This window comes from Sphingomonas sp. BL-S-05 (assembly GCF_055521695.1).
This window is the reverse complement of sequence record NZ_CM145499.1, coordinates 2,098,452-2,152,732: the sequence shown is the minus strand read 5'-3', so window position 1 is coordinate 2,152,732 and position 54,281 is coordinate 2,098,452. Positions and strand designations below refer to the sequence as shown.

Sequence of the window (54,281 nt, the reverse complement as noted above, 5' to 3'; positions counted from 1 at the left end):
GTCAGCCTCTGAGTAGCCATTGAGCTTGTCGAAATGGCGTATCGAAGGACCGTCTCAGGCAGGTGCTTCGATACCGGTCTTCGACTTCGGTGCGCATCACCGAAGCCTGTCCTGAGCGCCTGCCGCAGGCAGGCAGTCGAAGGGCTCAGCCCCTACTCGGCACGAACGGTCCTGTCCTAGCGATAGATACTAAGCCACCAGCGTCCGCCGCACCGTCTCGTAACAATCGTCGATATGCGAATTGCCGACCAGCTTCATCGCGCCGAAGCTGATGCCTGCCGCCGCGACCTGTCCGGCGAAGGGCACGAACCGCAACAGCGACTTGCTGGCATAACGTGCGCCGACCCGCCGGATCAGCATTGTCACCACGCGCCGAGTGATCGACCGGCCGATGACGCCGTTGCCCAGATTGGCGGCGATCAGCAGCACCTGCTTCGCACGATCCGGTTCGAGCGCCTGCACCTGCTTTTCGCTCAGGCCGAAACGGCTGCTGATATCGGGCAGCAATTTGGTCAGGATATTGGCATCGACGATCAGGTCGGCGCCCGGCACCGGCACCGCCGATGCGCCCGCCGATACCAAAGCGCGCTTGGTCACCAGCTTGCGCGCTTCGTCGCGGACGCGGTCGAGTTCGGCGATGGACGTGATGTGCATGATGGCCCCGTATCGTTTCGTTGCCGCATCAACGCCGTTCTTGCCAAGCGGCTCCCGATCTTTCAGTTTGCTGATATTCGATATTGAGGACGGACCTGTTGATGATCGTACGTCTCGGCGCGTTGCTTGCCACGACTGCTCTTGCCCTTCCGGCCCATGGTGCCGCAATGCCACAAACCGCCAATACCAGCGCTGCCGCGATCGACGCCACGCCGCTGACCGCGAAATGGGGCGGCCCGTATCAGGGGGTGCCGCCATGGGACAAGGTGACCCCGGCGATGTTCCCCGTCGCCTTCCCGGTGGCGATGGCGGAGATGCGCCGCGAAATCCATGCGATCCGCGACGACAAGCGGCCGGCGACGTTCAAGACGGTCATCGAACCGCTGCAACTCGCCGGGGACATGATGGACCGGGTCGGGTCGATGTGGGGTGTCTATACCAGCAACCTCGCGACAAAGGAGGTGCAGGCGATCGACCGCGAATGGTCGCCGAAGCTGTCGGCGTTCAACGACGAACTATTCCTTGATCCGAAGCTCTTCGCCCGGATCAAGACCGCGTACGACACCCGCGCCCGGCAGAATCTGAACCCGCAGCAATTGCGGTTGCTGGAGCGCACCTACCGCAGCTTCGTGCGGCGCGGCAGCCTGCTGACCGATGCACAGCGTCAGCAGGTCAGCGGCCTCAACCAGCAATTGTCGGTCGCCTATAACGACTTCAGCCAGAAGGTGCTGGCCGATGAGGAGACGTGGATCGTCGTCGACGATGCAAAGCAACTCGCCGGTCTGCCCGACAGCTTCGTCGCATCGCTGAAGGCCGCCGCCGACGAACGCGGTCTCGCTGGCAAATGGGCGATCGTGAACACCCGCTCGTCGGTCGCGCCGGTGCTGACCTATGCCACCGACCGGGCATTGCGGGAAAAGGTCTGGCGAGCCTTCACCATGCGCGGCGACAACGCCAACGCCAACGACACCAAGGCGACGATCGCCACCATCCTGAAATTGCGGCAGGAGCGGGCGAAGCTGCTCGGCTTCCGCAACCATGCCTATCTCCGCATGGATGACACCATGGCGGGTACGCCCGCCAATGCGAAGGCGCTGATGATGCGCGTCTGGCCCGCCGCCGTCGCGCGCGTCCGCGAGGAAGTGACCGACATGCAGGCGCTGGCGGCAAAGGACGGCGCGAACATCACCATCGAGCCATGGGACTATCGCTTCTACGCCGAAAAGGTTCGCAAGGCGAAATACGACCTCGATGAAAGCGAGGTGAAGCCGTATCTGCAACTCGACAATATCCTTGCCGGTGCCTTCTACGCAGCGGGCAGGTTGTACGATTTGAAGTTCGCTGAAAATACCGGTCAGATTCCGGTGTTCGAAAAGAATGTCCGTACCTTCGTCGTAACCGACGCGCGGACGGGTAAGAATGTCGGCATCTTCTATTTCGATGCCTTTGCCCGCAGCGGCAAGCGGTCGGGGGCATGGGCTACGCGCTATCGCGGTCAGCAGAAGCTGGGCGGCGAGCGCAACGTGCTGGCGTCGAACAACAACAACTTCGTGAAGGGCGCGGCCGGACAGCCGACGCTGATCAGCCTCGACGACGCGTCGACGCTGTTCCACGAATTCGGCCATGCCATCCATTCGCTGTTGCAGGACGTGACCTATCCGGGCCTTGCCGGCACGCCGCGCGACTTCGTCGAATATCCCAGCCAGGTGAACGAGAACTGGCTGCTCACGCGCGACGTGCTCGACCGCTATGCCAAGCATTACCAGACCGGCCAGCCCATGCCGCAGGCGTTGGTCGACAAGATCGAGAAGTCGTCGACCTTCAACCAGGGCTTCGACACCGTCGAATATCTGTCCTCGGCCATTGTCGACATGGAGTTGCATGATCGCGAGACGCCGGTCACCGATGTCGCGGCGTTCGAACGCGATACGCTGGCCAAGCTCGGCATGCCGAAGGAGATCGTGATGCGGCACCGCCTGCCGCAGTTCAATCACCTGTTCGCTTCCGACGCCTATTCGGCGGGCTATTATTCCTATCTCTGGTCGGAAACGATGGACGCCGACACGTGGGCAGCGTTCGAGGCGACCGGCAATGTGTGGGACAAGGCGACGGCGGACCGGTTCCGCAAGACGCTGCTGTCGACCGGCAATGAAACCGATCGGAAAGATGCCTATCGCGCCTTCCGCGGCCGCGACCCGGATGTGACCGCGCTGTTCAAGCGCCGCGGCTTCCCAACCAACTAAATCCTCCCCGCTCCGCGGGAAGGGGAACCATGCGCAGCATGGTGGAGGGAACTGTCCACATACGGAACCACTGCGTTGCGCGGTACCGCCCTCCACCGATCTTCGGACGATCCCCCACCCGGTAGTGGGGCGTAGCTTACAACGCCTCGGGCCAATGGTTCGCCTGCACCACCGGCTTCCGTCGGATGGCATCGACGCCAAGCTCCGTCCGCACCCCATCCTTGCCGAATACCAACTCAGCGGGCGCGAGCGCATGCAACGTCTCGCCCACGCCGCCGACGCCGCCGGTACTGACCACGACATAGGCGATGGCATTGTCGCCACAGCCCAGCATCGCATCCACGACGGTACCGACCGCCTCGCCGCCCGGCCCGGTCAGCTTGGCGCCTATGACCCCGCCGGCCGGATATAGGGACGGTACCGGATGCCGCGCGCTTGCGTCCGCCGCTGCGCTGCTGCCCTTGTCATAGCTTGCTTGCCGCCCGAGCCAGCGCCAGATGCCGACGAGATTGACGACCGTCAAAAATGCGTTCGACAGCACGAGGTTCGTCTGCCCGCTGGTTAGTCCGACCGTCGTCCACGCGACCGACCCGACCGAAAAGACGACGAATCCCCAGCCTGTTACCCGTGCGCCGAGATTCGCGGCGGTCATCATCGCGGCAATCATCGTCGCCGCCGGGGCGATCCATCCCGCCATTTCCTCCACGAAATTCTCCCAGCTTTGTCAGCGTGATACGGGCGAGGCGGGCCGCGGTTCCGACGAAAGCGGGCCACGGGGCCATCGCCCCTCTCGCCAAGCGCGTTGAAATTATATAACAAGGCGTTGAAACGAGTCTGCGCGACCGAAACCGGCGACGCGGAAGCGACATGGAGAGTGCATGACCGGCGACAGCCGCACCAATTTGCCGCGCCTAGCGCTGCATGTGCCCGAACCCAAATTCCGTCCCGGCGATGCGGTGGACTTCGCCGACGTCGCCGTGCCCGCTGCCGGGGCGCAGGTGCGCCCCGACACCACCGCCGCGCCTGACAGCTTCCACGACCTCGCCTATACGCTGGTCCGAGTGCTCGATGATCAGGGGCAGGCGGTCGGCCCGTGGAACCCGCGCCTCGATCCGGAAGTGCTGCGGCGGATGTTGCGCCATATGGCAACGGTGCGTGCGTTCGACGAACGCATGTTCCGCGCGCAACGGCAGGGCAAGACCAGCTTCTATATGAAATGTACCGGGGAAGAGGCGATCGCGGTTGCCGGAACCATGGCACTCGACCGCGACGACATGACCTTCCCCAGCTATCGCCAGCAGGGCATCCTGATCGCGCGCGATTACCCGATCGTCGAGATGATGAACCAGATCTACTCGAACCGGGGCGACAAGCTGCAGGGCAAGCAGTTGCCGATCATGTATTCGTCGAAGGATTTCGGGTTCTTCTCGATCTCCGGCAACCTGACGACGCAATATCCGCAGGCAGTCGGCTGGGCGATGGCGTCGGCGTCGAAGGGCGATACCCGGATCGCGGCGACATGGTGCGGGGAGGGGAGCACCGCCGAAGGTGACTTCCACTCGGCGCTCACCTTCGCCACCGTCTACCGCGCACCGGTCATCTTCAACGTCGTCAACAATCAATGGGCGATCAGCAGCTTTTCCGGGTTCGCGGGGGCAGAAGCAACGACCTTTGCCGCGCGGGCGATCGGCTACGGCATCGCCGGGTTGCGCGTCGACGGCAACGATGCGCTGGCGGTTTATGCCGCGACGGCATGGGCGGCGGAGCGGGCACGGACCAATGCCGGCCCGACGCTGATCGAGCATTTCACCTATCGTGCCGAGGGGCACTCCACCTCCGACGATCCGTCGCAATATCGTTCGGCTGGCGAGCCGACGGCATGGTCGCTAGGTGACCCGGTCGCGCGCTTGAAGGCCCATCTGATCACGATCGGCGAGTGGGACGAAGACGCCCATGCCGCGATGGACCGCGAGGTCGCCGAGCGCGTCCGCGCCGCGCAGAAGGAAGCGGAAGGCAACGGCATTCTCGGCCACGGCCTGCACCAGCCGCTCGACACGCTGTTCGACGGCGTGTTCGAGGACATGCCGTGGCATTTGCGCGAACAGCAGGCGCAGATGATGGCCGAAGAGGAAGCCTCCGGCCGGCCCTGGGCGCGTAAGGAGGGCCACTGACATGGCGCGGATGAACATGATCCAGGCGATCAATTCCGCCATGGATGTCATGATGGACCGCGATCCGAACGTGATCGTGATGGGCGAGGATGTCGGCTATTTCGGTGGTGTGTTCCGCGCGACCGCCGGGCTGCAGACCAAATACGGCAAGACCCGCGTGTTCGACACGCCGATCACGGAATGCGGCATCATCGGCGTAGCGGTCGGCATGGGCGCCTATGGCCTGCGGCCGGTGCCCGAAATCCAGTTCGCCGATTACATTTACCCCGCGCTCGACCAGTTGGTCAGTGAGGCGGCACGGCTGCGCTATCGCTCGGCGGGTGACTTCACCGCGCCGATCACGGTGCGTTCGCCGTTCGGCGGCGGCATTTTCGGCGGCCAGACGCACAGCCAGTCGCCCGAAGGCATTTTCACCCATGTCAGTGGCATCAAGACGGTGATCCCCTCGACGCCCTATGATGCCAAGGGGCTGCTGATCGCCGCGATCGAGGACAATGACCCGGTCCTCTTCTTCGAACCCAAGCGCATCTATAACGGCCCGTTCGATGGCCATTGGGACAAGCCCGCGCAGAACTGGTCGAAACACGCTGGCGGCGAGGTGCCGGAGGAATATTACCGCATCGAGCTTGGCAAGGCGAAGGTGGTGCGCGAAGGCGGCGACCTGACGATCCTCGCTTATGGCACGATGGTCCATGTCGCGCAGGCGACCGTCGAAGCGGCAGGGGTCGATGCCGAGATCCTCGACCTGCGCACCTTGGTCCCGCTCGATATCGAGGCGATCGAAGCATCGGTGAAGAAGACCGGGCGCTGCATGATCGTCCACGAAGCGACGCGCACCGGCGGCTTTGGCGCCGAGCTGTCGGCGTTGGTGCAGGAACGGTGCTTCCATCATCTCGAAGCGCCGATCGAGCGCGTGACCGGCTTCGACACGCCGTATCCGCACAGCCTCGAATGGGCGTATTTCCCGGGGCCGGTCCGCATCGGACAGGCGCTCAAGAAAATCATGCAGGACTGACCGCCATGGCACGTTTCTCTTTCCGCCTGCCCGATATCGGCGAAGGCATTTCCGAGGCCGAGATCGTCGCGTGGCACGTGGCGGTCGGCGACCGCGTCGAGGAAGACGGCCGGCTGGCCGATATGATGACCGACAAGGCGACGGTCGAAATGGAAAGCCCGGTGGCGGGCACGGTCGTCGAACTGGCGGGCGAGCCGGGCGATCAGGTCGCGATCGGTGCGACGCTGGTGGTGATCGAGACCGAAGGCGAGGTAGTGCAACCGGCCGAACCCGAGCGGGTCGAGGCGGAAAATCCCGGAGTGGAGGAGGTCGCTTCCTCACCGCAAACGGAACGGCAAGATCCTCCCCGGGACGGGGAGGGGGACCATGCGCAGCATGGTGGAGGGGGAGCGCCGCTGGACGCTACGCAATCCGATGTTCCGCAGGAGGCCGCCCCCCTCCACCATCCGGCTGCGCCGGACGGTCCCCCTCCCCGTGAACGGGGAGGAGTATTGGCGTCCCCAGCCGTCCGTGCTCGCGCCGCCGACCTTGGCATCGATCTGTCCGCCGTCCACCATGACGGCCCGCACATTCGCCACGCGGACCTCGACGCGTACCTCCGCTACGGCAGCGCGCAGGGCTATCGCGCGCCCAACACCAGCCGCGCCCGTCCGGACGAAACCGTCAAGGTCATCGGCATGCGCCGCCGCATTGCCGAGAATATGGCCGCCGCCAAGCGCCACATCCCCCACTTCACCTATGTCGAGGAAATCGACGTCACTGCGCTGGAGGCGATGCGGGCCGACCTGAACGCGGCCCGCGGCCAGCGGCCGAAGTTGACGATGTTGCCGCTGTTGATCGTCGCGATCTGCCGGACGCTACCCGACTTCCCGATGCTCAACGCGCGTTACGACGACGAAGCCGGTGTGGTCACGCGGTTCGGGCGGGTGCATCTGGGCATGGCGGCGCAGACCGATGCCGGGCTGATGGTGCCGGTGATCCGCGATGCGCAGGACATGAACCCATGGCAGCTTGCGACCGAAATCGTGCGGCTGGCCGATGCGGCGCGGACCGGGAAGGCGAAGTCGGAGGAATTGTCGGGCGGCACGATCACGGTCACTTCGCTGGGGCCGCTTGGCGGGATCGCGACCACGCCGGTCATCAACCGGCCCGAAGTTGCCATTATCGGCCCGAACCGCATCGTCGAGCGCCCGGTATTCCGTGCGCGCCCGGGCGGCGGCGAGGAGATCGTGAAGGCCAAGCTGATGAACCTGTCGATCAGCTGCGATCACCGGGTCGTCGATGGCCATGACGCCGCCAGCTATGTCCAGGCGTTGAAGCGGCTGATCGAAACGCCGGTGCTGCTGTTCGCGGACTGATCGGTCAGCCTGTGGTCATCTCTGCTGCGGCATGATCGTCGGTTCGAAGGGAGCAGGGTATGCGGGCAGGGTGGCTGATCGGGGCGGCGGTGCTGGCGGTGGGGCCGACGGCATCGGGGCAATCGGCGGATTACGACTTCGCCTATCGCTATCCGCCGCAAGCCGCACGGATCGCGCCGCTGAAGGCCTGGCTGGAAGCGGACAAGGCGAAGCAGCGCGCGGCGATCGCGCGCGATGCCGCGACCTTCCGTCGCGAGGCGAAACGCGACGGTTTCCCGTTCCGCAAATATGAGGCGCAGAAGGAATGGAAGGTCGTGGCGGATACGCCACGCTTCCTCAGCCTGTCGGTCAGCGACTATAGCTATAGCGGCGGCGCGCATGGCGGGACCTCGTCGGGCGGTCTGCTATGGGACAAGCGTGCCGGGCGGCGTGTCGACTCGAAGGCGGTGTTCGTGTCACCTGCAGCATTGGAGGCGGCGGTGATGCCCGGCTGGTGCCGCTGGATGACGGCCGAGCGAACGCGGCGGGTCGGGGCAGTCGCGGGGAATGACGCCACCTTCGGCAAATGTCCGCCGATCAAGGACGTGACGATATTGCTCGGCTCGTCGAACGGCCGGGCCTTCGACCGGATCGGGGCGATAGCCGACCAATATGTCGTCGGATCCTATGCCGAGGGGCAGTATGAACATACGCTGCCGGTGACGGCGGCGGTGCTGCGGACGGTGAAGCCGGAATATCGCGGGGCGTTTGTGGTCCGATAAGATCCTCCCCGGCACGGGTAGGGGGACCGCCGCGACGCGGTGGCGGGGGTTCGCCACGCAGCGCGACGCTTCCGTATGCGGCGCACCCCCTCCACCAGCTTCGCTGGTCCTCCTCCCCGCGGAGCGCGGCGGATTTAAGCGATCGGTTCGTCGAACATGAGCGCACGGACGAACCGGACCGGCGGCGATCCGTGCGAGATCGCGGCGTTGTTGTAGCGCATCAGGTCGAACTTGCTCCCTGCGCGCCGCTCGGCTTCGCGGCGCATGTCCATATGCTCGCTATAACCGACGAAGTAGCTGAGCAACTGGGTCGACCCCAGCCTGGCGCGGGTCCATTTGCCGGCGGCTTCGCGTTCCTGCTGGAAGGCACCTTCCATCATCAGCTTCATCGCCTGTGCCTCGGTCAGCCCCTCCGTATGGATGCCGATGTCGAGCAGGGTGTTGGTGATCGAGCGCATCCGCATCTTCAGCACGGTCAGCTTGAACAGCGGATCACCGTCGAGATAGTCGGCATCGGCCATCACCCGCTCAGCATAGACCGCCCAACCCTCGACGAACGGCCCCGACGACAGCACCGCGCGCAACACCGACTTGTTCTCGTTGCTGTGCGCGATCTGCAGATAATGGCCCGGCATCGCCTCATGGATCGACAGGTCGTGCAGCATATAGTCGTTATATTCGCGCAGGAACGAGGTCGTCTGCGCCTCGGTCCAGTCGGCCGGGATCGGCGACACCGCGTAGAAGGTACCCAGATTTTTCTCGAGCGGGCCGGGGCTGTCGCAATAGGCGACGGCGACACCCTGCTGGAACTTCGGCATCTCGATGATCTGGACCGGGGTGGTCGGCACCCGCACCAGCTTCTTCTCGCGGACGAAGGCGGTCGCCTGTTCCAGTGTCGCGCGCGCCTTTGCCATCACGCCCGAACGGTTCGGCCGGCGGGCATAGCTCATCTCCAGCGCGGCCTCGATCGCCTTTTGCTGCTGCGCGGCTGTGGGCTTGGCCGGCGTGGGCGGGGCCTTGGGCCGGCCGCGCAGGACGATACGCGCCTGTTCGTACATTTCGGCACGGGTATCGGCGGCGGCGCGGACGGCGCGCGCCTTGATCTCGGTCCGCGACAGCGGCGAGAGGAGCGCGAATTTCACCTTCTGATCGTACAGTTCGGGCGACAGACGGAAATCGCCCTTGGCAGCGGGCACCAGCACCGTGTCGAGCCAGCGCTGCTGTTGGGCAGTCGCGGTCTTCAGCGTCGCGACGGCACGGTCGAACTTCGCCCGGTCGCTGCGGTTCAACGTCGCACGATGCGGGGCCAGCATCGTCTCGACGATCTGGAGGATGCCGTCATTCTGCTTGGCGACGGTGGTGGCATAGATGGCGGGCACGCGTTCGGGGACGATGCTCTCGCGCATTTGCGCATACATCGTCGGCACCTGTTCCATCCACCGCGTCGCCGCGCGCAGCCGCTGCGGCCATGGCGCGAAGTCGCGGGCCGCGAGCGCATACAGGCCGCCGGAGATCGTGCCGGCCGCGCCCTGCGGGTCCCACGCAAAGGGTTGCAGCACCTCCAGCGTCCACAATTGATAGCGAAGCTCGTTGTCGAGCAGCGCGGCATCGACCTGATCGTCGCGCGACAGCGTGTCGCGGGGAATCGCGTTCAGTTCGAGCAGCGTCGAGCGGAGGAACTCCGCATCGCGGGCGCGGCCGGCGGCGGACAGGTCTTCGACCTCGCTGTCATGCGCATGGTTGCCGAGCGCGGTGGCATAGCCCGGATGAAGCTTTGCCATGCCATCCAGATAGCGTTTCGACAACCGCGCGAAATCGCCCGCCGCGCCGCTTTGCGCCAGCGCCGGAAAGCGGCCGGCCAACGGCGCGAGCGCCATCAGCGCAACGAAATGGCGGCGATACATGCGGCAATCCCCCTCAAATCCTGATCCGCCACGCTACCGGGCCGGGGCCGCCGCACAAGCGGATTCAGCGCGCGTCCCGCAGTTCGATCGCGCGGGCGAACACCGCCGCGAACATCTCCGGCGTCAACCGACCGGTATTCTGGTTGTAGCGCGAACAGTGATAGCTATCGATCAGCGTCCGCCCGCGCGGCATGGCATGTTCGGCCAGATGCGCGAACGGCGCCTTGGGCAGGCGGCCGCCGAGCACCTTTACCGCCGACTGGTGCGCGATCGCGCCCAGTGCGACGACGACGCGAAGCGACGGCATCGTCGCCAGATCGGCATCGAGGAAGGGGCGGCAGGTGCGGATCTCCTCCGGACTCGGCTTGTTCTCGGGCGGCAGGCAGCGGACGGCGTTGATGATGGCGATGCCCCGGGGCACCGGGGCATCCTCGACCCGGCCGGTATAGCTGCCCTCGGCCAGACCGGCGGCGATCAGCGTGTCCCAGAACAGCGGCCCCGATCGGTCGCCGGTGAAGGGACGGGCGGTGCGGTTCGCCCCCTGCAACCCCGGGGCGAGGCCGATGATCGCCAGCCACGGATCGGCATCGGCCAACACCGGAACCGGCGCGTTCCACCATGTCGGATGGTCGATACGCAGTTGTTCGCGCACAGCGACGAGGCGGGGGCAGCGGGGACAGTCGCGGGACGGTTCGGTCGGGGTGGTGCTTTCCATTTGCGGGCGATAGGCGCGAGCGATGGCGACCTCAACCTATGCGATTGCGATCGGATCGAACCGGCGGGGACGGCATGGCGCGCCGATCGGCGAAGTGCGCGCCGCGATCGCAGCGCTGGAGGGCGTGCGAGCGGTCGCGCCGATCATCGGCAGCGCGCCGCTGGGACCATCGCTCAGGCGCTATGCCAACACTGTCCTGCTGCTCGACAGCGACCTGTCCCCGCCAGCGATGCTCGCGCGGCTGAAGGCGATCGAGCGGGCGTTCGGGCGGCGGCGCGGGCGCCGCTGGGGATCGCGGGTCCTCGACCTCGATATCGTCCTGTGGTCGGGTGGCTGCTGGTCGGGACCGGGGCTGACCGTGCCGCACGTCGCGTTTCGTGCGCGCGACTTCGTGTTGCGTCCCTTGACCCGGATCGCTCCCGGCTGGCGTGATCCGGTGAGCGGGCGGACGGTCCGGCAACTGCACCAATTGGTTGACCGCGCTCGCCCGCGGGACTAGGGGGCGGGGCTTCGTGGGCCCGTAGCTCAGTTGGTAGAGCAACGGACTTTTAATCTGTAGGTCTCGGGTTCGAATCCCGACGGGCTCACCACCGTACCGTTCCATCACCGCGCGACGTCGGCCGATATCGACTTCGGTCGCCAAACCATTGATCCGTTAAGCGCTTCTTAGCCATGGCCGCATATCCTGTCGCCCGTAGCGGCATCGCAAGATCGACGTCCGAACCAGCCCGGTAGGCGTCGACGGCACCATTGCCGGCGAAGGGGACAGGTCGGTCGATGCGGGTACGAAGAGCGCTCATCCGGTTCCGGGACGGCTCCACGCGCGCGAAACTGACGATCGCGTTCGGAATCCTGGTGGCGATGGCGATCCTGTTGATCGGCATGGTCGTCGGTCAGATCGGCTCGATCCGCCACGCAGTCGAACTGAACCAGCAAAGCGCGCGGATCATCCGCCTGTCGCACGTCGCCGAAAAGGGCGTGATCCGCGTGAATTCGCAGATGCGCGGCGTGCTGCTGACCGGCAATTTCGACTATCTCGACACCTATTACGAAGGGCGCGCGCAATTCGCCCGGTCGATGGCGAGCCTCGCGACGCTGGTCGACCTGCCCGAACAGCGTGCGCTGGTGCAGCAGGCGGTCGCCGCGCAAGCCGACTGGAGCCGGCAGTTTGGCGACCCGTTGCTCGCGCTGGCGCGGCGGCCGGGCGGGCGGGCGCAGGCGACCGCCATATTGGTCGCCGCCGGGCCGAAAGCCCGCGTCACCTATATCAACCGCATGGTCGCATCGCTGCGCGAGATTGAAGAACGGCGTATCGCCGAGCGCGAGGGCCAATTGTACGAAACGATGGCGCATGCCTTTCTGGCGCTGGCGGCCGGCGGCGTCTGCCTCTTGGCGATCGCGGTTGCGATGGCGTGGCTGCTGACCCGATCGATCGCGATCCCGCTCGCCACGCTGAGCGAGATCGTCGATCGCCTGACGGGACACGACTTTGCCGTGACGGTGCCGGTCGACCAGCGCCGCCGCCGTGACGAGATCGGCCGGATCGCCCGGTCTCTCGAAGTGTTCCGGGTAGCGGGAATCGAGAACCAGCGGCTGGAAGCCGAGGCGCAGCGGCTGGTCGAGGCCCGCGCCAGCGATGCGGAGGACGCGGCGCGACGGGTGCGGATCGATGCCGAACGCGACCGCGCGACGATCCGCATCATCGGCGCCGGGCTGGCGGCGATCGCGCGCGGTGACCTGACCTTTCGCCTGTCCGGCGGGCTATCGGGCGATGCCGTGGTGTTGAAGCAGGATTATGATTCGGCGCTGGCGCAACTGGGCGGGCTGCTGGGGCGGGTGCAGACGATGGTCGGCGCGGTCGATCGCGACACGCGCAGCATCGTCTTCGCCGGCGAGCAACTGACCCAGCGGACCGTCGAGCAATCGGCGGCGATCGCCATCGTCGGCGACCGGTTGACGCAGGTCACGGCATTGATCGACCGCAACACCATCGGTGTCCGGCGGGTCGCCGAAGTGGCGCATTCGACCGGCGAGGCCGCCGAACAGTCGCGTCGGACCGTGGCGGAGGCGGTGCGGGCGATGGCGCGGATCGACGAGAGTTCGGAACAGATCGGTGCCATCGCCGGACTGGTCCGGTCGATCGCCGAACAGACGCATCTGCTGGCGCTGAACGCCCAGATGGAGGCGGCGCGCGCCGGGGCGGCGGGCAATGGCTTTGCGGTCGTCGCCAGGGAGGTGAGCCAGCTTGCCACCCGGCTGCGCGCGGCAAGCCACGATATCGCCCAGTCGCTGGCATCGGCGCGGGCATGCGCGATCGAGGGAGTCGACCTGGTCGGAACCGCCAGCGGCAAGCTGGGACTGATCCTGCGCGATGTGAAGGAGATGTCGACGCTGGTCGTCGATCTGGCCGGCGCGGCGGAGCGGCAGGCGGGCGAGGTCCAGGATGTCGATGCACGGATGCGCGACATCGCCCGGGTCACTGAACGCAACGCGGTGGCAGCGGGCGAGGCGGGCGAGACGCTGGCGCGGTTGCTGACCGGAGCGGACGCCTTGGCGCGGTCGCTGGCGCAGTTCCGCATTCCTGCAGCGATCGATACGGGGGCCTTGCCGGCTGCGGCCTGAATTGAGGAGGTGTTCTGCAGGGATCAGTTCCTCCACTTGCTGAAGGCGTGGAACGACGAAAGTCTCGCGCACTCCGCCCCATGCTCGGACTGTCGCGCAGGCGCGGTCCAGAGCCAGACAAATGAACGGTTTGCGGGTGCGGCAGAAGCGCAGTTTCGTGCAGCCATCCGCTCCGGGAAAGCAACGGTTCGCCGACCGACCGGCTCGATATCGACCGCGAATAATCCGACGGATCACCGGCATCCGTTTCGCGGCCTGCCGCGTTCGGTCGGCCATGGTCGATCCGTTGCGTCCCGAACCCCGCCCGTCGCGTCGCATGCCATGGAGCATCATCGGCATCGCGACGGCCGGGGGCGTGCTGTTGCTGCTGTTCTTCCTTGGCACGCGCGTGATGCAGGGCGACGTCTTTGCGCTCGACCGGCGGCTGTTGCTGGCGTTGCGCGGCAGCGACGGGGTGCCGATCGGTTCGGTGCGCTTCGCGTCGATGGTGCGCGATGTGACCGCGCTCGGCAGTACGACGGTGCTGACGATCGTCGTAACGTTCGTCGCGCTGTTGCTCGGCAGCATGGGGCGATGGCGGACCGGCGCGCTGGTCGCGGTCGCCTGTGCGAGCGGGAGTTGGGCGAATGTGCTCGTCAAGCATGCGGTAGCGCGGGCGCGACCCGATCTGGTCCCGCATCTGATGGCGGAGACGTCGAACAGCTTTCCGAGCGGCCATGCCGCCAATTCGGCGATCGTGTATCTGACGCTGGCAACGCTGGCATGGCCGCTGCTGCGGCGTCCGGCGGCACGGGTCTGTGCGATGACGGCGGCAGTGCTGCTGGTGATCGCGATCGGGGCGAGTCGGGTCTATCTGGGCGTGCATTGGCCGAGCGACGTGCTGGCGGGGTGGCTGTTCGGCGCGCTGTGGGCGATCGGGTGGTGGCGGATCGAATTGCGGATGCTCGGCGGCCGGTAACGACGGAAACCTTTGCCAGCCGGTCCGCGCAGGCGTAGCGTTAGCGCAAACAATACCGCAGAATGCGGATGTTACAGGAGGTAGGGATGAAGCTGAAGTTCGCTTTGGTCGCCACGATGATGGCGTTCGCCGCCGGTTCGGCAATGGCGCAGGTGCCGAGCGGCGGCGCGCCGTCGACCGACGGCCGGCTGGGCAACGACACGTCGCGCACTGCCACCAGCGAGCGCGACCAGCAATTCGCGCTCGACAATCTGCGCGACGAGGCGGGGACGACGACCAACGCCCGACCGACGCGGCGCAACACCAACCGCATCGTGCCGGCGGTGGCCGCCGACCTGCTGGTCGGGGCGAATGTCTACGATTCGACCGGCGCGGCACTCGGTACGATCGAAGCGGTCAAGCCCGATGGCGTACAACTGCTGTCGGGCAGTTCGCGGGCGATGATCCCGGCGGAGGTGTTCGCGGTCAAGGGCAACAAGCTGATGCTGAACGTGACCAAGGCCGATTTCGACAAGCAGACCGGCGCGACGAAATAGGTTCGCAGCCGGTCGCTGCCTGTCACCGGCAGCGCCGGCCTTAGCCGCCCAGCTGCGCCAGCATCGCCTTGGCGGCGGCCGTCTCGGCCTCCTGCTTCGACGTGCCGGTCGCCTCGATCGCGGCGAGTTTGCCGATGGTCACGCGGACGGTGAAGCGCGGTGCGTGGCCGGGGCCGCTCTTGTCGACGATCGCATATTCGGGCGGGCGGCGGTTATGCGCGGCGGCCCATTCCTGCAGCGCCGATTTGGGGTGGCGGGGGACCCGCAGCTGCGCGTCGATCCGGGAAGCCCAGAGGCGGCGGACCAGCGCGCGGGCAGGCTCATGGCCATGGTCGAGATAGAAGGCGCCGATCAGCGCTTCCATCACATCGCCCAGCACATTGTCGCTGTCGCCGGCACCATCGTCGCGCGCCTGCTTGCCCAGCCTCAGATGCGGGACGACGCCGATCGACCGCGCGATCTCGGCACAGACCGCCCCGGTGACCAGTGCGTTGAACCGTTTCGACAGCGCGCCTTCGCTCTCGGCCGGAAAGCGTTCGTAGAGCCATTCGGCCACCGCGAGGCCGAGCACCCGGTCGCCGAGAAACTCGAGCCGTTCATAGGTCGCCTTCGCGGTGCTGCCATGGGTCAGCGCGCGTGCGTAATCGTCGATGCGGGTCGGGGCGCGGCCCAGCGCCTGTTCGACCCAGCCGGGCAGCGCGTCGCTCAGAAGCCTTCCCCGATGCGGTTCCATCGCGCCGCCGATACCCAGGTCCAGGGCAGCAGCCATTGTGCCGATCCGTCGGTCGAGAAGAAGTTCACGACCGCCTTGCCCTCGATATTCTGGAGCGGGACGATGCCGATGCCGCCGCCTTCGCGCGCGGGGAAGCGGCTGTCGGCGCTGTCGTCGCGATTGTCGCCCATCAGGAACGCGTGGCCGGTGGGCACGGTGAACACCCCGGTATCGTCGGCCTCGGTCGTGCCGAGGTCGAGGACGTTGTAGCTCTTTCCGCCCGGCAGCGTCTCGCGATACTGCGGATAGGCGCAGACCGGCTTCTCGGCGACGACCCGTTGGAATTCATAGGCGCAGTCGGTGTTGGGCGAGACCGGCACCACGAAATCGGGCATGCGCTGCTTCGGGATCGCCTTGCCGTTCAGGAACAGCTGCCCGCCGCGCATCTGCACCGTGTCGCCCGGAATGCCGATCACGCGCTTGATATAGTCCTGTTTCGCGGTCGGCGGCGCCTTGAACACCACCACGTCGCCGCGTGCCGGGGTGCGCGGCAGGATGCGGCCGGGGATCAGCGGCAGGTTCCACGGCAGCGAGTAGCGCGAATAGCCATAGTTCCATTTGGTGATGAACAGATAGTCGCCGATCAGCAGCCGCGGCTGCATCGATCCCGACGGGATGGAGAAGGGCGAGAACAGGAACGAGCGGATGATGAACACCACGATCGCCAGCTTCAGCAGGAAGACCATCAGGTCCGCCCCCTCCGAACGCTTCGGCTTGGGGTTGGCGGGAGTCGTGGGGGTCGGGTCGAGAGCCATGGTTCCGCCATGCGTGGGGCGGGGCGGGGCGTCAAGCGGCTTGGGGACGTTAGAAGGGAGTGGACCTCCCCCCGTCATCCGCCCTAGGGCATCGGGCAAGGCAACCGACGGCAGATGAGGGACGATATGGCGATGCAGGACTGGTCCGCGATCGAAGGGCTGAAGCAAACCGGACTGACCGACCTGTTCGGGCAGGACCCCGACCGGCTGGGCAAGCTGACCCTCGACGTCGGCGGCATCCATTTCGACTTTGCCAAGACGCATCTCGACGATGCCGCGCTGCAGGCGTTCACCGGCCTCGCCGCGACGATGGAGCTGGCCGCCAAGCGCGACGCGCTGTTCAGCGGGCAGGTCGTCAACGTCACCGAAGGCCGGGCCGCGACGCATACCGCCGAGCGCGGCGAGGGTAGTCCCGACGACGTCGCGCGGGCGCGGGGCTTTCAGGCGCGGATGCGGCAGCTGATCGACGCGATCGAGGCCGATGCGTTCGGGCCGGTCCGCCACATCCTGCATGTCGGCATCGGCGGGTCGGCGCTCGGCCCCGACCTGATCTTCGACGCGCTGGGCCGCGACGAGGACAAGTACGACGTCGCGATCGTGTCCAACGTCGACGGCGTGGCGATGGAGGAAGCGCTCAAGGGCTTCGACCCCGCCGCCACGCTGCTGGTCGTCGCGTCCAAGACCTTCACCACCACCGAAACGATGCTGAACGCCGCATCGGCGCTGGCGTGGATGAGCGAGGGCGGGGTCGAGGACCCCTATGGCCGCGTCATCGCGCTGACCGCCGCGCCCGACAGGGCGGTCGAATGGGGCGTCGACGAAACCCGCGTGCTGCCCTTTGCCGAGAGTGTCGGCGGGCGCTATTCGCTATGGTCGACGCTGGGGTTCCCGTTCGCGCTGGCACTGGGGTTCCAGGCCTATGAGGAATTGCTGGAGGGCGCGGCCGAGATGGACCGCCATTTCCGCCTCGCCGACCTGACGAAGAACGCGCCGGTGCTCGCCGCCTTTGCCGACCTCTATTATTCGCAGGTCATGGGCCTCGAGACGCGGGCGACCTTTGCCTATGACGAGCGGCTGCGGTTGCTGCCCTCCTATCTGCAACAGCTCGAAATGGAATCGAACGGCAAGTCGGTGACGGCGGCGGGCGAACCGCTGGGTCGCAATTCGGCGGCGATCACCTGGGGCGGGGTCGGTACCGACGCGCAGCATGCGGTGTTCCAGCTGCTGCATCAGGGGACGCGGATCGTGCCGCTCGAGTTCGTCGCGGTGATCGAGGCGGGCGATACGCTCGACCCCGGTCATCACCGGCAGCTATTGCTCAACGCCTTCGCACAGGGCGCGGCGCTGATGGCGGGTAAGCAGAATGACGATCCGGCGCGCGCCTATGCCGGCGACCGGCCCTCGTCGACGATCCTGCTGAAGGACCTCGACGCCCGCAGCCTCGGCGCGCTGATCGCCTTCTACGAGGCGCGGACGTTCGTGAACGCGGCGCTGCTCGGCATCAATCCGTTCGACCAGTTCGGGGTCGAGCTGGGCAAGGAAATGGCGAAGGCAGCCGATCGCGGTGGTCAGACGTTCGATGCGTCGACCAACGACCTTCTGGCACGGGCAGGACTTGCATGAGCGAATACGACTACGACCTTTTCGTCATCGGCGCGGGATCGGGCGGCACCCGCGCCGCCCGCGTGTCGGCGGCGCATGGCGCGAAAGTCGCGGTGGCGGAGGAGTATCGCGTCGGCGGTACCTGCGTCATCCGCGGCTGCGTGCCGAAGAAGCTGCTGGTCTATGGCGCGCATTTCGCCGAGGATCTGCGCGATGCGAAGGCGTTCGGATGGGACGTCCCGCCGCAATGCGACTTCTCCTGGCCGCGGCTGCGCGACAATGTGCTGAGCGAGGTCGACCGGATCAACGGCGCCTATACCAGCACGCTGGAGAACCATGGCGTCGAGATCCTTCACGAACGCGCGACGGTGACCGGCCCGCATTCGGTGAAGCTGGCGAGCGGACGCGAGGTGACCGCCGAGCGCATCCTGATCGCGGTCGGCGCCAAGCCGGCGGTGCCGACCTGTCCGGGGCACGAACATGGCATCACCTCGAACGAGGCATTTCATCTGGAGGCGATCCCTAAGCGCATCCTGATCGCCGGTGCGGGCTATATCGCCAACGAGTTCGCCGGCGTGTTCCACCAGCTCGGCGCGCACGTCATCCTCATCAACCGCACCGACGTCATCCTGCGCGGCTATGACGAATCGATCCGCGACCGGTTGCTGCAGATTTCGATGACCAAGGGCATCGAATTCCGCTTCCATGCCGAGTTCGAGGGGATCGAGAAGGACGCCGATGGCTGCCTGACGGTCAAGATGTCGAACCATGAGCCGGTGACGGTCGACATGGTGATGTTCGCGACCGGCCGCGTCCCCAATACCGAAGGGTTGGGGCTGGAGTCGGCGGGCGTCGAGCTGGACGACAAGGGCGCAGTGAAGGTCAACGATCAGGCGCAATCGACCTGCCCGTCCATCTATGCGGTCGGCGACGTCACCAACCGCGTGCAGCTGACCCCGGTCGCGATCCGCGAGGGGCAGGCGTTCGCCGACCGGACCTATGGCGGCAAGGACGTGAGCGTCGATTACGACTGCATCCCGAGCGCGGTGTTCAGCCATCCGCCGATGGCCGGCGTCGGCATGACCGAGGGCGAGGCCAAGTCGAAGCTGGGATCGGTGAAGGTCTATCTGTCCGATTTCCGCCCGATGAAGAACGTGCTGGCCGGGCGCAACGAACGCGCGCTGTACAAGATGATCTGCGACGACGTGACCGGGCGGATCGTCGGGCTGCACATGATCGGGCCGGATGCGCCGGAAATCCTGCAGGCAGCAGCGATCGCGGTGAAGGCCGGGCTGACCAAGGAGCAGTTCGACCAGACGGTGGCGCTGCACCCGACCATGGCCGAAGAACTGGTGCTGATGAAGTAGGGAAAATCCTCCCCGGCACGGGGAGGGGGACCATGCGCCGCATGGTGGAGGGGGGTGGCCGCATACGGAAGCGTTGCGTTGCGCCGCGATCCCCCTCCACCACCGCTTCGCGGCGGTCCCCCTCCCCGTGCCGAGGAGGATTTTCAGCCCTCCGCTAGAACCGCGTCCGCTTCGGTCGCCCGTTCCCCGCCGACCCGCTCGCCGATCACCGTCGTGACGGCGACGTTCATCGTCACATTGCCGAGCGTCCGCACGATATCGGGTAGCGTCTCGACCGCAACCAGCAGGGCGAGCGGCTCGACCGGCACGCCCATCGCGACCGCGATCGGCGCGATCGACGATACGAAGCTGATCTGGCCCGGCAAACTTGCCGCGCCCATCGTCGTGATCGCCCCTGCCGCAATCCCCGCCGCGATCTGTCCGGCGCCCAGCGGCACGCCGAACACATGCGCGACGTAGAGCGCGACGCCGAGGTTCATGGCCGGCCCGGTCGCCCGGAACAATGCCACCGCCATCGGCAGCACCACGCCCGACGTCGCGACCGGCACGCCGAGGTCGCCCGAACCCTTCAGCATCGCCGGCAGCGAGGCGAGCGAGCTTTGCGTCGAGATCGCAACCGCCTGTGCCGGCGCGGTTCCTTTCAGGAAGCGCGCGATCGACACCCGCCCCCCGAACCGCGCGAGCGGATAGGCGAGCAGCCAGATGGTCAGGCCGACCGACATCAGCACCAGGACATAATGGACCAGCGCCCCGAAGGCGGCGGTGCCGGCCCGCGCGCCGACGACATAGCCCAGCGCGAACACGCCGATCGGCCCCAGCCACAACACCCAGTTGATGACGATCAGCATCGTGTCGGCAATCGCCTGAAACAGCCGCACCAGCACATGGCGATTGTCCTGCGGCAGCCGGGTCATCGCGAAGCCGAAGACGAGCGTGAACAGGATCAGCGGCAGGAACTGGTCGTTCGCCGCCGCCGATACCGGATTGGTCGGCACGATCGCGACGAGGAAATCGGTAAAGGGCGGAACCTTCGCCGCAGGCGCTGCGGTGCCGAAGGTCTCCCGCAGCGCCTGCGCTGCAGTGTCGCCCAGCGGAAACAGGTCGAGCAGCGTCAGCGTGACCAGCGCGCCGAGCGCCGACGACGTCCACAGGATGACGATGAACAGCAATAGCGACCGGGTCGCGATCCGCCCGGCGCGCGCTGCCTCCGCCGTCTGGGCGATGCCGGTGATGAGCAGCGCCACCACCAGCGGTACGATCGTCATGCGCAGCGCGTTCAGCCATGCGGTCCCGATCGGTTCGGCGATGGCGATGCCCGACAGCGCGGTGTCGGGCGATTGAGCCGCCAGCACGATGCCCAGCGCCAGCCCCGCACCCAATCCCGTCAATATTCGTGTCGCTTGCGACATGCTCGCCCTTTTAACAAAGTGGCGGTAATAGCCGCGCCACGCAAAGGCTCAACCTGAAGGCGTATGGGACGATGGCAAGGAAATATTTCGGCACCGACGGTATACGCGGGCTGACCAACAGCAAGCCGATGACCGCGGAGATGGCGATGCGGATCGGCATGGCGGCGGGCGCGCATTTCCGGCGCGGCGATCACCGCCACCGCGTGGTGATCGGCAAGGACACCCGGCTGTCGGGCTATATGCTCGAAAACGCGATGGTCGCGGGCTTCACCTCGGTCGGCATGGACGTGGTGCTGGTCGGGCCGATGCCGACGCCGGCGGTGGCGATGCTGACCCATTCGATGCGCGCCGACATGGGCGTGATGATCTCGGCCAGCCATAATCCGTTCCACGACAATGGCATCAAGCTGTTCGGGCCGGACGGGTACAAGCTGTCCGATGCCGACGAACTGGCGATCGAGGCGTTAATCGACAGCGACGAGATCGAACTGTCGGCACCCGGCGATATCGGTCGCGCCAAGCGGATCGAGGACGCGCGCGGCCGCTATATCCATTTCGCCAAGGCGACCTTTCCCGAGAATCTCCGGCTCGACGGGATGAAGTTGGTGCTCGATTGCGCCAATGGCGCCGCGTACAATGTCGCGCCTGCCGCCTTGTGGGAATTGGGGGCGGAGGTGATCGCGATCGGCGTGACCCCCGATGGCAAGAACATCAACGACCGCGTCGGATCGACCGCGCCGCAACTTCTGTCGGAAACGGTGGTGGCGTCGGGCGCGCAGATCGGCATTGCGTTGGACGGCGATGCCGACCGCTTGATCGTGGTCGATGAGGCGGGGCGGGTGATCGATGGCGATCAGTTGATGGCGACGATCGCCGCCAGCTGGGCGCGGGCCGGCCGGTTGAAGGGCGGCGGGCTGGTCGCGACGGTCATGTCGAACCTCGGCCTCGAACGCCATCTGTCGGCGCAGGGGCTGGCACTGGTGCGCACCGCGGTCGGCGATCGGCACGTTCTCGAAAAGATGCGGTCGTCGGGCTATAATGTCGGCGGCGAGCAGTCGGGGCATATCATCCTGTCCGACTATGCGACGACCGGCGACGGGCTGGTCGCGGCCTTGCAGGTGCTGGCCGAGGTGCAGCGCGCCGGTGCGCCGGCCAGCGAGGTGCTGCACCGCTTCGACCCGTTGCCGCAATTGCTGAAGAATGTTCGCTTCGCTGGCGGCAAGCCGCTCGACGATCCGCGGGTCAAGGATGTCGTCGCGGGCGTCGAGGCGGAACTGGCGGGACGCGGGCGGCTGGTGCTGCGCGCATCGGGGACCGAGCCGGTGATCCGGGTGATGGCCGAGGGCGACGACCGGGGCCAGGTCGAGCAGGTCGTCGACCGCATCTGCGACGCGGTGCGGCAGGCGGCGGCCTGATGCTGGAAATGAAGCCCAGGTGCGAACGCTGCGACGCGTCGCTGCCCGCGGCGGCGCATGGCGCGTTCATCTGTTCGCACGAATCCACCTTCTGCGCGGATGAACTCGATGAGGTGTGTCCGAATTGTCGGGGCGAGCTGGTCGATAGACCGACAAGGCGCAAGTAAATCCTCCCCGGCACGGGGAGGGGGACCATGCGGAGCATGGTGGAGGGGGGTGTCCACATCCGGAGCCGTTGCGTTGCGGGGCGAACCCCCTTCACCATGCTGTGCATGGTCCCCCTCCCCATATAATGGGGAGGAGCTTGATCGCGGCGCTCGGACTGCTAACGCCACCCACATGACCACACCCCGCATCCTGATCGTCGCCGGTTCCGACTCCGGCGGGGGCGCCGGTATCCAGGCGGATATCAAGACCGCGACGATGCTCGGCTGTCACGCCATGACCGCGATCACCGCAATCACCGCGCAGAACACGCTGGGCGTCGATGCCGTCCATCCGGTCCCGACCGACATGGTCATGGCGCAGATCGATGCGGTGGTCCGCGATATCGGCGTCGACGCGGTCAAGATCGGCATGATCGGATCGGCCCGCACCGCGCATGCCCTGGCCGACCGGCTGCGCGAGCTGCGCGGTATTCCGGTCGTGTTCGACCCCGTCATGATCGCGACCAGCGGTGCAAGGCTGGCCGACGACGCGACGGTCGCCGCGTTCGAACGGCTGATGGCGGTGGCGACGGTCGCCACGCCCAACCTGCCCGAACTGGCGGCGCTGGGCGGGGCCGATGCGGTGCTGGAGCACGGCTGCGCACTGCTCGAAAAGGGCGGCCATGGCGAGGGTGAGGTGGTGATCGACCGCCTGCACCAGCGCAAGGGCGGCACCGCGCCGCTGGTCGAATGGTCGGCGCCGCGCGTCGACGGCATGGCGACGCACGGCACCGGCTGCACTTTGTCGACCGCCATCGCCTGCGAACTGGCGAAGGAATGGACGCTGGCCGAGGCGATCGGCCGCGCGCGCAGCTTCGTGCGGATCGCGATGCAGGGCGCCGAGGAACTGGGGCGCGGCGCGGGGCCGATGGCGCAGCAGGACGTGCGGCTCGACCTCAACCAGTCGCGCTGGTCGCCGATGCTCAATCAGGTGACGGTGCCCGCCAGCGACGTGCCGGCCAGCGAGCATTTCTATCGCTTGCTCGGCCTGAAGCCCATCGTCCGCTCCAGCCGCCGCTATGCTCGGTTCGAGACCGAGGGCGGCGCGACCTTCTCGATCGAGATGACCGAAGAGCGCAAGGTGCCGGCGGTCTATTTCGAGGTCGGCGATCTCGATGTGATCGTGCCTTACCTGAAGGGGCAGGGCGTTTCCTTCGCTCAGGAGCCGATCGACCGCCCCTGGGGCTGGCGCGAAGCGCGGCTGTTCGATCCGGCGGGCAACGAGGTCTGTCTGTATCAGGCGGGCGAGATGCGGCGCTATCCGCCATGGCGCATCGCCGATGCCTGACTGGAGCCACGAGGCGCGCCATGTCGGGCCGGTGGCGGGGGTGGACGAAGCCGGACGCGGGCCGCTCGCCGGACCGGTCGTCGCGGCGGCGGTAGTGCTCGACCGCGATTGTATCCCGGATGGCCTCAACGATTCGAAGCAGTTGAGCGCGAAGCGTCGCGCCGAACTGCACGCGCGGCTGCTCGATTGCGCGACGGTCGGCGTCGGTATCGCGAGCGTCGAGGAGATCGACCGCCTCAACATCCTGTGGGCGACGATGCTGGCGATGGAACGCGCGGTCGATGCGCTGGGCATGGCGTGCGGCATGGTGCTGGTCGACGGCAATCGCTGCCCGAAATGGAGCCATCCCAGCGTCGCGGTGATCGGCGGCGACGCGATCAGCCTGTCGATCGCGGCAGCGTCTATCGTTGCCAAGCAGACGCGCGACGCGATGATGGTCGAGGCCGATGCGCTGCATCCGGGCTATGGCTGGGCGTCGAACAAGGGTTATGGCGCGAAGGTGCATCTGGATGCGCTGCGGACGCTCGGGCCGACACCGCTGCATCGGCGCAGCTTCGCACCGGTCGCGCAGGTGTGCTTGCCTCTCTAAATCCTCCCTGGCACGGGGAGGGGGACCATCCGCAGGATGGTGGAGGGGGAGCGCCGCATAAGGTCCGCTTGTGGAAAGCCCCCTCCACCACCGCTTCGCGGCGGTCCACCTCCCCGTGCCGGGGAGAATTTGCGACGAACCGATGGCTACCAGATGTTGAGTCCGGGTGCGTTCGACAGACTCAATATCTGCCCTTCGGCGACTCGATTCGTCGCCGGAACGAATCCACCAAACCACAAGAGTCAAGCATTTCCGCTTGACCGCGACTCGCCGATTCCCCGAAATGGAGCCGATTCAAGGGGGACTGGCGACGATGGTAGCGACGAAAATCCGGGCAAAGGCGCCCAAGACGGTAACGCTGCCGCTCGACCGCATTCTGATGGACGATTGCATCGACGCGATGCGCTCGCTGCCGGCCAAGTCGATCGACTGCATCTTCGCCGACCCGCCCTATAACCTGCAACTGGGCGGCGACCTGCTGCGTCCCGATGGCAGCCAGGTCGATGCGGTCGACGACGATTGGGACAAGTTCGACAGCTTCGCCGCCTATGACAAGTTCACGCGCGACTGGCTAGCCGAGGCGCGCCGCATCCTGAAGCCCAATGGCACGATCTGGGTCATCGGCAGCTATCACAATATCTACCGCGTCGGGTCGATCGTGCAGGATCAGGGCTTCTGGATCCTCAACGACATCGTGTGGCGCAAGTCGAACCCGATGCCCAATTTCAAGGGCACACGCTTTACCAACGCGCATGAAACGATGATCTGGGCATCGATGGGCGAGAAGGCACGCTACACCTTCAACTATCGCCAGATGAAGACGCTGAACGACGAACTGCAGATGCGGTCGGATTGGGAATTCCCCATCTGCGGCGGGCCGGAGCGGCTGCGCAAGGACGGGACGAAGGTCCATCCGACCCAGAAGCCCGAGGCGCTGCTGTACCGCGTGCTGCTGGCATCGACCAACCCCGGCGACGTCGTGCTCGACCCGTTCTTTGGCACCGGCACGACCGGGGCGGTCGCCAAGCGGCTGGGACGGCACTTCATCGGCATCGAGCGCGACGCGACCTATGTCGAGGCGGCGACGGCACGGATCGAGGCGGCACTGCCGCTCGACGAATCGGCGATCCGGGCGATGCGGGCGCCGACCAAGCCGCCGCGCGTGGCATTCGGCGTGCTGGTCGAAAACGGCCTGTTGCCGGCCGGATCGGTCGTCATGGATGCCAAGCGCCGGTTCCGCGCGACGGTGCTGGCCGATGGGTCGCTGTTGTCCGATTGCGGGGCGGCGGGGTCGATCCACAAGCTGGGGTCGACGTTGCAGAATGCGCCGTCGTGCAATGGCTGGACCTTCTGGCATAGCGAGGGGCCGAACGGGCTGACCCCGGTCGATGCGCTGCGCCAGCAATGGCTGCTCGCGACCCAGCCCTGATGTATCTGCGGCCGGTCCGCTTCGTCGACACGCCGGTCGGGTTGCCCGATGGCAGCGTGGCGCGACTGGCGGGCGGGATGCTGTGGTTCGCGGCCTATGAGGTGCGCGAACGCGGTGGCGCGCGGACGGTCGTGCCGGTCGACGGCTTCGATGCGTGGGCGGCGGGCCTGCCAGCGGAGAAGGCCGAGCGCGCGCGGCGGTTGCATCGGCGGATGACCACGCCGCGCGCGCCGCTGACGCTTGGCGAGCGGATGCTGCGCTTCGATCAGCCGCAGGTGATGGCGATCCTGAACGTCACGCCGGACAGCTTCTCCGATGGCGGTCGGCATGTCGACGATCCGGCGGGTGCGGCGGCGGTCGGGGTGGCGATGGCGGCGGCGGGCGCGGCGCTGATCGACCTTGGCGGCGAATCGACCAAGCCCGGCGCGGCGACCGTGTGGGAAGGCGATGAGATCGCCCGCGTCGTGCCGGTCGTCGAGCGGCTGGCCGCGGCGGGGGTCGCGATCTCGGTCGACACGCGCAAGGCGGCGGTGATGGAGGCGACGCTGGCGGCCGGCGCGCATCTGGTCAACGACGTCGCCGCGCTGGCCTATGATCCGCGCGCGCTGGACGTCGTGGTCGCAAGCGGCTGCCCGGTAGTGCTGATGCATTCGCCCGACCCGGCGCAGGGGCCGCATGGCGGGGACGGCTATCGCGATCCGCTGCTCGACGTGTTCGACTGGCTGGAAGCGCGGGTCGAGGCGGTGGTCGCCGCCGGGGTCGATCGCGGGAAGATCGTGGTCGATCCGGGTATCGGCTTCGGCAAGGCGCTGTCGGACAATCTGGCGCTGGTGAACGGGCTGGCGTTGTTCCACGGTCTTGGCTGTCCGGTGCTGCTGGGGGCCAGCCGCAAGCGGATCATCGGCGCGCTGTCGAACGAGGCGGCGGCGGACCAGCGCCTCGGCGGATCGGTCGCGCTGGCGCTGGCCGGGGTCGAGCGGGGCGCGCAGATCGTGCGGGTGCACGACGTGGCGGAAACGGTGCAGGCGATCCGCGTGTGGCGCGGCCTGCGCGATGCTGCCTTGGTCGCGCCATAAGGCGTCCGCTATAGCGGCGCGCATGGTTCGCGTTCTCCTGTTGCTCGCCGCGCTGTCGGCGCTGTTCGCCAATGCCGCGCAGGCCCAGCAAAATGGCTTCGATCTGGCCGGTCCCGACGTGTCGGTCATGGTCAGGCGCGGCGAGGTCGAACTGCCGGTCGCGGCGGTGCCGGCGCTGCGCGGCGGCGACACGCTGACCGCGAAGGCATTACTGCCCGACGATCAGGCGGCGCGCTATCTGCTGGTCGTCGCCTTTCTGCGCGGGGCGACCAATCCGCCGCCCAAGGACTGGTTCTTCTCGGTCGAGACGTGGAACCGGAAGAAGAACGTCCTGACCGTCAAGGTACCCGAGGGTGCCGAACAGGTGCTGCTCTTCCTCGCCCCCGAAGCCGGTGGCGGCTTTTCGGCGGTGCGTGGCGCGGTGCGCGGGCGGCCCGGCGTGTTCGTCCGTGCGGCGCAGGATCTGTATCAGGCATCGCTCGACCGGCAGCGGCTGGACGCGTTCGTCGGCGCGATCGGCCGGATCGGCGAGCGGGCGCCCGAGCGCCTCGCCACCGCCGCGCCGGTGCTGGCCGATGCGCTGCGGATCAAGCTGAACGCCGACTGCCTGCTCCGCCAGCGCGCGTTGCAGGCGACATGCCTGACGCAGCAGCGCGATTCGCTGGTATTGCAGGCGCAGCGCGGCGCGACGCTGACCGAGACGCTGACCGGTGCCCCGGTCGACCTCGCATACCGGGTGGCGGCGACGCGCGAGGGCGGGGCGGGCTATTACAGCCCCTATATCGGCCTCGCGCGCGATCTGGCCCGGTTGTTCGGGGCATTTCGTAGCGCGCAATATCAATATCTTCCGGCCCTGGCGCTGGGGCAGGGGCAGGCGATCCACCTGCAACTGAACAGCGCGCCATCGTTCCAGAATCCGCGATCGGTGCTGGTCGCGCCGCTGCCGCCGATCGGCGATGCGCCGCCGCCGTTGTGGCGATCGGGTGCGCCCGGCGCGCTGTGCCTTGCCAAGCCCGATCTCGTGCTGCCGCTCGACGATGCGTCGCTGCTGTTCGCGACCGATTATGCGCGCGATCTGGTGCTGCGCGTGACCGGCGCCGATGGGCGGGTATCGACGCTGCCGCTGACCCCCGATGCCGAGCGCGGTGGGCTGGTACTGACCAATGGCGCGGGCCAGACGGCGGGACCGGTGACCGAAGCGGTGGTGCAGGGACGCTGGGGCTTCGATGCGTTCAGCGGGCCGCGGGTGCCTGCACAACTCGACGGGCCGGGGGCATGGACGGCGCAGCCCGATGCGACGGTGATCGTCGGGCGCGACCATCCGCTGACCCTGCGCGGGGGCGCGGCGGCGTGTGTTGCAGGACTGACCCTGCGCGACCCGGCGGGTCTCAGCCGGTCGCTGACGTGGAAGTCGGCCGCGCCCGATGCGCTCGACGTGACCTTGCCGCTTGGCAAGACGCGGCCCGGCGCGCTGACGCTGACCGTCGTCCGCTTCGGCGCGGTCGCACCCGATCAGGTCGCGCTGACCGGCCGTGCCGAACCGAGCCGGTTGGACCGGTTCACCGTCCATGCCGGCGACCGTGAGGGCGTGCTGGAGGGGGCGCGGCTCGACCAGGTGGCGGGGCTGACGCTCGGCGCGACGCGCTTCGCGGCGGGTGCGCTGACGCGGGTCGGGGAGGGGGATCGCCTGACCCTGACCGCCGAACAGCCGCTGGCCGAAGCGGTGGACAGCGCGACGGTGCAGCTTCGCGACGGGCGGACGGCGTCGGTGGCGGTGACGGTCGCTCCGGTCCGGCCGGTTGCGACGTTGCTCGACCGGCGGGTCGCCTATGACACGCCGACGGGAGCGCTGCCGATCGAACTGCCCGAGGGGCTGGTCCCGACCGGGGCGACGCTGACCTTCTCGACGCGGATCGCCGGAGGGCTGGGTGGCGGCGAGGACGGAATCGAGATCGCGAATGGCGACGCGACGAAGCGGCTGACCATCGCGTCGGGCGCGGTGCAGCGGGTCGGTGACGATATCGCGGTGACGACGATCGCCCCGCAATCGACGTTCGGAACGGCGGCGGCGGGGGCGCTCCGCTTCCGGCCGTGGCGCGGCGGGGCGGCAGGGGCGTGGCAGTCGCTGGGGTCGCTGGTGCGCCTGCCGGCGCTGAGCGGAGTCGCGTGTCGCGAGCGTTGTACGGTCAGCGGTCGCGACCTGTTCGTCGTTGCCGCGATCGGCACGACGCCGGACATGAAGGATGCGACGCTGCTGCCCGCCGGATTCGTCGGCGCATCGGTCGACGTGCCCGCGACGCAGGACGCGATCTATCTGCGGCTGCACGACGCGCCCGATGCGGTGCTGCGGGTGAAGGTGCCGGCGAAATAAGGGGGAGGGCGATTCGCCCGAACTCTCTGGTCGGGGCGACAGGATTCGAACCTGCGACCCCCACACCCCCAGTGTGATGCGCTACCAGGCTGCGCTACGCCCCGATCAGAGAGGGCGTGCCTTTAGGCCGGGTTTCCGGCCCATGCAAGCCCGAAGCGTGCAAGCGGGCAAATGTTGCGTGCGACCCGTGCAGATGATAGCTGCCCGCAATTGACAGGATGCCGTGTTCGCGGCGTCCGCTATCTCGGACATTCAGGCCAGCAATGCTCGTACCTTCCGCTTTTGCCCAGTCCGCTGCCGCGCCCGCGGCATCGGGTGGTTTCCTCGGCACGCTGATCGGCATCGCGCCGCTGCTGCTGATCTTCGTCGCCTTCTACTTCCTGCTGATCCGTCCGCAGTCGAAGCGGATGAAGACGTTGCAGAACGCCATCGCCGCCGTGAAGCGCGGCGACCAGGTCGTCACGGCCGGCGGCATCATCGGCAAGGTGACCAAGGTCGAGGAGACCTTTGTCGAGGTCGAGATCGCCGCCAACACCCGCGTCCGCGTGGTCAAGGCGACCATCGCCGAGGTCACGCCGCCCGCCGGCGCCAAGCCCGCGAACGACTGATGCTCGACTTTCCGCGCTGGAAACGGATCGCCATCTGGGCATCCGTGATCCTGTTGTCGCTGTTCGCGGTGCCGAGCCTGCTGCCCGAAGCCATGCGGGCGAAGCTGCCGGCATGGTATGCGTCGCAGACGATCAATCTCGGCCTCGATCTGGCGGGCGGCAGCTACATCCTGCTCGAAGCCAAGACCGAAGACGTCGCCGCGACGCAGATCGAGGCGATGCGCGAGCGGATCGCGACCGAGATGCGCCGCGGCCCACGCGTCGCGATCGGCGATATCTCGACGCGGGGCGGGCAGATCAGCTTCATGGTCCGCGACGCGACGCAGGTCGATGCCGCGCGCGAGAAGCTGCTGAGCCTGACCGGCGGTGGTGCCGGCATGACTGGCCAGCGCGAATGGGATATCGAGGTGCGCGATACCACGCGCTTCGTCCTGACCCCGACCCAGGCCGGCCTGCGCCTGACCGTCGAGAATGCGATGAAGGACGCGACCGAGGTCGTGCGCCGCCGCATCGACGAACTGGGCACGCGCGAACCGACGATCATCCAGCAGGGCACCAACCGCATCGTCGTGCAGGTTCCGGGGCTTTCCGATCCTAAGGCGCTGAAGGATCTGCTCGGCAAGACCGCCCGGCTCGAATTCAAGCTGGTCGACCTGACCGCCGATCCGGCCGCCGTCGCCCGCGGACAGGCACCGGCCGGCAGCCAGATCCTGCCCTATCCGGCGCAGGGCGCGCCGATCGCCGTCAAGCGTTCGACGATCATCTCCGGCGATCAGCTCGCCGATGCCCGGCAGACCTATGACCAGAACGGTCAGCCCAACGTCACGATCAACTTCAATTCGGAAGGCGGTCGCCGCTTCGCGAAGGTGACGCAGGAAAATACCGGCAAGCCGTTCGCGATCATCGTCGATAATTCGGTCATTTCCGCGCCGAACATCAACGAACCGATCCTCGGCGGCAGCGCGACGATCAGCGGTGGCTTCACCGTCGACAGCGCCAATCAGCTTTCGATCGCGCTGCGCTCGGGCAAGCTGCCGGTCGACCTGACCGTCGTGCAGGAAAGCACCGTGAGCCCCGAACTGGGTAACGATTCGATCAAGGCGGGCGTGACTGCCGCGATCATCGCCACGGTGGCGGTCATCGCGTTCATGGTCATGACCTATGGCCGGTTCGGCATCTATTCGACGATCGCCGTCGTGCTGAACATCCTGATGATCCTTGCGGTGATGGCGTTCCTGAACGCCACGCTGACGTTGCCCGGCATCGCCGGCTTCGTGCTGACCATCGGTACCGCGGTCGACGCCAACGTGCTGATCAACGAGCGCATTCGCGAGGAACGGCGACGCGGGCGATCGGTGCTCCAGTCGCTCGAACTGGGCTATAAGGAAGCGAGCCGCACGATCTTCGAGGCGAACGTGACCCACGCCATCGCTGGCGGGATCATGCTGATCCTCGGCTCCGGCCCGATCCGCGGCTTCGCGGTCGTGCTGCTGCTCGGCATCGCCAGCTCGGTGTTCACCGCCGTCACCTTCACGCGGATGCTGGTCGCCGGATGGATGCGCCGCACCCGTCCGACCGACATCCATATTTAAGGCCCGGCCGTCATGCGTCTCATCAAGCTGGTCCCCGACAACACCAATATCCGCTTCGTAGCAGCGCGGAAGATCGCGTTCACTGTCACGCTGATCCTCAGCATTCTGGCGGTCGGGCTGGTGTTCGTCCGTGGCCTCAACTTCGGCGTCGACTTCATGGGCGGCGTCGCTATCGAAGAGAAGTTCGCCAGCCCGCCGGCGATCGACCGCGTGCGCGCGACGATCGAGCGGCTGGGCGTGGGCGAACCCGCGATCCAGCAGTTCGGCGACCCGACCCTGGTGTCGATCCGTCTGCCGGTGCCCGAGGGCGATGCCGGCGCGACCGACCGTCTGGTCGAGCGCGTAAAGACCGCGCTGGCCAGCGAATTTCCCGGCGCCACGTTCAGCAACTATTCGACCGTGTCGGGCAAGGTGTCCGAGGAGCTGGTGACCAACGGCGTGCTCGCCGTATTGCTGGCGATCGTCGGCATCGCAATCTTCTCATGGTTCCGCTACGAATGGCAGTTCGGCGTGTCGACCGCGGTCGCGATCATCCACGACGTGCTGATGACGCTGGGCTTCTTCGCGCTGTTCCGCGATCAGTTCGCGTTCGACCTGACCATCGTCGCGGCGGTGCTGACGATCATCGGCTATTCGATCAACGACAAGATGGTGATCGACGACCGTATCCGCGAAAACATGCGCAAGTACCGCAAGATGGAGATGCGCGAGCTGATCGATCTGTCGGTCAACGAAACGCTGCCGCGCACCGTCATGACCTCGCTGACCATCCTGCTGGCGCTGACCGCGCTGATCGTGTTCGGCGGCCATGTGCTGCGCGGCTTCACGGCGGCGATGATCCTCGGCGTGATCGTCGGTACCTATTCGTCGATCTATGTGTCGTCGTCGCTGCTGATCACGCTGGGGCTGAAGCCCGGCGCGCCGGTGGGAGAGGGGACGGTCAAGGAACCGGTCCCGCAAAAGGGCGCGCGGTGAAGCTCGACCGGACCCGCCGGGGCGACGGCCCGCTCGTATCGGGCATGACGGCCGGCGGGTTCCGGGTCGATGACGGCATCTATCCGGCGCTGCTGATGACGCCGCAGCGCGCCGACCTGTGGGAACCGCCCGCGTTCGAGGCGCTCGATGCCGATGCGCTGGCGGCGGTGTTGGGCATCGACCCGGCACCGGAGTTTTTGTTGCTCGGTACCGGCGCGACGCTGCGCCAGCCGCCGCGCGCGCTGGTCCGTGGGCTCGATGCGCGCGGGCTGGGGATCGAGGCGATGGACAGCCGCGCGGCGGCTCGCGCCTGGGGTGTGCTGCGCGACGAAGGGCGGCGGATCGTCGCGGCCTTCTACCCCTTCTGATCGACCAGCGCGGTCAGGTGATCGCGTAGCTCCAGCGCATTGCGATCCCAGCTATAGGCATCGACCGTCGCCCGCGTCGCGGCCGGATCGCCTGGCTGCGACAGCACTGCCGCAATCCCCAATGCAAACGCCGCCGCGTCGCGCGCGACGATCCGGCCGGCGGTGGGGCAGGTGACGACTTCGCGCGCGGCCCCGGCGTCGGGAATGACGATCGGCGTCCCGCTCGCCAGTGCCTCGACCCATGCATTGGCCAGCCCCTCCGACGACGATGCCAGCGCCATCACGTCCGCCGCTGCCAGCAGATCGGGCAGGCTGTCATGTGGCAGCGTCCCGCATAGCCGGACCCGGTCGCCAATCCCCAGTTCCGCGATCCGCCCCGCCAGTGCCGCCTGATCCGGTCCGCCGCCGACGATCCACAGCGTCACGCCGGGCAGGGCGGCGACCGCCTCCAGTACGATGCGATGTCCCTTTCGCGCGATCAGCGCGCCGAGCGACACGACCAGCGGACCGGCCACGCCCGACCGCGCCTTCGCCTCGGCCCGATCGACGGTGCCGAACCGGCTGCGGTCGATGCCGGTGCGATGGACCCGGACCGGGCGGTCGATTCCGGCAGCGGCGATATCGTCGGCCATCGACTGCGACACCGCCAACAGGCCATCGGCGTCGCGTCCCGCCGAACGCACCTGTGCAGCGGTCGCGGGCGCATGGCCCCAATGATGAATATCCGCCCCGCGCGCCTTGATCGACACCGGCACGCCATAGCGCCTGCCCAGCGCCACCGCCGCCGGCCCATCGGGAAAGAAAAATTGGGCGTCGATCACGTCGAACCGGAATGTTTCGCGCAGGGTATCCAGATGCGGCGTCAGGCATCGCACCAGCGCGTCGGCGTGAAACCGGCCGTGCGTGGCGGGCAGGTTCAGGAAGTGCGGGCGATCGACACTCAGACCCTTCCAGTCTTCGTGCAGCGGCAGGCGCGCGAGCGGACGATAGCTCGGATGGAGCGACAGCGGAAAGGGCGGCAGCCCGATCGGCGCGACGACGCGTACTTCCACCTCGTCCAGCGCCGCCAGACCCAGCGTCTGTCGCTCGACGAACACCCCGAAATTCGGCCGGGTGGCGTCGGGGAACAGCGTGGCAAGGGTCAGGACGCGGAGCATGGGACCGCGTGATAGCCGATAATGGTGAAGGCTTTGCCGCGAAAACGGGCCGGGGCTGCGTGCCCCGACCCCATCCGCATCAGGCGTTCAGCGTGTGGTCCAGCGTGATCTCGGCATTCAGCAGCTTCGAGATCGGGCAGCCGGCCTTGGCGCCGGCAGCGATTTCCTCGAACTTCGCCTGGTCGATGCCGGGAACGTTGGCAGTCAGAGTCAGCGCCGACTTCGTCACCTTGAACCCGTCGCCATCCTTGTCGAGGCTGACCTTCGCCGTGGTTTCGAGCGTGCCGTCACTATAGCCGGCACCCGCCAGGGCGAAGCTGAGCGCCATGGTGAAGCAGCTGGCATGGGCCGCGGCGATCAGTTCCTCGGGATTGGTGCCCTTGCCGTCCTCGAACCGGGTGTTGAAGCCATATTGCTGATTGTCGAGCACGCCGGACTGGGTCGAGACATGGCCTTTGCCGTCCTTGCCGAGACCTTCGTAGCGAGCGGATGCACTGCGGATCATGCGGAAACCTTTGCGATGGAAAAAGGGCGGGCCCGTTGCCGGACCCGCCCTTCAGAATTCGTCACACCCGCGAAGGTTCAACGGCAGCGGCCGCGCTGTCCGCTGCGTTCGATCTCCCGACCGGCGAGCGCACCGGCGGCACCGCCGAGCAACGTGCCGAGCGTCCGGTCGCCCCGCGTATCGACCGTGCGGCCGACCAGCGCGCCGGCCACGCCGCCGACGACCAGCCCGGTCGTACCATTGGGCTTGCGGCAATAGCGGCGTCCGTCACGGCCGCGCCATTCGCGATATTTGTAGCGCCGCTGCGCTTCTGCCTCGCTCTTGCCGACCGAAATGCCGTGCTTGGTCCAGGTCGCCCCGACCGGGGCCATCAGCGATTCGGCGGCCAGCGCCAGCATGATATTGCGCATGGGGGATTTCCTTTCGTCCATGTCGTTGCTGGCCGGTTTAACGCACCCTCCGCCTGACGGTTTCATGAACGAAACGACAGCTTGCACCTGTCCCCGGACGGGACGTTGCCTCAGCCGCTTGCCGGCGACGGATCGAGCGGATAGCGGGCCACCGACTCGTACCATGCGCCGGCATGGCCGACATGGCTTTCGTACAGGATGAAGTGATCGAATCGCATCGGCGGCGAAGTGAGTCCCGCATGGGCGATCCGAAACGCTTCGGTCGGTCCACTCGATTTGTTGAGCCGGGCCAAGGTGATATGCGGCAGGAACGCACGTCCCTCCGGCGGCAGGCCCAGCCGGACCAGCGCATGATCGACCTTGCGATGCAGTGCCGCCACCGCATCGTGCGGCGTCACCCCGGCCCAGAGCGCGCGGCCCCGGCGGCCAGCATCGAACTGTCCGACGCCCGATAGCGCGAGGTCGACAGCTGGGGCGCGAACCCCCTGCAGAACCACGGCAATATCCTCTGCCATCGGTCGTTCGACCTCGCCGACATAGCGCAGTGTCAGGTGCAGTTGTTCGTCATCCTGCCACCGTGCACCCTCGACGCCGTCCTGCACGTCGAACAGCGCCTCGCGCATCGCAGCGGGTGGGCGCAGGGCGATAAACAGACGGTGCATGGCGGATTCTCCCGGCAGCGTAACAAAATGTTGCTCCCCGCGTTTGGCTTGAAATCGCCGATGCGGCGGACGATATTTCCAGCATCCGGCATGAGTGCCGGGAAGAGGAGTTTACAATGGCGAACTGGTCCGATCCCCGGACGACGGCCGCACCGATTACCCGTACGCGCGACCGCGACATGGCGCGTGACGAAGGGCTGCGGTCCTACATGCTTTCGGTGTATAACTACATGGCCTCCGGCGTGCTGTTGACCGGCATCGTCGCGCTGTTGTTTTCGTGGGGTGGCGACACCTCGCCGGCGGCGGCCGTCTTCTACCAGCCGGGCATCCTGAAATACGCGATTATCTTCTCGCCGCTGATCTTCGTGATGGTGTTGAGCTTCGGCATCAACCGTCTGTCGACCGGCGCGGCGCAGGGGCTGTTCTGGGCGTTCGCAGCGATCATGGGTCTGTCGATGTCGACGATCTTCCTGCGCTACACCGGTCCGTCGATCGCGCTGACCTTCTTCGCGACCACTGCCGCGTTCCTGTCGCTGAGCCTGTACGGCTACACGACGAAGCGCGACCTGACCGGGTTCGGCACCTTCCTGATCATGGGTCTGGTCGGGTTGATCGTGGCGTCGCTGCTCAACCTGTTCTTTCAGTCGGGCATGATGAGCATGGTCATCAGCGCGATCGGCGTGCTGCTGTTCGCGGGCCTGACCGCCTATGATACGCAGCGCATCAAGGGCCTGTACTATCAGGTCGCTGGTACCGATTTCGCGGGCAAGGCGGTCATCATGGGTGCGCTGTCGCTGTATCTCGACTTCGTGAACATGTTCCAGTTCCTGTTGTCGTTCCTCGGCAACCGCGACTGATCGCTGCATCACCGACGATGCGAGAGGCCCGGCGGGAAACCGTCGGGCCTTTTCATATTCGGGGAACGTCCTTCGCGATCCTTTCGTTTTTGCGCGTGAAGGAGTGAGGGACATGAGCAACGACACCACCGGAATCGACGAAAAGGCGCTCTCGTCGCTGTCGGTCGCCCCGGACGGCAATGAAAGCGAAGCGCACACCCCGCCGGGACGCGGCGATGCGGGTGGCGACCACAGCATCGCCGGCCGGATGGAAAGCGATCCGGGCGACAGCGATGCGCGGCTCGACCGCGGACTCGACGAATCGATGGACGCGTCGGACCCGCCCGCCTCGACCCAGCCGATCCATAATAACGGTCCTGCCCCTTCGTCGGGCTATGATCCCGAACAGGAAGCGAAACTGGCGCGGGACGGCAAGGCCGACTGACCGTACGGAAGCGGTTGCATGGGACGCGGCGTATCGGCTGGTGCCGGTGCGCCGCGTTGGCTATGGAGGGGGCATGACGACCGATCGGTGGTTCCGGCCCGTGCTGCGGGTCCTCGCGGCGCTGCTGCTGGCGGTGCAGGCGGTGGTGCCGGCACAGGCGGCGGTGACGATCACCTTCTGGTCGCAGGAATTCGGACAGAATTTCCCGCATGCCTTTTTCAGCTTCTCGGGCACGCCCGATGCCGGCGGTCCGGCGGTTGATGGCAGCTATGGCTTCACGGCAAAGGCGATCACCCCCGCCTTGCTGACCGGATCGGTCGGCGGGCGGATCGACCGGCCCAAGCCATCCTATATCGACCGCAGCAACGCCCATTTCTCCGTCGTGCTGACCGATGCGCAATATGCCGCGGTCCGATCGCTGATCGACGAATGGGGCGAAGCGGGCGATTCGCACTATAATCTCAACCGCCGCAACTGCGTCCATTTCGTCGCGGAGGCCGCGCGGCGGTCGGGGCTGACGGTGGTCGAGGATCGGAAGCTGATGAAGAAGCCGCGCTCCTTCACCCAGTCGCTCGAACGCGCCAATGCCGGCCGGGTCAGGGTGATCGAATTGCCGGCCAAGGCCTATTTCGCGTCGCTCGGCGCTCCGGTCGTCGCGGCCGGAGCGGCGCCGCTGCCGCACTGACCTCTTTCGCGTTCGGGTGAAATCCGGCAGTCCTGCAGTGTCGGGTAACGGGAGTCGGTGGATGCGACGGTGGACGATCGGGGTGCTGGCGTTGCTGGCCGGGTGCGGACAGGCCGACGAACCCGATGCGTCGGCGAACCTGACGCAGGATGACCCCATCCTGCCCTTCCCATCGCCCACGCCCGAGACGATGGCGGCAATCCCGACGCGCTTCGTGGGCAGCTGGGACAGCGATGGCGCCGCCTGTGCCGCCGATCCGGCCGGTGCGAACCGGCTGATCGTCACGGCGAACGCCCTGCGCATCGGCGAGCGCGACGTGCCGGTGCGCGGCATCACCGTCGCCGATGCCGGGGCGATCGATGTCGATGTCGTCGGCGACCGTGGCGGCATCACCGAGCAGCGCCGCTATCGCCTCGCGCTGGGCGAGGGCGGGACGCTCGACATGAACGGGGATGCCGGGCCGGTCCGCCGCGTGCGGTGCGATGCGCCGGCCGGCGCCGAGGCGGCGGCGCGCAACGCGATCGCGCTCAACCTCGCCCCCGACGGGTTGCAGACCGTTGCCGGGGCCAGTAGCCGGTCGCTCGCCTTCGGCAGCCCGAGCGAGATCGTGCTGCGCGTCGTCGAGGCGGCGACCCAGACGCTGCCCGAACGTTCGCGCAACGAGGATTGCGGCGAAGGGCCGCTCGACATCGCCACCTATCCGAAGATCGCGGTCTATTTCCAGGAGGGCCGCTTCGTCGGCTGGTCGGCGCGCGGACGTGGCCTGACGACGATGAGCGGGGTCGGCATCGGCGCCAAGCGGGCCACCGTCGAATCCTCGATCGACGCGCCGGTCGAGGAAACCAGCCTCGGCCGGGAATTCAGCAGCGGCGGCCTGTCCGGCCTCTATGACGCGAAGGACAATGTCACCGCTTTATGGGCCGGCAGCACCTGCATCGCGCGGTGATCGCGCCAGCGGCGCCCGACGATGCGGCGGCAGTGGTCGCGTTGTGGCAGCGTTGCGACCTGACCCGGCCGTGGAACGACCCGCACGCGGATTTCGCAAGGGCGTTGACGGGCGCGACCTCGACCGTGCTACTGGCGCGCGACGATGGCGACATCATCGGCAGCGTCATGGTCGGCCATGACGGGCATCGCGGCTGGCTCTATTATCTGGCGGTGGCACCCGACCGCCGGGGGCAGGGGATTGGCCGCGCCCTGTTCAGTGCTGCCGAGGACTGGCTGCGCGATGCCGGCGCGCCAAAGATGCAGTTGATGGTCCGCAGCGACAATGCCGCCGCGCTCGGCTTTTATGCGGCGATCGGCCTGACGCGGCAGGACGTCGTCGTGCTTGGTCGCTTCCTGACCGACGCCGTACCATGACACGCTAGGCTACTGATAGTCACTTGCAAAAGCAGTAACCGGGGCGTACCCGTCGCGAAACAGTCAGGGAATCGTTTCGCATGTCCGCCTTCGCCATCCTCCTCGCCGCCGCCACCGCCGTCCCGGAGGTGCCGACGACCGAGGATCCGCAGCGTGGCGACGATATCGTCGTCACCGGCATGCGAACCGAAGGCAGCGACGACTATGCGGTCAAGGCACAGACCACCGCGACGCGCCTGCCGCTCAGCCAGCGCGAAACTCCCCAATCGATCAGCGTCGTGACCCGCGCGCAGATCGAGGATTTCCAGCTCAACGACATTAATCAGCTGCTGGCGACCGTGCCCGGCGTGAACGTGCAGGCGCAGGAAACCGACCGCTTCTATTATTCGGCGCGCGGCTTCGACATTCAGACGTTCCAGATCGACGGCGTCGGCCTGCCATTCCCGTTCGGCATACAGAACGGGTCGATCGACACCGCGATGTACGACCGGATCGAGGTGGTGCGCGGTGCGCCGGGGCTGTTGTCGTCGACGGGCAATCCGTCGGCGGTGATCAACTTCATCCGCAAGCGTCCGACCCGCGACCTCGCCGCATCGGCGAGCGCGCAATATGGGTCGTTCGACAATCTCCGCCTCGATGGCGATGTCAGCGTCCCGCTGACCAGCAGCGGATCGGTCCGCGCCCGCGCGGTCGGTTCCTATCTGAACACCGACAGCTATCTCGACCGCTACGGCCTGACGCGCTGGACCGGCTATGGCATCGTCGAGGCGGATCTCGGCCCCGATACGGTCGTCAGTGCCGGCTATGGCTATCAGAACCACAAGAGCCGCGCGGCGATGTGGGGCGCGCTGCCGCTCTACTATAGCGACGGCAGCCGCATCGACTATGCGCGTTCGACCAACAGCGCGCCCGACTGGTCGAGCTTCGACGTCACCGACCGCCAGATCTTCGGCGACGTGACCCACCGCTTCGGCAACTGGACGGCAAAGCTGACCGTGCAGCGACGCGCGATCGACGAAGATGATCGGCTGTTCTACGTCTATGGCAACAACTACGCCAATGGCGGCAACGGTGCCCCCGACCGCGCGACCGGCCTCGGCATCGTCAGCTATCCCGGCGCGTTCCGCTCGTTCGCGCGCAACCTGACGATCGACGCCAATATCGGCGGTACCGTGTCGCTGTTCGGCCGCGCGCACGACGTCATGTTCGGCGTGAACCGCTCGGCACAGCGTTATACGCAGGACTCGGCCTATGACGTGTCGACGATCGGCGTCTCGCTGCCGCTGTTCAGCGGGTTCGACGGATCATTCCCCGAACCGAACTTCCCGGCCTTTTCGCGCAGCCTCGACACCCATGTCCGGCGCGAGACGGTCTACGGCCTCGTGCGGCTCAACCCGACCGATGCATTGAAGGTCATGGTCGGCGGCAACGCCACCCGCGCGTTCAGCGAGGGCGTGTCCTATGGCGCGCCGACCAATTACGACCGCGCCCGTTTCCTGCCGTTCGTCGGCGCGACCTATGACCTGACCGGCAATGTCAGCGCCTATGCGAGCTTTGCGACGATCTTCAATCCGCAGGATCAGGTCGATGCGAACCGCCGCCTGCTCGACCCGATCGAGGGCGACAATCTGGAGGCCGGGCTGAAGGGCGAATGGTATGATGGCCGCCTGAACGCCAGTATCGCCGTGTTCCAGGCGCGGCAGAACAATACCGCCGAGGCTGCCGGGTTCGATGCGACGATCGGTCAGACGCTGTATCGCGGGGTCGATGCCAAGTCGCAGGGGATCGAACTTGAGGTCAGCGGGCAGGTCGCGCCGGGGCTGCAGGCGACCGGCGGTTTCACGACCATGCGCATTCGCGGGGAGGGGGACGCGGCGGCCCGTACCTTCGTCCCGCGCAATACCGCGCGGCTGAACATCGTCTGGTCGCCGACGACGCTGCCGGCGCTGAAGGTCGGTGCGTCGGGCCAGTATCAGAGCCGCATGTACCTCGAACCCGGGGTCACCGTGACCACCGGACAGCCGGTGCGGATCACGCAGGACGGCTATGCGACGGTCGACCTGATGGCCCGCTACGAACTGACGCCGCGCGTCGCGTTCAGCGTCAACGCCCGCAACATCAACGATGCGAAGGCGTTGAGCGCGATCAATTTTGATCAGGGCTATTTCATCGCGCCGCGCACGGTGCTGGGCACGGTGCGGGTCAGTTATTGACGCGAAAAGGGGGCGGTGTTGCCGCCCCCTTCTTTTCCTACGCTCCCAACCGTTTGGTTCGAGCAGCTTCGAGCCTGTCGAGAAGCGACTGTCGAGAACGTCTTGCCCCAAACGGTGCGCTCTCGACGAGGGGCAGGTCGGATTGTCCCCCGGACAATCCTGAACCATGCGGGGCATGGTTCACCTGTCCCTCTTCTCGACTTCGCTCGAAGCTGCTCGAACCAAACGGTTATGGGATCAGGGCATCACCCCACAAACGCCCGCTCGATCACATAATCGCCGGGCTTGGCGTTCGACCCTTCCTCGAACCCCAGTCCTTCGAGATATTCCGAGAAATCGCGGATCATCTCGGTCGACCCGCACAGCATGACGCGGTCGGTCGCCGGGTCGAATGCCTGCGCGCCGCCGATGCGCGCGCTGAACAGCGTGCCGTTCTCGACCAGCGCGTCGATGCGGCCGGTGGTGTGGAAATCCTCGCGCGTCACCGTCGGCACATAGGTGAATTGCTGCGCCGCCTGATCCTCGACCAGCGGATCGCCGGCAAGGTTCGCCTCCAGCGTGGTGCGGAAGGCGAGGTCGGACACGCGGCGCACCGAATGGACGACGACGATCGACGAATACATCTCATACACGTCGGGATCGCGGATCAGCGACAGGAACGGCGCAAGGCCGGTTCCGGTCGACAGCATGAACAGCCGCTCGCCGGGCTTCAGCGCATCGGTGACCAGCGTGCCGGTCGGCTTCTTGCCCAGATAGACTTCGTCGCCGGGAACGATCTGTTGCAGCTTGCTGGTCAGCGGACCGTCCTGCACCTTGATCGACAGGAATTCCAGTTCCTCGGCATAGGCCGGGCTGGCGATCGAATAGGCGCGCAGCAACGGCTTGCCGTTGTCGCCGGGCAGGCCGATCATCACGAATTCGCCCGAACGGAAGCGGAAGCTCGGCGGGCGGGTGATCGTGAAGCTGAACAGATGTTCGTTCCAGTGACGCACCGAACGCACGCGCTCGACGCTGAGCGCGTTGGTGGGTTCGAGGCCGTGGACGACGGCGGTGCGGTCGGTCATCGATAATCCTTACGTCCTGACGCTGGTCCCCGGTGGCAGCCCGATCTGGCCGAGCATTGCCGCCGTCCGGGCCAGCGCGCAAAAGGTTGGTGCGATCGCCCCGTCGGCGACCAGCAGCGAAAGCGTGGTGCGTGCCTTCGCATCGCGACCCGTTACGAGATCGCGCGCCAAGGTCAAGAGAACCGATTCATCGTCGGTCACAAGCCCGCATTTACAATTGATCTGGATCGGCACCCGGGCATGTTCCGACAACTGCGTCATCCACGCATCGAAATCGCACAATGCGTCGAGCGCGCCCGCCTGTGCGAAGCGCGCCGCCAGCAACGCCGACGGGTTCTGGCACGCGCTGCGCGCCGCCACCCACAGCCGGATCGCATCCACCAGGAAACGGTCGCCGCGCGACAATATCGATATCGGCCGGTCGATCAGGTCGTACATAGAGCCTCGCTATTGATACTCATTCGCAAAGGCTATCGGTGTTTGTTCCGCCCGTCAATGGCCGGAAGGGACGCACGGCCCGATTTCCGTGTCGCACCCGAACCGATCGGCGGAAGTTGCGAGAGGATAAAGGAGATTTTCAGTCTTTCCGCGCACATCACGCTGAAAGGAAAGGGTGATTTCATGAGATTCAAGGTCGGTGGGCGTATCAACCTGATCGGCGTCGTTGCGGCGCTCGGACTGATCGCGCTGCTCTGCATCAGCATCTTCCGTACCTCGGCGATCATGCAGGACGATATCGAACGCAACACCCGGCAGGTGGTCGAAACCGCCCGATCGGTCGTGGTGCATTATCATAGCGAGGAAGTCGCCGGCCGGATGAGCCGTGCCCAGGCGCAACGGGCCGCGCTCTCGACGCTCAGGGAAATGCGCTACGAGGGGAAGGAATATTTCTGGGTCAACGATCTGCACCCCACGATGCTGATGCACCCGACCAAGCCCGAACTCGACAATACCGACCTGACCAACAATCGCGACTCCACCGGCAAGGCGCATTTCGTCGAAATGGCGCAGGTCGTGAAGGCGCACGGCGCCGGCTTCGTCCGCTATTTGTGGAAGACTCCGGACAAGAGCCATGACGAACCGAAACTGTCCTATGTCGCCGGGTTCGCGCCATGGGGCTGGGTGATCGGGTCGGGCGTGTATCTCGACCGGGTGAACGGCGCGATCTGGAGCGCGGCACTGTATCAAAGCGCGCTGGCGCTGGTCGTGCTGCTGGTCGTCGCCTTCTCCGCCTACCGCATCGGTCGCTCGATCTCGCAACCGGTCGAGGCGCTGTCGGCGCGGATGCGCGCGCTGGCCTCCGGCGATACCGCCACCCCGATTCCCGGCCGCGACCGCATCGACGAGGTGGGCGAGATGGCCGCCGCGCTCGAAACCTTTCGGGGCGCCGCGATCGTCGCCGCCGAGCGCGAGGCCGAACAGCAGCGGGTCGTCGCCACGGTCGGATCGGGGCTGGATTCGCTCGCGAGCGGACGGCTCGACACGCGGATCGGCGGCCGGCTGACCGGCGCCTTCGCCAAGATCGGCAGCGATTTCGACTCGGCGATGACGGCGGTCGCCGATGCGATGCGCTCGGTCACCCGCTCGGCGGGCGGCATCCGCACCGGCGCGACCGAGATCAGCACCGCGTCCGACGACCTGTCGCGCCGTACCGAGCAACAGGCCGCGAGCCTTGAGGAAACTGCCGCCGCGCTCGACCAGATCACCGCCACCGTTCGCCGCACCGCCGCGGGCGCGGCACAGGCCAACACCACCATGATCGCGACCCGGGGCGATGCCGAGGACGGCGTGCGCATCGTGCGCGAGGCGGTGACGGCGATGAGCGGGATCAAGCGCGCCTCGGACGAGATTTCGGAGATCATCACCGTGATCGACGGCATCGCCTTCCAGACGAACCTGCTGGCGCTGAATGCCGGGGTCGAGGCGGCGCGGGCCGGCGACGCGGGCAAGGGCTTTGCCGTCGTCGCCAACGAGGTTCGCGCGCTGGCGCAACGCTCCGCCGACGCCGCCAACGACGTCAAGGCGCGCATCCTCGCCAGCGGCAGCCAGGTCGAGATCGGCGTCAACCTGGTCGGTGAGACCGGCGGCGCGCTCGAACGTATCGTCGCCCGTATCGCGGAGATTGCCGATCTGGTGGCGACCATCGCCCGCGGCGCCGACGAACAATCGTCCGGGCTGCAACAGGTCAACATCGCCGTCAGCGAAATGGACGCGGTGACGCAACAGAATGCGGCGATGGTCGAGGAAGCCACCGCCGCCGCCCGCAGCCTCGCCAGCGAGGCCGAGGCGCTCACCCATCACGTCGCCCGGTTCAGCGTCGCGGAACAGGCCGGCTGGGAACAGCCGCGCAGCCTGCGCGCGGTGGCGTAGCGCTCAGCCGGCGGCGAAGGTCAACGCCTCGATCTTGTTGCCGTCGGGGTCGCGAACGAACGCGGCATAATAATGCGCGTCATATTCGGGCCGCAGCCCCGGCGGCCCGTCACCGCTGCCACCCTGTGCCAGCGCGACCGCGAAAAACCGGTCGACGGCCGCGCGGTGTTCGACCTCGAACGCGACATGCGTGCCGTTGCCCGCATTCGCCGGCTGGCCATTGGCGGGCAGGTTCAGGCTGAACACCGTGATCCCCGCACCATAGCCCACCGCCGCCGCCACATCGAGCGTCCGCCGCAATCCCAGCGCCGCCATCACCGGGTCGTAGAATGTCCGGGCGCGGTCGAGGTCCGAGGTTCCGAGCGAGACATGGTGCAGCATGACACGATCATCGCACCGACGTTGCGATCGTTCCAGCGTCGATCTACCTGCACCGCACCATGCTTCGGAAAGGCTTTCCGTGACCCCGACCCTCTACGGCATCCCCAATTGCGACACGATGAAGAAGGCGCGCGTCTGGCTCGACGGCCATGGCATCGCCTATCGCTTCCACGACTATAAGAAGGCCGGCATCGACCGTGCCGTGCTTGCCGGCTGGGTCGATGCGCTCGGCTGGGAGGCGCTGCTCAACCGATCGGGCACCACCTTCCGCAAGCTGCCCGAGGCCGACAAGGCCGACCTCGACGCCGGGCGTGCGATCGACCTGATGCTTGCCCAGCCGTCGATGATCCGGCGTCCGGTGCTGGTAGCGGACGACTGGATCGAGGTCGGTTTCAAGCCCGATCGGTATGCGGAACGATTGTCGGCAACCGGCTGATTGCGCTATCATCCGACCGTGCGGGGGCCGGTCGGCGATACCGCAGCGATTCGGTTGCGGGAGAGACATGGCTGCCACGATGTTCCGGTTGCCGCCGCTTTGGTTCCGGGCGGTGGCGTTGCTGTTCACCTTGTGGGGCGCGGCCGGGGTCTCCGCCTTCTATGCGCATGTCGCGACCGGGCCGGATCAACTGGCCGCGATGCCGGACTATGACCGCGCCTATTTCCTCGCGCTGCCCGGCTGGTTCGTCTGGATCTACGGATTGGCGACATGGGGCGGGTTGCTCGGCGGGATCGCGCTGCTGCTGCGGCGGCGCTTCGCCACGATCCTGTTCGTCGTGTCGCTGCTCGCGGTCGTCCTTCAGTTCGGCTGGGTGTTCGCCGCGACTGATCTGATCGCGGCCAAGGGCGCGGCGACGGTCGTGCCGTTCCCGCTGGCGATCCTCGCCGTCGCGCTGTTGCAGGTCGCGGTGGCGCGGCATGCCGATGCCCGTGGGTGGCTTCGCTGACGGCGGTCCGCTAGGGGACGGCCATGTCCACGACCTTCACCATCGACACCGCCACCAGCCGCGCGACGCCGACCCCGGCGCCGATGAAGCGGCTGACCATCCCCGCCATCCGCGCCGCCAAGGGCAAGACGCCATTGGTGATGCTGACCGCTTATACGGTGCGTATGGCGCAGTTGATGGACGCGCAGTGCGACATGCTGCTGGTCGGCGACAGCCTTGGGCAGGTGATCTATGGCCTGCCCTCGACCGTGCCGGTCACGCTCGACATGATGGCGGCGCATGGCGCGGCGGTCGTGCGCGGCAGCTATCATGCGCTGGTCGTGATCGATCTCCCTTTCGGCAGCTATGAAGCCAGTCCGCAGCAGGCGTTCGAAAGCGCGGCGATGCTGATGAAGGCGACCGGCGCCGCCGCGGTCAAGCTTGAGGGGGGCACGGCGATGGCCGAAACCGTCGCCTTCCTGTCGCAGCGGGGGATACCGGTCATGGGCCATGTCGGCCTGACGCCGCAGGCGGTGAACCAGCTCGGCGGCTATGGCGCGCGCGGTCGCAGCCCGGAGGAAGCGGCGAAGATCGTCGCCGACGCGGTCGCCGTCGCCGAAGCCGGCGCTTTCGCCGTGGTGATCGAGGGCGTGGTCGAACCGATCGCGATCGACATCACCCGTCGCATATCGGTACCGACGATCGGCATCGGCGCATCGGCACAGTGCGACGGGCAGGTGCTGGTCGCCGAGGATATGCTCGGTTTCTTCGAACGCACTCCGCGCTTCGTGAAGACGTTCGACGATATTGCCGGGCGCATCTCGACCGCAGTGGAAACCTACGCCACCGACGTCCGATCGCGCGCCTTCCCCGGACCGGACCAGCTGTACGCGCCGAAGGATTGAGGCAGTCGCCTCCTCGTCATTCCCGCCTGCGCGTGACGTCTGCGAAAATCGCTGCCCATCCCCCAATCTCCGCCGTACCCCCGCGCAGGCGGGGGTCCAGAGCCGAGCAAGACAGTGGTTTGCGCCTGTGGCTCTGGGTCCCCGCCTGCGCGGGGACACGGTGCAGGGGACGTCCGCAAGAGTTTCCTCTCCGTGGGAATGACGAAGGGCGGAGCGACGAACCTCGCCGTTCATCCCCCGAACAGCCTCGATCCGCCATGGTCCCGCCCCGGCATCGCGGCCCCATGACCATTCGCTTTCGTTTCCATCGACGCTCGGCTAAAGGAGCGCGCTTGACCCATCCCCTGGAGCTGTTCCCTTGGCGTTGACCCCGCAGAACAACGATGCCTTCATCCGCGAAGTCGATGACGAAATGCGTCGCGAGCAGATGTCGGCGATCGGCCGCCGCTATGGCCTGTGGATCATTGCCGCGGTGCTGCTGGCGCTGGCGGCGTTCGGCGGCTGGACATGGTGGCAGCATCACCAGACCAGCCTCGCCGCCGAACAGGGCGAGCAACTCGCCACCGCGCTCGACGAGATCGCGCAAGGGCGCGTCGCGCAGGGCACGGCCGACGTCGCGAAGCTGACGACGTCCGATCGCGACGCGGTCCGCGCCACCGCGCTGCTGACGCAGGCCGATCTGCTGCTGTCGAAGAACGATCTGAAGGGCGCGGCCGCCGCCTTCGGCAAGGTCGCCGCCGACGAATCGCTGGCACAGCCGTTCCGCGACATGGCGCTCGTCCGCCAGACCGCGGTCGAATATGACAGCCTGCAACCGCAACAGGTCATCGACCGGCTGCGCGGATTGGCCGACAAGGGCAGCCCGTGGCTCGGCAGCGCGGGCGAGATGGTCGCGGTCGCCTATCTCCGCCAGAACAAGCTGCAACAGGCGGGCCAGACCTTCGCCCTGATCGCGCAGACCGATGGCGTGCCGCAGTCGCTGCGCGCGCGCGCGGTGCAGATGGCCGGGTCGCTGGGCGTCGATGCGGTCGACGCGCCGGCCAACCAGACCACCGCGCAATAACCTCTCTCCAGTTTCCGGAACCCCTTCGATGAAGACGCATCTCAAACTCTCGGCGGCGGTCGCGGCGTTGGCGCTGCTGGGCGGTTGCGGCGCCTTGAAGGGCAAGGGCCCGGCGCGCACCCCGATCGTCGGACAGCGCGTGCCGATCCTCGCCTCGGAAAATCTGGCGGAGGTCGATCCCGCGCTCGCCAATCTGCAGGTCGTGCTGCCGCTGCCCGAAACCAACGCCAACTGGGCGCAGCCCGGCGGCAATCCGTCCAAGTCGATCGGCCATGTCGCATTGGGCGATACGCTCAGCCAGCTCTGGTCGGCGCGGATCGAGGGCGGCAATACCCGCACCCGCCTTGCCGCCGCACCGGTCGTCGCCGATGGCCGGCTCTATGTGATCGACGTCAACGGCATGGTCACCGCGATGGCCGCCGATACCGGTGCGACCGTGTGGACCGCGCGCACCGTCAAGGGCGACGAGAACCCGCGCGCGCGCTTCGGCGGCGGCGTGTCGGTCGACGGCAACCGTGCCTTCGCCACCGATGGCCTTGGCGATGTCGTCGCGTTCGACACGGCGGACGGCAAGGAAGTGTGGCGCGCCAAGCCGGGCGGCCCGCTGCGTGGCGCCCCGACCGTCGCCAACAACCAGGTCTATGTCGTCAGCCAAGACAATCAGCTGTTCGCGCTCGACCAGGCCGATGGCAAGGTCGTGTGGACCCAGTCGGGCAGCCTCGAATCGCAGGGCGTGTTCGGCGTCGCCGCCCCCGCTTCGGCGCAGGGCACCGTCGTCGCCGGATTCTCCTCGGGCGAACTCAACGCCTATCGCTATGAAAATGGCCGGTCGGTGTGGGGCGACAGCCTGTCGCGCACCTCGGCCTCGACCTCGGTGTCGGCGCTGGCCGATATCGACGCCGAACCGGTCATCGACAATGGCCGCGTCTATGCGGTCGGGCAGGGCGGGCGCATGGTCGCGCTCGAACTGACATCGGGCCAGCGGCTGTGGGAACAGAATCTCGCCGGCATCTCGACGCCATGGGTCGCGGGCGAATGGATCTTCGTCGTCACCGACGATGCCCGCCTGCTGTGCATCTCGCGCGGCAGCGGCAAGCTGCGCTGGGTCCAGCAACTGCCCGGCTTCCGCAACCTGAAGAAGCGCAAGAATCCGATCGGCTGGGTCGGCCCGATCCTTGCCGGCAACCGCCTGCTCCTCGCCAATACTGAAGGGCAGCTGGTGTCGGTGTCGACCGCCGATGGCACCATCACCACGACGCAGGAAACGCGGTCGAAGGCCGGCTACACCCTGTCGCCGGTCGTCGCGAACGGCGTGCTGTATCTGCTCGACGATGCGGGTGAACTGACCGCCTGGAAATAACGACACCCGTCGTCATCCCCGCGCAGGCGGGGATCCATAAACGCAGCGCTCCCGATGGAGGCGCTGCGTTGGCGTATATGGGTTCCCGCCTGCGCGGGAACGACGTTGGGGAGGCAACACCCTCGACCCAACCTCCCTTACCCCCTACACTCGGCGGCAACCCCGCACCCCAGGAATTCCCATGGCTTTACCCGTCGTCGCCATCATCGGCCGTCCCAATGTCGGCAAGTCGACGCTGTTCAACCGGCTGGTCGGCAAGCGGCTGGCGCTGGTCGACGATCAGCCGGGGGTGACCCGCGATCGCCGCGAGGGGCAGGCGACGCTGCTCGGCCTCGACTTCACCATCGTCGACACCGCGGGGTTCGAGGATGAGGATGCCGCGACGCTGCCGGGCCGGATGCGGATGCAGACGCAGGCGGCGGTCGAGATGGCCGATGTCGCCTTGTTCATGATCGACGCGCGTGCCGGCATCACCCCGCTGGACGAGGAAATCGCCCGTTGGCTGCGCTCGGCCGACGGCACGGTCGTGCTGGTCGCGAACAAGGCGGAGGGGCGCGCGGGCGAGAATGGCGTGCTCGAATCGCTGGCGCTGGGGTTCGGCGATCCGGTCCAGCTGTCCGCCGAACATGGCGAGGGCGTCGCCGACCTGTTCGAAGCGCTCCAGCCCTATATCGAGCGCGAGGAAGAGCCCGAACCCGAGGAAGAGGGCGAATATGACCCCGAAACCGCGGTTCTGAAGCTCGCGATCGTCGGCCGTCCGAATGCGGGCAAATCGACGCTCATCAACCGCTTTCTCGGCGAAGACCGGCTCATCACCGGCCCAGAGGCCGGCATTACCCGCGATTCGATCGCGGTCGACTGGAACTGGACCGCCCCCGATGGCCGCGTCCGCCCCGTCCGGCTGATCGACACGGCGGGGATGCGCAAGAAGGCGCGGGTGCAGGAAAAGCTCGAAAAGCTCTCCGTCGCCGACGCCCTCCACGCGATCGACTTTGCCGAGGTGGTGGTGCTGTTGCTCGACGGTACCCGCGGCCTCGAACTACAGGATATCAAGATCGCCGATCGCGTGCTGCAAGAGGGCCGGGCGCTGGTGATCGCGCTCAACAAATGGGACATCGCCGAACACGCCTCGTCGCTGTTCAACGGGGTGAAGGGCGCGCTCGACGAGGGGCTGGCGCAGGCCAAGGGCGTGCCGCTGCTGACCGTGTCGGCCGCGACCGGCAAGGGGCTCGACGTGCTGATGCAGGCCGCGTTCGAAACCCGCGAGGCATGGGGGCGCCGTGTCTCGACCGGCCAGCTCAACCGCTGGTTCGACCGAGCGCTGGAGGCCAACCCGCCGCCCGCACCCGGCGGCAAGCGCATCAAGATGCGCTACATCACCCAGAACAAGACCCGCCCGCCCAGCTTCGTCCTGTTCGGCACCCGCGTCGACCAGCTGCCCGAAAGCTACAAGCGCTATCTGGTCAATGGCTTGCGCAAGGAATTCGGCTTCGGCGCTGTGCCAGTGCGCCTGAACCTGCGGGCGCCCAAAAACCCCTTCGACCATAGCAAGTGATCCGCATCGACGCCCGCGGCATGCGTTGCCCGTGGCCGGCGATCCGTCTGGCCAAGGCACTGCGCGACGGGGCGACGCTGGTCGAGATCGAGACCGACGATCCGAGGGCCGGCGGCGAACTGGCCAGCGCGGCGGCAGCGGTCGGGGCAAGGCTGGCGGTCGTAAGCGAAGGCCGGTTTCGGGCTGAACGGTAACGTCCGCGCTGCCACGCCCCCGCCTGTGCGGGGGTACGGAAGAGGTTGGGCGCTGGCTGTCCTACAACCGCCCGACCGTGCGATACCGGTGGGCGCTCCTTCTCACCGCCAGCCCGCCTCGCCCAAAGGCAAACCTGCCACACCACAAAACGCGCACGAGTGTGAACTTCGTGAACTTTGGACCGGCCTACGGCTTCGCTTCCCAGGGTTTATCCCGTAAATTCAAATGCGTAATCCCTCGCGCCTTCAGTCGCGGCCCAAGGAAGCGATAGAAATACCAGTCCTTCGCCGCAAACGGCGTCGCGTGGTACAAGAGCCGTTCTGCGAGCGTCCAGCGCACCCGCCGCCGATCCGACCGGCGCGGAGAGGGTTTTGCCCAGAAGGCATAGGGATAGACGATACGGCCCAGCTTCGCGACGCGTTGCATGATTTCGTGGTCGAGCAGGACATAGGGCCACAGCTTCTCCGAAAAACCGCCCGCCTCGGTCAGCGCGCTGGTTCGGAACGCCTGTCCATAACCGCCGGTATGCGTCTGCTTCGGCAGGATTTTGGTGATCAGTCCCGCATAGATCGCCCGCCGCAACGGTTGCCCCGACGCATCGACCCCCAACGCCATCACCGCCACCACGTCGGGATCGGCATCGAACGCCCGCTCGGCCTCGGCCAGATAGTGCGGCGGGTAGAAGGTATCGGCATCGCCGAACGCGCAGAACTCGGTGGTCAGCTCGGCCATCGCCGCTTCCAGCGCATGGATCTTCCCCGGCCGCGCTTCGGACAGGTTCACCACCTCGATCTCCGGCGCGGCAAAGTCCCGCGCAATCGCGTCCGACCCGTCGGTCGATCCATTGTCGACCAGCACCAGCCGCAACGGCACCGTCTGCTCGGCCAACGCCGCCAGCGTGGCGGGCAGATAGTCCGCCTCGTTGTAATAGGCGATGACGAAGGTCCAGCGGGTCACCCCGCCACCTCGATCAGCTTCCGGCACGCCGCCTGCGACGATCGCCGCCCATGCGTCGCCACCGCATGCACCCGTGCCGCACTGCCCATTGCGTCGAGCCGATTAGGATCGGCCAGCAATGCCGCCACCCGCTGCCGATAATCGCCATCGCCGACCAGCAGGCCGCAATCGGGCGGGATCACGTCGGTCCCGATCCGGTCGTCGAACGCCACCGCCGGCAGTCCGCACGCCATCGCCTCCGGGATGGCGCGCGGGAAATAGTCGCGCCGCCCGGCATGGAAGAACAGCCGCGCCTGCGCCAGCATCGCGGGCACCTGACCATTGGGGACGTGCCCCAGCCAAGCGACCTGCGGAAAGCGCCCGCGCAGTTCCGCCGCCTGCGGCCCGTCGCCGATCACCGCCACGCGCATCGTCTCGCCCAGCGCCGCGATTTCGTCGAACTTCTTGTACGGGCTCAACCGACTGGTCGCGATCACGTCATACCGCTTCTCGGTCGCCATCGGCGCGAAGCGGTCGGTATCGATCGTCTTGGGCAGCCGCTGCATCCGCGCCGCCGGCACCGACCGCCGCCAGAATCGCCAGCCCGGCCGGGTCAGCTTTACCTCCTGCACCGACGTCTCGGGAAAGACGAAGGCGGCATGCGGCACGATCCGGCTCCAATAATCGCCGCCGATGATGACCGCGAAGCGCCGCCGCTCGGGTCGTAATACCCGGTCGAACAGGTCGAACCCGGCGCCGCCATTGCTGCCGACCAGCACGAACAGGTCAGCCGGATCGGCCCGCGCCGCGGCGATCATCGCGTCGCTCACCTGATCGCGGGTCTTGGCGGCAGGGTTCGACGGCGCGAACAGCCGGATGGGGTAGGGGGCGACCCCGTCAAGTGCCGCAACGGTATTCAGCGGCGCGGGGGCCAGCGCCCACAACTCGCTGTCGACGCCCATTTCCGTCAGGATACCAGGCATCCGCTTGTCGCGATTGTCCCAGCGCAGCCATTCGTCGGTATCGGCGACGCCGTGATGGCTGGGATAGGTCAGGACGAAGATGATCCGCATCGCCGTCCGGCTACCAGCGCATCGGCGACAGCGCCACCCGATTGTCGATCGCGCATGCTGCGGCTAAGGCGCTGGCGATGAACTGGTCGGATGACGGCGCGCGGGTAAGCTGCGTGATGGTGACCGCGAACCGGGCCGCGCTGGCGCGGCGGGCGGTCGACTGTTTCCTGCGGCAACGCTGGGCGAACCGCGAACTGGTCGTCGTCGATGACGGCGAGCAGGATTATACGGCGCTGTTCGCCGACATTCCCGCCGACCGGCTGATCTACGACCGCGTCGCCAAGACCCCCGAAACCACGCTCGGACGTCTCCGCAACCGGACACTCGACCTCGCACGCGGGGCCATCGTCGCGCAATGGGATGACGACGACTGGTATCATCCCGATCGGCTGGCGCGGCAGGTCGCGGTGCTGGAGCAGGGCAGGGATGCCTGCGTCCTGCGCGGCACGCTGATGCATCTCGACGCGCCCGACTGGTTCGACCATCCCTATGTCGGCACCTTGGAACCGGGCGTACCGGGCAGCATCGTCCATCGCGCCGACCCGACCGCGCGCTATCCCGAAAAGCGGCGCGGCGAGGATACCGACTTCCTGGCCCATTGGCCGCTCGACCGGGTCGGCGTCCTCGACGCGCCCGGCCTGTTCGTCCGCGCCTTTCACGGGTCGAACACCTGGGAGCGGACGCATTTCGAACGCCGGGTGCGCAACACGCCCGCCGCCGCGATCGAATATGCGCTGCGTTCGCTGCTGCCCGGCGGCAAGTGGCGTCATTCGCGCTTCCGCCTCGATCCCGATACCCGCGCCGCATTCGAAGCGTTCGTCGCCGACTCGCGTCGTACGGGAGTATTCGCTTGACCCTCGCCGAACGCGGGCAGCGGCTGCACGACTGGTCGCAGACCCCGGCAGCGGCGCGATTGGGCAAGGTCTTTCGCGCCCTGTTCTTCGTCGGCGTGCTGCTATGGCTGGTGCTGAAGGTTCGCGCGATCGGGTGGAGCAACGTCGCCGCGGCGCTGCCCCGCACGCCGTGGTTCTATATCCTGTTCGTCGTGATGTTCATGGCGCTGCCGGTATCGGAGGTCTGGATCTTCCGCCGCCTGCTCGGTCGGCCCTTGCCCGGCGCGCTGCCGGTGTTCGTGCGCAAACGGGTCTTTAACTCGGCATTCGTCGGCTATTCTGGCGAGCTGTATCTGTTCGTCTGGGCCCGGCAGCGGCTCGGCATTGCGTCCAAGACCCTGCTGCTGGCGATCAAGGACAATGCGATCCTCTCGGCACTCGCGTCGGCGGCGATCACCTCCGGGCTGCTGATCGTCTTCATGGCGACCGGTCGGGCGAAGTGGATCGCCGACTGGCTGCATTCGGCGGGGGGCATGATCCTTGCCGGGCTGCTGGTCGCGGCGTTCCTTACCCCATTGCTGCTGCGCCT

Annotated in this window: 55 protein-coding genes and 2 tRNA genes (1 of these 57 only partly in view); 39 read left to right on the top strand and 18 right to left on the bottom strand. The window is 67.0% G+C overall.

Going from position 1 to position 54,281, the window contains the following annotated elements:
* Positions 1-189 precede the first annotated feature (189 nt).
* Positions 190-654, bottom strand: a complete 465-nt coding sequence (locus ACZ1JS_RS10060) for a hypothetical protein (protein ID WP_465165961.1) — start codon at positions 652-654, stop codon at positions 190-192.
* Between the two features lie 101 nt (positions 655-755).
* Between ACZ1JS_RS10060 and ACZ1JS_RS10055 the strand changes: the two genes are divergently transcribed.
* Positions 756-2,897, top strand: a complete 2,142-nt coding sequence (locus ACZ1JS_RS10055) for a M3 family metallopeptidase (RefSeq protein ID WP_465165960.1) — start codon at positions 756-758, stop codon at positions 2,895-2,897.
* A 136-nt stretch (positions 2,898-3,033) separates the two neighbouring features.
* On the opposite strand, the gene ACZ1JS_RS10050 is transcribed toward ACZ1JS_RS10055, so the two are convergent.
* The gene (locus ACZ1JS_RS10050) at positions 3,034-3,594 is read right to left on the bottom strand and encodes a PRC-barrel domain containing protein (RefSeq protein WP_465165959.1); all 561 of its coding nucleotides are present in this window, start codon (positions 3,592-3,594) and stop codon (positions 3,034-3,036) included.
* Positions 3,595-3,775: 181 nt separating this feature from the next.
* Between ACZ1JS_RS10050 and ACZ1JS_RS10045 the strand changes: the two genes are divergently transcribed.
* The 4 genes from ACZ1JS_RS10045 to ACZ1JS_RS10030 are packed head-to-tail and all read left to right on the top strand — an operon-like array spanning position 3,776 to position 8,202.
* Complete coding sequence (locus ACZ1JS_RS10045) at positions 3,776-5,068, top strand: thiamine pyrophosphate-dependent enzyme (protein WP_465165958.1); 1,293 nt, start codon at positions 3,776-3,778, stop codon at positions 5,066-5,068.
* A gap of 10 nt (positions 5,069-5,078) precedes the next feature.
* Positions 5,079-6,083, top strand: a complete 1,005-nt coding sequence (locus tag ACZ1JS_RS10040) for an alpha-ketoacid dehydrogenase subunit beta (protein ID WP_465168670.1) — start codon at positions 5,079-5,081, stop codon at positions 6,081-6,083.
* 5 nt (positions 6,084-6,088) lie between these two features.
* Positions 6,089-7,441, top strand: a complete 1,353-nt coding sequence (locus ACZ1JS_RS10035) for a dihydrolipoamide acetyltransferase family protein (protein ID WP_465165957.1) — start codon at positions 6,089-6,091, stop codon at positions 7,439-7,441.
* Positions 7,442-7,500: 59 nt separating this feature from the next.
* Complete coding sequence (locus ACZ1JS_RS10030; RefSeq protein WP_465165956.1) at positions 7,501-8,202, top strand: DUF4163 domain-containing protein; 702 nt, start codon at positions 7,501-7,503, stop codon at positions 8,200-8,202.
* A 134-nt stretch (positions 8,203-8,336) separates the two neighbouring features.
* Here the strand turns inward: ACZ1JS_RS10030 and ACZ1JS_RS10025 are convergent, their stop codons facing one another.
* Together ACZ1JS_RS10025 and ACZ1JS_RS10020 are read right to left on the bottom strand one after the other, a co-directional pair.
* Positions 8,337-10,106: a DUF885 domain-containing protein gene (locus ACZ1JS_RS10025; RefSeq protein ID WP_465165955.1), complete on the bottom strand. Its 1,770-nt coding sequence runs from the start codon at positions 10,104-10,106 to the stop codon at positions 8,337-8,339.
* 64 nt (positions 10,107-10,170) lie between these two features.
* Positions 10,171-10,821, bottom strand: a complete 651-nt coding sequence (locus ACZ1JS_RS10020) for a uracil-DNA glycosylase (RefSeq protein ID WP_465165954.1) — start codon at positions 10,819-10,821, stop codon at positions 10,171-10,173.
* A 22-nt stretch (positions 10,822-10,843) separates the two neighbouring features.
* Here ACZ1JS_RS10020 and folK point away from each other — a divergent pair, with 22 nt between their 5' ends.
* Complete coding sequence (folK, locus tag ACZ1JS_RS10015) at positions 10,844-11,320, top strand: 2-amino-4-hydroxy-6-hydroxymethyldihydropteridine diphosphokinase (protein WP_465165953.1); 477 nt, start codon at positions 10,844-10,846, stop codon at positions 11,318-11,320.
* A gap of 15 nt (positions 11,321-11,335) precedes the next feature.
* Positions 11,336-11,411, top strand: a tRNA-Lys gene (locus tag ACZ1JS_RS10010).
* Here ACZ1JS_RS10010 and ACZ1JS_RS10005 read toward each other — a convergent pair.
* Complete coding sequence (locus ACZ1JS_RS10005; RefSeq protein ID WP_465165952.1) at positions 11,406-11,705, bottom strand: hypothetical protein; 300 nt, start codon at positions 11,703-11,705, stop codon at positions 11,406-11,408. The two genes, ACZ1JS_RS10010 and ACZ1JS_RS10005, sit on opposite strands and share 6 nt — an antisense overlap.
* Here ACZ1JS_RS10005 and ACZ1JS_RS10000 point away from each other — a divergent pair.
* The 3 genes from ACZ1JS_RS10000 to ACZ1JS_RS09990 all read left to right on the top strand — a co-directional run bounded on the left by ACZ1JS_RS10000 (position 11,683) and on the right by ACZ1JS_RS09990 (position 14,937).
* Positions 11,683-13,443: a methyl-accepting chemotaxis protein gene (locus ACZ1JS_RS10000; protein WP_465168669.1), complete on the top strand. Its 1,761-nt coding sequence runs from the start codon at positions 11,683-11,685 to the stop codon at positions 13,441-13,443. The genes ACZ1JS_RS10005 and ACZ1JS_RS10000 overlap by 23 nt on opposite strands.
* A 274-nt stretch (positions 13,444-13,717) precedes the next feature.
* The gene (locus ACZ1JS_RS09995) at positions 13,718-14,401 is read left to right on the top strand and encodes a phosphatase PAP2 family protein (RefSeq protein ID WP_465165951.1); all 684 of its coding nucleotides are present in this window, start codon (positions 13,718-13,720) and stop codon (positions 14,399-14,401) included.
* Between the two features lie 86 nt (positions 14,402-14,487).
* Positions 14,488-14,937 (top strand): hypothetical protein, encoded by a 450-nt coding sequence (locus ACZ1JS_RS09990; RefSeq protein WP_465165950.1) that lies wholly within the window; start codon positions 14,488-14,490, stop codon positions 14,935-14,937.
* 40 nt (positions 14,938-14,977) lie between these two features.
* Here the strand turns inward: ACZ1JS_RS09990 and rnc are convergent, their stop codons facing one another.
* Together rnc and lepB are read right to left on the bottom strand one after the other, a co-directional pair.
* On the bottom strand, positions 14,978-15,670 hold the full coding sequence (gene rnc, locus ACZ1JS_RS09985; protein ID WP_465165949.1) for a ribonuclease III: 693 nt from the start codon (positions 15,668-15,670) through the stop codon (positions 14,978-14,980).
* Positions 15,643-16,464, bottom strand: coding sequence for a signal peptidase I (lepB, locus tag ACZ1JS_RS09980; protein ID WP_465165948.1), 822 nt, complete (start codon positions 16,462-16,464; stop codon positions 15,643-15,645). Before lepB ends, rnc begins: the two co-directional genes overlap by 28 nt.
* Before the next feature lie 114 nt (positions 16,465-16,578).
* Here lepB and pgi point away from each other — a divergent pair, with 114 nt between their 5' ends.
* Positions 16,579-18,087: a glucose-6-phosphate isomerase gene (gene pgi, locus ACZ1JS_RS09975; protein WP_465165947.1), complete on the top strand. Its 1,509-nt coding sequence runs from the start codon at positions 16,579-16,581 to the stop codon at positions 18,085-18,087.
* Positions 18,084-19,433, top strand: a complete 1,350-nt coding sequence (gene gor, locus ACZ1JS_RS09970; protein ID WP_465165946.1) for a glutathione-disulfide reductase — start codon at positions 18,084-18,086, stop codon at positions 19,431-19,433. The genes pgi and gor overlap by 4 nt, the downstream gene beginning before the upstream one ends.
* Positions 19,434-19,576: 143 nt before the next feature.
* Here the strand turns inward: gor and ACZ1JS_RS09965 are convergent, their stop codons facing one another.
* A complete protein-coding gene (locus ACZ1JS_RS09965; RefSeq protein WP_465165945.1) occupies positions 19,577-20,842 on the bottom strand; it encodes a dicarboxylate/amino acid:cation symporter in 1,266 nt (421 codons plus the stop codon).
* Positions 20,843-20,913: 71 nt separating this feature from the next.
* On the opposite strand from ACZ1JS_RS09965, the gene glmM reads away from it, so the two are divergent.
* The 7 genes from glmM (at position 20,914) to ACZ1JS_RS09930 (ending at position 29,216) form a co-directional block, all read left to right on the top strand.
* A complete protein-coding gene (gene glmM, locus ACZ1JS_RS09960) occupies positions 20,914-22,257 on the top strand; it encodes a phosphoglucosamine mutase (RefSeq protein ID WP_465165944.1) in 1,344 nt (447 codons plus the stop codon).
* A complete protein-coding gene (locus ACZ1JS_RS09955) occupies positions 22,257-22,424 on the top strand; it encodes a DUF1272 domain-containing protein (RefSeq protein WP_465165943.1) in 168 nt (55 codons plus the stop codon). The genes glmM and ACZ1JS_RS09955 overlap by 1 nt, the downstream gene beginning before the upstream one ends.
* A 172-nt stretch (positions 22,425-22,596) precedes the next feature.
* The gene (thiD, locus tag ACZ1JS_RS09950) at positions 22,597-23,751 is read left to right on the top strand and encodes a bifunctional hydroxymethylpyrimidine kinase/phosphomethylpyrimidine kinase (RefSeq protein WP_465165942.1); all 1,155 of its coding nucleotides are present in this window, start codon (positions 22,597-22,599) and stop codon (positions 23,749-23,751) included.
* A complete protein-coding gene (locus ACZ1JS_RS09945; RefSeq protein ID WP_465165941.1) occupies positions 23,744-24,340 on the top strand; it encodes a ribonuclease HII in 597 nt (198 codons plus the stop codon). Before thiD ends, ACZ1JS_RS09945 begins: the two co-directional genes overlap by 8 nt.
* Before the next feature lie 313 nt (positions 24,341-24,653).
* Positions 24,654-25,769, top strand: a complete 1,116-nt coding sequence (locus tag ACZ1JS_RS09940) for a DNA methyltransferase (RefSeq protein ID WP_465165940.1) — start codon at positions 24,654-24,656, stop codon at positions 25,767-25,769.
* Positions 25,769-26,845, top strand: a complete 1,077-nt coding sequence (folP, locus tag ACZ1JS_RS09935) for a dihydropteroate synthase (protein ID WP_465165939.1) — start codon at positions 25,769-25,771, stop codon at positions 26,843-26,845. The genes ACZ1JS_RS09940 and folP overlap by 1 nt, the downstream gene beginning before the upstream one ends.
* Positions 26,846-26,867: 22 nt before the next feature.
* The gene (locus ACZ1JS_RS09930) at positions 26,868-29,216 is read left to right on the top strand and encodes a hypothetical protein (RefSeq protein WP_465165938.1); all 2,349 of its coding nucleotides are present in this window, start codon (positions 26,868-26,870) and stop codon (positions 29,214-29,216) included.
* Between the two features lie 27 nt (positions 29,217-29,243).
* On the opposite strand, the gene ACZ1JS_RS09925 is transcribed toward ACZ1JS_RS09930, so the two are convergent.
* Positions 29,244-29,320 (bottom strand) — tRNA-Pro (locus ACZ1JS_RS09925).
* 159 nt (positions 29,321-29,479) lie between these two features.
* Between ACZ1JS_RS09925 and yajC the strand changes: the two genes are divergently transcribed.
* From yajC to ACZ1JS_RS09905, 4 genes are read left to right on the top strand one after another with little or no spacing between them, the layout of a single operon-like run.
* Positions 29,480-29,824, top strand: a complete 345-nt coding sequence (gene yajC, locus ACZ1JS_RS09920; RefSeq protein WP_465165937.1) for a preprotein translocase subunit YajC — start codon at positions 29,480-29,482, stop codon at positions 29,822-29,824.
* On the top strand, positions 29,824-31,416 hold the full coding sequence (gene secD, locus ACZ1JS_RS09915; protein ID WP_465165936.1) for a protein translocase subunit SecD: 1,593 nt from the start codon (positions 29,824-29,826) through the stop codon (positions 31,414-31,416). Before yajC ends, secD begins: the two co-directional genes overlap by 1 nt.
* A 12-nt stretch (positions 31,417-31,428) precedes the next feature.
* Positions 31,429-32,391 carry a protein translocase subunit SecF gene (gene secF / locus ACZ1JS_RS09910; protein WP_465165935.1) on the top strand — a complete coding sequence of 321 codons (963 nt, stop codon included), beginning with the start codon at positions 31,429-31,431 and terminating at the stop codon, positions 32,389-32,391.
* On the top strand, positions 32,388-32,759 hold the full coding sequence (locus ACZ1JS_RS09905) for an MTH938/NDUFAF3 family protein (RefSeq protein WP_465165934.1): 372 nt from the start codon (positions 32,388-32,390) through the stop codon (positions 32,757-32,759). Before secF ends, ACZ1JS_RS09905 begins: the two co-directional genes overlap by 4 nt.
* On the opposite strand, the gene ACZ1JS_RS09900 is transcribed toward ACZ1JS_RS09905, so the two are convergent.
* The 4 genes from ACZ1JS_RS09900 to thpR all read right to left on the bottom strand — a co-directional run bounded on the left by ACZ1JS_RS09900 (position 32,747) and on the right by thpR (position 35,493).
* Positions 32,747-33,916: a glycosyltransferase gene (locus ACZ1JS_RS09900; protein WP_465165933.1), complete on the bottom strand. Its 1,170-nt coding sequence runs from the start codon at positions 33,914-33,916 to the stop codon at positions 32,747-32,749. The genes ACZ1JS_RS09905 and ACZ1JS_RS09900 overlap by 13 nt on opposite strands.
* A gap of 79 nt (positions 33,917-33,995) precedes the next feature.
* Entirely contained in the window at positions 33,996-34,421 is a 426-nt protein-coding gene (locus tag ACZ1JS_RS09895; protein ID WP_242116773.1) for an OsmC family protein, read from the bottom strand.
* A gap of 77 nt (positions 34,422-34,498) precedes the next feature.
* Positions 34,499-34,831: a glycine zipper 2TM domain-containing protein gene (locus tag ACZ1JS_RS09890; protein ID WP_465165932.1), complete on the bottom strand. Its 333-nt coding sequence runs from the start codon at positions 34,829-34,831 to the stop codon at positions 34,499-34,501.
* A 110-nt stretch (positions 34,832-34,941) separates the two neighbouring features.
* Positions 34,942-35,493 carry an RNA 2',3'-cyclic phosphodiesterase gene (gene thpR, locus ACZ1JS_RS09885; protein ID WP_465165931.1) on the bottom strand — a complete coding sequence of 184 codons (552 nt, stop codon included), beginning with the start codon at positions 35,491-35,493 and terminating at the stop codon, positions 34,942-34,944.
* A gap of 116 nt (positions 35,494-35,609) precedes the next feature.
* On the opposite strand from thpR, the gene ACZ1JS_RS09880 reads away from it, so the two are divergent.
* From ACZ1JS_RS09880 to ACZ1JS_RS09855, 6 genes are all read left to right on the top strand, one after another.
* Positions 35,610-36,350, top strand: coding sequence for a Bax inhibitor-1/YccA family protein (locus ACZ1JS_RS09880; RefSeq protein ID WP_465165930.1), 741 nt, complete (start codon positions 35,610-35,612; stop codon positions 36,348-36,350).
* A gap of 112 nt (positions 36,351-36,462) precedes the next feature.
* Entirely contained in the window at positions 36,463-36,774 is a 312-nt protein-coding gene (locus ACZ1JS_RS09875; RefSeq protein WP_465165929.1) for a hypothetical protein, read from the top strand.
* Between the two features lie 73 nt (positions 36,775-36,847).
* A complete protein-coding gene (locus tag ACZ1JS_RS09870) occupies positions 36,848-37,459 on the top strand; it encodes a hypothetical protein (protein WP_465165928.1) in 612 nt (203 codons plus the stop codon).
* A 61-nt stretch (positions 37,460-37,520) separates the two neighbouring features.
* Complete coding sequence (locus tag ACZ1JS_RS09865) at positions 37,521-38,405, top strand: hypothetical protein (protein ID WP_465165927.1); 885 nt, start codon at positions 37,521-37,523, stop codon at positions 38,403-38,405.
* Positions 38,375-38,821, top strand: a complete 447-nt coding sequence (locus ACZ1JS_RS09860) for a GNAT family acetyltransferase (protein ID WP_465165926.1) — start codon at positions 38,375-38,377, stop codon at positions 38,819-38,821. The genes ACZ1JS_RS09865 and ACZ1JS_RS09860 overlap by 31 nt, the downstream gene beginning before the upstream one ends.
* Before the next feature lie 80 nt (positions 38,822-38,901).
* Positions 38,902-41,034, top strand: coding sequence for a TonB-dependent siderophore receptor (locus ACZ1JS_RS09855; protein ID WP_465165925.1), 2,133 nt, complete (start codon positions 38,902-38,904; stop codon positions 41,032-41,034).
* Between the two features lie 245 nt (positions 41,035-41,279).
* Here ACZ1JS_RS09855 and ACZ1JS_RS09850 read toward each other — a convergent pair whose 3' ends face one another.
* Both ACZ1JS_RS09850 and ACZ1JS_RS09845 read right to left on the bottom strand, forming a co-directional pair.
* Positions 41,280-42,098 (bottom strand): ferredoxin--NADP reductase, encoded by an 819-nt coding sequence (locus tag ACZ1JS_RS09850; RefSeq protein ID WP_465165924.1) that lies wholly within the window; start codon positions 42,096-42,098, stop codon positions 41,280-41,282.
* 9 nt (positions 42,099-42,107) lie between these two features.
* Complete coding sequence (locus tag ACZ1JS_RS09845) at positions 42,108-42,536, bottom strand: hypothetical protein (protein ID WP_465165923.1); 429 nt, start codon at positions 42,534-42,536, stop codon at positions 42,108-42,110.
* 183 nt (positions 42,537-42,719) lie between these two features.
* Here ACZ1JS_RS09845 and ACZ1JS_RS09840 point away from each other — a divergent pair, with 183 nt between their 5' ends.
* Positions 42,720-44,468: a methyl-accepting chemotaxis protein gene (locus ACZ1JS_RS09840; protein ID WP_465165922.1), complete on the top strand. Its 1,749-nt coding sequence runs from the start codon at positions 42,720-42,722 to the stop codon at positions 44,466-44,468.
* Positions 44,469-44,471: 3 nt separating this feature from the next.
* Here ACZ1JS_RS09840 and ACZ1JS_RS09835 read toward each other — a convergent pair whose 3' ends face one another.
* Positions 44,472-44,849, bottom strand: a complete 378-nt coding sequence (locus ACZ1JS_RS09835) for a VOC family protein (RefSeq protein WP_465165921.1) — start codon at positions 44,847-44,849, stop codon at positions 44,472-44,474.
* Positions 44,850-44,928: 79 nt separating this feature from the next.
* On the opposite strand from ACZ1JS_RS09835, the gene ACZ1JS_RS09830 reads away from it, so the two are divergent.
* The 7 genes from ACZ1JS_RS09830 to ACZ1JS_RS09800 all read left to right on the top strand — a co-directional run bounded on the left by ACZ1JS_RS09830 (position 44,929) and on the right by ACZ1JS_RS09800 (position 50,849).
* On the top strand, positions 44,929-45,285 hold the full coding sequence (locus ACZ1JS_RS09830) for an ArsC family reductase (protein ID WP_465165920.1): 357 nt from the start codon (positions 44,929-44,931) through the stop codon (positions 45,283-45,285).
* A 67-nt stretch (positions 45,286-45,352) separates the two neighbouring features.
* Positions 45,353-45,793 (top strand): hypothetical protein, encoded by a 441-nt coding sequence (locus ACZ1JS_RS09825; protein ID WP_465165919.1) that lies wholly within the window; start codon positions 45,353-45,355, stop codon positions 45,791-45,793.
* Positions 45,794-45,816: 23 nt separating this feature from the next.
* A complete protein-coding gene (panB, locus tag ACZ1JS_RS09820; RefSeq protein ID WP_465165918.1) occupies positions 45,817-46,677 on the top strand; it encodes a 3-methyl-2-oxobutanoate hydroxymethyltransferase in 861 nt (286 codons plus the stop codon).
* A gap of 358 nt (positions 46,678-47,035) precedes the next feature.
* Positions 47,036-47,740: a tetratricopeptide repeat protein gene (locus ACZ1JS_RS09815; protein ID WP_465165917.1), complete on the top strand. Its 705-nt coding sequence runs from the start codon at positions 47,036-47,038 to the stop codon at positions 47,738-47,740.
* A 28-nt stretch (positions 47,741-47,768) separates the two neighbouring features.
* The gene (locus ACZ1JS_RS09810) at positions 47,769-49,100 is read left to right on the top strand and encodes an outer membrane protein assembly factor BamB family protein (RefSeq protein ID WP_465165916.1); all 1,332 of its coding nucleotides are present in this window, start codon (positions 47,769-47,771) and stop codon (positions 49,098-49,100) included.
* 181 nt (positions 49,101-49,281) lie between these two features.
* A complete protein-coding gene (der, locus tag ACZ1JS_RS09805; RefSeq protein WP_345877466.1) occupies positions 49,282-50,655 on the top strand; it encodes a ribosome biogenesis GTPase Der in 1,374 nt (457 codons plus the stop codon).
* Positions 50,652-50,849, top strand: coding sequence for a sulfurtransferase TusA family protein (locus ACZ1JS_RS09800; protein WP_465165915.1), 198 nt, complete (start codon positions 50,652-50,654; stop codon positions 50,847-50,849). The genes der and ACZ1JS_RS09800 overlap by 4 nt, the downstream gene beginning before the upstream one ends.
* Positions 50,850-51,036: 187 nt before the next feature.
* On the opposite strand, the gene ACZ1JS_RS09795 is transcribed toward ACZ1JS_RS09800, so the two are convergent.
* Both ACZ1JS_RS09795 and ACZ1JS_RS09790 read right to left on the bottom strand, forming a co-directional pair.
* Complete coding sequence (locus tag ACZ1JS_RS09795; protein WP_465165914.1) at positions 51,037-51,807, bottom strand: glycosyltransferase family 2 protein; 771 nt, start codon at positions 51,805-51,807, stop codon at positions 51,037-51,039.
* A complete protein-coding gene (locus tag ACZ1JS_RS09790) occupies positions 51,804-52,859 on the bottom strand; it encodes a glycosyltransferase (protein ID WP_465165913.1) in 1,056 nt (351 codons plus the stop codon). Before ACZ1JS_RS09790 ends, ACZ1JS_RS09795 begins: the two co-directional genes overlap by 4 nt.
* Positions 52,860-52,936: 77 nt before the next feature.
* Here ACZ1JS_RS09790 and ACZ1JS_RS09785 point away from each other — a divergent pair, with 77 nt between their 5' ends.
* Positions 52,937-53,713 carry a glycosyltransferase family A protein gene (locus ACZ1JS_RS09785; protein ID WP_465165912.1) on the top strand — a complete coding sequence of 259 codons (777 nt, stop codon included), beginning with the start codon at positions 52,937-52,939 and terminating at the stop codon, positions 53,711-53,713.
* Positions 53,710-54,281, top strand: the 5' portion of a protein-coding gene (locus ACZ1JS_RS09780; protein ID WP_465165911.1) for a hypothetical protein. 427 nt of this gene lie beyond the right edge of the window; only the first 572 of its 999 coding nucleotides appear in the window; it begins with the start codon at positions 53,710-53,712; its stop codon lies beyond the right edge, outside the window. Before ACZ1JS_RS09785 ends, ACZ1JS_RS09780 begins: the two co-directional genes overlap by 4 nt.

What these genes read in the sequence shown, in the direction of transcription:
- ACZ1JS_RS10060 (WP_465165961.1), bottom strand. Translation starts at nt 654, where the DNA reads ATGCACATCACGTCCATCGCCGAACTCGACCGCGTCCGCGACGAAGCG.
- ACZ1JS_RS10055 (WP_465165960.1), top strand. Translation starts at nt 756, where the DNA reads ATGATCGTACGTCTCGGCGCGTTGCTTGCCACGACTGCTCTTGCCCTT.
- ACZ1JS_RS10050 (WP_465165959.1), bottom strand. Translation starts at nt 3,594, where the DNA reads ATGGCGGGATGGATCGCCCCGGCGGCGACGATGATTGCCGCGATGATG.
- ACZ1JS_RS10045 (WP_465165958.1), top strand. Translation starts at nt 3,776, where the DNA reads ATGACCGGCGACAGCCGCACCAATTTGCCGCGCCTAGCGCTGCATGTG.
- ACZ1JS_RS10040 (WP_465168670.1), top strand. Translation starts at nt 5,079, where the DNA reads ATGAACATGATCCAGGCGATCAATTCCGCCATGGATGTCATGATGGAC.
- ACZ1JS_RS10035 (WP_465165957.1), top strand. Translation starts at nt 6,089, where the DNA reads ATGGCACGTTTCTCTTTCCGCCTGCCCGATATCGGCGAAGGCATTTCC.
- ACZ1JS_RS10030 (WP_465165956.1), top strand. Translation starts at nt 7,501, where the DNA reads ATGCGGGCAGGGTGGCTGATCGGGGCGGCGGTGCTGGCGGTGGGGCCG.
- ACZ1JS_RS10025 (WP_465165955.1), bottom strand. Translation starts at nt 10,106, where the DNA reads ATGTATCGCCGCCATTTCGTTGCGCTGATGGCGCTCGCGCCGTTGGCC.
- ACZ1JS_RS10020 (WP_465165954.1), bottom strand. Translation starts at nt 10,821, where the DNA reads ATGGAAAGCACCACCCCGACCGAACCGTCCCGCGACTGTCCCCGCTGC.
- folK (WP_465165953.1), top strand. Translation starts at nt 10,844, where the DNA reads ATGGCGACCTCAACCTATGCGATTGCGATCGGATCGAACCGGCGGGGA.
- ACZ1JS_RS10000 (WP_465168669.1), top strand. Translation starts at nt 11,683, where the DNA reads ATGGCGATCCTGTTGATCGGCATGGTCGTCGGTCAGATCGGCTCGATC.
- ACZ1JS_RS10005 (WP_465165952.1), bottom strand. Translation starts at nt 11,705, where the DNA reads ATGCCGATCAACAGGATCGCCATCGCCACCAGGATTCCGAACGCGATC.
- ACZ1JS_RS09995 (WP_465165951.1), top strand. Translation starts at nt 13,718, where the DNA reads ATGGTCGATCCGTTGCGTCCCGAACCCCGCCCGTCGCGTCGCATGCCA.
- ACZ1JS_RS09990 (WP_465165950.1), top strand. Translation starts at nt 14,488, where the DNA reads ATGAAGCTGAAGTTCGCTTTGGTCGCCACGATGATGGCGTTCGCCGCC.
- rnc (WP_465165949.1), bottom strand. Translation starts at nt 15,670, where the DNA reads ATGGAACCGCATCGGGGAAGGCTTCTGAGCGACGCGCTGCCCGGCTGG.
- lepB (WP_465165948.1), bottom strand. Translation starts at nt 16,464, where the DNA reads ATGGCTCTCGACCCGACCCCCACGACTCCCGCCAACCCCAAGCCGAAG.
- pgi (WP_465165947.1), top strand. Translation starts at nt 16,579, where the DNA reads ATGAGGGACGATATGGCGATGCAGGACTGGTCCGCGATCGAAGGGCTG.
- gor (WP_465165946.1), top strand. Translation starts at nt 18,084, where the DNA reads ATGAGCGAATACGACTACGACCTTTTCGTCATCGGCGCGGGATCGGGC.
- ACZ1JS_RS09965 (WP_465165945.1), bottom strand. Translation starts at nt 20,842, where the DNA reads ATGTCGCAAGCGACACGAATATTGACGGGATTGGGTGCGGGGCTGGCG.
- glmM (WP_465165944.1), top strand. Translation starts at nt 20,914, where the DNA reads ATGGCAAGGAAATATTTCGGCACCGACGGTATACGCGGGCTGACCAAC.
- ACZ1JS_RS09955 (WP_465165943.1), top strand. Translation starts at nt 22,257, where the DNA reads ATGCTGGAAATGAAGCCCAGGTGCGAACGCTGCGACGCGTCGCTGCCC.
- thiD (WP_465165942.1), top strand. Translation starts at nt 22,597, where the DNA reads ATGACCACACCCCGCATCCTGATCGTCGCCGGTTCCGACTCCGGCGGG.
- ACZ1JS_RS09945 (WP_465165941.1), top strand. Translation starts at nt 23,744, where the DNA reads ATGCCTGACTGGAGCCACGAGGCGCGCCATGTCGGGCCGGTGGCGGGG.
- ACZ1JS_RS09940 (WP_465165940.1), top strand. Translation starts at nt 24,654, where the DNA reads ATGGTAGCGACGAAAATCCGGGCAAAGGCGCCCAAGACGGTAACGCTG.
- folP (WP_465165939.1), top strand. Translation starts at nt 25,769, where the DNA reads ATGTATCTGCGGCCGGTCCGCTTCGTCGACACGCCGGTCGGGTTGCCC.
- ACZ1JS_RS09930 (WP_465165938.1), top strand. Translation starts at nt 26,868, where the DNA reads ATGGTTCGCGTTCTCCTGTTGCTCGCCGCGCTGTCGGCGCTGTTCGCC.
- yajC (WP_465165937.1), top strand. Translation starts at nt 29,480, where the DNA reads ATGCTCGTACCTTCCGCTTTTGCCCAGTCCGCTGCCGCGCCCGCGGCA.
- secD (WP_465165936.1), top strand. Translation starts at nt 29,824, where the DNA reads ATGCTCGACTTTCCGCGCTGGAAACGGATCGCCATCTGGGCATCCGTG.
- secF (WP_465165935.1), top strand. Translation starts at nt 31,429, where the DNA reads ATGCGTCTCATCAAGCTGGTCCCCGACAACACCAATATCCGCTTCGTA.
- ACZ1JS_RS09900 (WP_465165933.1), bottom strand. Translation starts at nt 33,916, where the DNA reads ATGCTCCGCGTCCTGACCCTTGCCACGCTGTTCCCCGACGCCACCCGG.
- ACZ1JS_RS09895 (WP_242116773.1), bottom strand. Translation starts at nt 34,421, where the DNA reads ATGATCCGCAGTGCATCCGCTCGCTACGAAGGTCTCGGCAAGGACGGC.
- ACZ1JS_RS09890 (WP_465165932.1), bottom strand. Translation starts at nt 34,831, where the DNA reads ATGCGCAATATCATGCTGGCGCTGGCCGCCGAATCGCTGATGGCCCCG.
- thpR (WP_465165931.1), bottom strand. Translation starts at nt 35,493, where the DNA reads ATGCACCGTCTGTTTATCGCCCTGCGCCCACCCGCTGCGATGCGCGAG.
- ACZ1JS_RS09880 (WP_465165930.1), top strand. Translation starts at nt 35,610, where the DNA reads ATGGCGAACTGGTCCGATCCCCGGACGACGGCCGCACCGATTACCCGT.
- ACZ1JS_RS09875 (WP_465165929.1), top strand. Translation starts at nt 36,463, where the DNA reads ATGAGCAACGACACCACCGGAATCGACGAAAAGGCGCTCTCGTCGCTG.
- ACZ1JS_RS09870 (WP_465165928.1), top strand. Translation starts at nt 36,848, where the DNA reads ATGACGACCGATCGGTGGTTCCGGCCCGTGCTGCGGGTCCTCGCGGCG.
- ACZ1JS_RS09865 (WP_465165927.1), top strand. Translation starts at nt 37,521, where the DNA reads ATGCGACGGTGGACGATCGGGGTGCTGGCGTTGCTGGCCGGGTGCGGA.
- ACZ1JS_RS09860 (WP_465165926.1), top strand. Translation starts at nt 38,375, where the DNA reads ATGGGCCGGCAGCACCTGCATCGCGCGGTGATCGCGCCAGCGGCGCCC.
- ACZ1JS_RS09855 (WP_465165925.1), top strand. Translation starts at nt 38,902, where the DNA reads ATGTCCGCCTTCGCCATCCTCCTCGCCGCCGCCACCGCCGTCCCGGAG.
- ACZ1JS_RS09850 (WP_465165924.1), bottom strand. Translation starts at nt 42,098, where the DNA reads ATGACCGACCGCACCGCCGTCGTCCACGGCCTCGAACCCACCAACGCG.
- ACZ1JS_RS09845 (WP_465165923.1), bottom strand. Translation starts at nt 42,536, where the DNA reads ATGTACGACCTGATCGACCGGCCGATATCGATATTGTCGCGCGGCGAC.
- ACZ1JS_RS09840 (WP_465165922.1), top strand. Translation starts at nt 42,720, where the DNA reads ATGAGATTCAAGGTCGGTGGGCGTATCAACCTGATCGGCGTCGTTGCG.
- ACZ1JS_RS09835 (WP_465165921.1), bottom strand. Translation starts at nt 44,849, where the DNA reads ATGCTGCACCATGTCTCGCTCGGAACCTCGGACCTCGACCGCGCCCGG.
- ACZ1JS_RS09825 (WP_465165919.1), top strand. Translation starts at nt 45,353, where the DNA reads ATGGCTGCCACGATGTTCCGGTTGCCGCCGCTTTGGTTCCGGGCGGTG.
- panB (WP_465165918.1), top strand. Translation starts at nt 45,817, where the DNA reads ATGTCCACGACCTTCACCATCGACACCGCCACCAGCCGCGCGACGCCG.
- ACZ1JS_RS09810 (WP_465165916.1), top strand. Translation starts at nt 47,769, where the DNA reads ATGAAGACGCATCTCAAACTCTCGGCGGCGGTCGCGGCGTTGGCGCTG.
- der (WP_345877466.1), top strand. Translation starts at nt 49,282, where the DNA reads ATGGCTTTACCCGTCGTCGCCATCATCGGCCGTCCCAATGTCGGCAAG.
- ACZ1JS_RS09790 (WP_465165913.1), bottom strand. Translation starts at nt 52,859, where the DNA reads ATGCGGATCATCTTCGTCCTGACCTATCCCAGCCATCACGGCGTCGCC.
- ACZ1JS_RS09785 (WP_465165912.1), top strand. Translation starts at nt 52,937, where the DNA reads ATGAACTGGTCGGATGACGGCGCGCGGGTAAGCTGCGTGATGGTGACC.